This is a genomic window from Micromonospora ferruginea, assembly GCF_013694245.2.
Lineage (GTDB): Bacteria > Actinomycetota > Actinomycetes > Mycobacteriales > Micromonosporaceae > Micromonospora > Micromonospora robiginosa.
Genome location: NZ_CP059322.2, coordinates 4236685 through 4293506, shown reverse-complemented (window position 1 = coordinate 4293506; position 56822 = coordinate 4236685). Strand labels below are relative to the sequence as shown.

The 56822-nt window shown below is 74.7% G+C and carries 51 protein-coding genes and 1 pseudogene (2 of these 52 only partly in view); 22 read left to right on the top strand and 30 right to left on the bottom strand.

Annotated features, from left to right (window positions below; all coding sequences use genetic code 11):
• A protein-coding gene (locus H1D33_RS18595) for an iron-sulfur cluster biosynthesis family protein (protein WP_181571936.1) crosses the window boundary here: on the top strand, positions 1-110 show its 3' end. 172 nt of this gene lie to the left of the window's left edge; the window shows 110 of its 282 coding nt (coding positions 173-282); its start codon lies off the left edge, out of view; its stop codon occupies positions 108-110.
• Between the two features lies 1 nt (position 111).
• On the opposite strand, the gene H1D33_RS18590 is transcribed toward H1D33_RS18595, so the two are convergent.
• Entirely contained in the window at positions 112-1215 is a 1104-nt protein-coding gene (locus H1D33_RS18590) for a beta family protein (protein WP_181571937.1), read from the bottom strand.
• A 190-nt stretch (positions 1216-1405) separates the two neighbouring features.
• Between H1D33_RS18590 and H1D33_RS18585 the strand changes: the two genes are divergently transcribed.
• Positions 1406-2779: a cellulose binding domain-containing protein gene (locus H1D33_RS18585; RefSeq protein ID WP_181571938.1), complete on the top strand. Its 1374-nt coding sequence runs from the start codon at positions 1406-1408 to the stop codon at positions 2777-2779.
• Positions 2780-2969: 190 nt separating this feature from the next.
• Here the strand turns inward: H1D33_RS18585 and H1D33_RS18580 are convergent, their stop codons facing one another.
• From H1D33_RS18580 to H1D33_RS18570, 3 genes are all read right to left on the bottom strand, one after another.
• Positions 2970-3734 (bottom strand): PepSY domain-containing protein, encoded by a 765-nt coding sequence (locus H1D33_RS18580; protein ID WP_181571939.1) that lies wholly within the window; start codon positions 3732-3734, stop codon positions 2970-2972.
• Between the two features lie 275 nt (positions 3735-4009).
• Positions 4010-5281 carry a sensor histidine kinase gene (locus H1D33_RS18575; protein ID WP_181571940.1) on the bottom strand — a complete coding sequence of 424 codons (1272 nt, stop codon included), beginning with the start codon at positions 5279-5281 and terminating at the stop codon, positions 4010-4012.
• Positions 5278-5970, bottom strand: coding sequence for a response regulator transcription factor (locus H1D33_RS18570; RefSeq protein WP_181571941.1), 693 nt, complete (start codon positions 5968-5970; stop codon positions 5278-5280). The genes H1D33_RS18575 and H1D33_RS18570 overlap by 4 nt, the downstream gene beginning before the upstream one ends.
• A 105-nt stretch (positions 5971-6075) precedes the next feature.
• Here H1D33_RS18570 and H1D33_RS18565 point away from each other — a divergent pair, with 105 nt between their 5' ends.
• The 3 genes from H1D33_RS18565 (at position 6076) to H1D33_RS18555 (ending at position 7742) form a co-directional block, all read left to right on the top strand.
• Positions 6076-6534 (top strand): septum formation initiator, encoded by a 459-nt coding sequence (locus H1D33_RS18565; RefSeq protein WP_181571942.1) that lies wholly within the window; start codon positions 6076-6078, stop codon positions 6532-6534.
• A 166-nt stretch (positions 6535-6700) separates the two neighbouring features.
• The gene (locus tag H1D33_RS18560) at positions 6701-7105 is read left to right on the top strand and encodes a hypothetical protein (RefSeq protein ID WP_181571943.1); all 405 of its coding nucleotides are present in this window, start codon (positions 6701-6703) and stop codon (positions 7103-7105) included.
• Positions 7106-7349: 244 nt separating this feature from the next.
• On the top strand, positions 7350-7742 hold the full coding sequence (locus tag H1D33_RS18555) for a cupin domain-containing protein (protein WP_091063455.1): 393 nt from the start codon (positions 7350-7352) through the stop codon (positions 7740-7742).
• A gap of 59 nt (positions 7743-7801) precedes the next feature.
• Here H1D33_RS18555 and H1D33_RS18550 read toward each other — a convergent pair whose 3' ends face one another.
• Entirely contained in the window at positions 7802-8965 is a 1164-nt protein-coding gene (locus H1D33_RS18550; RefSeq protein ID WP_181571944.1) for a threonine synthase, read from the bottom strand.
• An 8-nt stretch (positions 8966-8973) separates the two neighbouring features.
• A complete protein-coding gene (locus tag H1D33_RS18545) occupies positions 8974-10008 on the bottom strand; it encodes a DNA polymerase ligase N-terminal domain-containing protein (protein ID WP_181571945.1) in 1035 nt (344 codons plus the stop codon).
• 70 nt (positions 10009-10078) lie between these two features.
• On the opposite strand from H1D33_RS18545, the gene H1D33_RS18540 reads away from it, so the two are divergent.
• Positions 10079-10861, top strand: coding sequence for an aldo/keto reductase (locus H1D33_RS18540; protein ID WP_181571946.1), 783 nt, complete (start codon positions 10079-10081; stop codon positions 10859-10861).
• Between the two features lie 61 nt (positions 10862-10922).
• Here H1D33_RS18540 and H1D33_RS18535 read toward each other — a convergent pair whose 3' ends face one another.
• The gene (locus H1D33_RS18535; protein WP_181571947.1) at positions 10923-12059 is read right to left on the bottom strand and encodes a glycoside hydrolase family 12 protein; all 1137 of its coding nucleotides are present in this window, start codon (positions 12057-12059) and stop codon (positions 10923-10925) included.
• A 221-nt stretch (positions 12060-12280) separates the two neighbouring features.
• Here H1D33_RS18535 and H1D33_RS18530 point away from each other — a divergent pair, with 221 nt between their 5' ends.
• Positions 12281-13387, top strand: a complete 1107-nt coding sequence (locus H1D33_RS18530; RefSeq protein WP_181571948.1) for an FAD-dependent monooxygenase — start codon at positions 12281-12283, stop codon at positions 13385-13387.
• Positions 13388-13514: 127 nt separating this feature from the next.
• The gene (gene ctaD, locus H1D33_RS18525) at positions 13515-15272 is read left to right on the top strand and encodes an aa3-type cytochrome oxidase subunit I (protein WP_181571949.1); all 1758 of its coding nucleotides are present in this window, start codon (positions 13515-13517) and stop codon (positions 15270-15272) included.
• Positions 15273-16263: 991 nt separating this feature from the next.
• Here ctaD and H1D33_RS18520 read toward each other — a convergent pair.
• From H1D33_RS18520 to H1D33_RS18505, 4 genes and pseudogenes are all read right to left on the bottom strand, one after another.
• A pseudogene (locus tag H1D33_RS18520) lies at positions 16264-17531 on the bottom strand (MFS transporter); the annotation flags it as partial.
• 39 nt (positions 17532-17570) lie between these two features.
• Positions 17571-18152, bottom strand: coding sequence for an isochorismatase family protein (locus H1D33_RS18515; protein ID WP_181571950.1), 582 nt, complete (start codon positions 18150-18152; stop codon positions 17571-17573).
• Positions 18153-18166: 14 nt separating this feature from the next.
• Positions 18167-19453 (bottom strand): nicotinate phosphoribosyltransferase, encoded by a 1287-nt coding sequence (locus tag H1D33_RS18510; RefSeq protein WP_181571951.1) that lies wholly within the window; start codon positions 19451-19453, stop codon positions 18167-18169.
• Positions 19454-19469: 16 nt separating this feature from the next.
• On the bottom strand, positions 19470-22142 hold the full coding sequence (locus H1D33_RS18505) for a LuxR C-terminal-related transcriptional regulator (RefSeq protein WP_181571952.1): 2673 nt from the start codon (positions 22140-22142) through the stop codon (positions 19470-19472).
• A gap of 198 nt (positions 22143-22340) precedes the next feature.
• On the opposite strand from H1D33_RS18505, the gene H1D33_RS18500 reads away from it, so the two are divergent.
• The 9 genes from H1D33_RS18500 (at position 22341) to rdgB (ending at position 29134) form a co-directional block, all read left to right on the top strand.
• Positions 22341-23903, top strand: coding sequence for a P-loop NTPase family protein (locus H1D33_RS18500; RefSeq protein ID WP_181571953.1), 1563 nt, complete (start codon positions 22341-22343; stop codon positions 23901-23903).
• Between the two features lie 115 nt (positions 23904-24018).
• Positions 24019-24309, top strand: coding sequence for an ATP-dependent Clp protease adapter ClpS (gene clpS, locus H1D33_RS18495; RefSeq protein ID WP_181571954.1), 291 nt, complete (start codon positions 24019-24021; stop codon positions 24307-24309).
• Complete coding sequence (locus tag H1D33_RS18490) at positions 24306-24809, top strand: DUF2017 domain-containing protein (protein WP_181571955.1); 504 nt, start codon at positions 24306-24308, stop codon at positions 24807-24809. The genes clpS and H1D33_RS18490 overlap by 4 nt, the downstream gene beginning before the upstream one ends.
• A gap of 55 nt (positions 24810-24864) precedes the next feature.
• Complete coding sequence (locus H1D33_RS18485) at positions 24865-25353, top strand: M67 family metallopeptidase (protein ID WP_181571956.1); 489 nt, start codon at positions 24865-24867, stop codon at positions 25351-25353.
• 72 nt (positions 25354-25425) lie between these two features.
• Positions 25426-25770, top strand: coding sequence for a MoaD/ThiS family protein (locus H1D33_RS18480; RefSeq protein WP_181571957.1), 345 nt, complete (start codon positions 25426-25428; stop codon positions 25768-25770).
• Between the two features lie 10 nt (positions 25771-25780).
• Positions 25781-26746: a PLP-dependent cysteine synthase family protein gene (locus H1D33_RS18475; RefSeq protein WP_181571958.1), complete on the top strand. Its 966-nt coding sequence runs from the start codon at positions 25781-25783 to the stop codon at positions 26744-26746.
• Positions 26747-26972: 226 nt separating this feature from the next.
• Complete coding sequence (locus tag H1D33_RS18470; protein WP_181571959.1) at positions 26973-27719, top strand: MBL fold metallo-hydrolase; 747 nt, start codon at positions 26973-26975, stop codon at positions 27717-27719.
• Between the two features lie 66 nt (positions 27720-27785).
• The gene (gene rph / locus H1D33_RS18465) at positions 27786-28514 is read left to right on the top strand and encodes a ribonuclease PH (protein WP_181571960.1); all 729 of its coding nucleotides are present in this window, start codon (positions 27786-27788) and stop codon (positions 28512-28514) included.
• Entirely contained in the window at positions 28511-29134 is a 624-nt protein-coding gene (gene rdgB, locus H1D33_RS18460) for an RdgB/HAM1 family non-canonical purine NTP pyrophosphatase (RefSeq protein ID WP_181571961.1), read from the top strand. The genes rph and rdgB overlap by 4 nt, the downstream gene beginning before the upstream one ends.
• A 2-nt stretch (positions 29135-29136) precedes the next feature.
• Here rdgB and hutH read toward each other — a convergent pair whose 3' ends face one another.
• The 6 genes from hutH to H1D33_RS18430 are packed head-to-tail and all read right to left on the bottom strand — an operon-like array spanning position 29137 to position 36917.
• On the bottom strand, positions 29137-30675 hold the full coding sequence (gene hutH, locus H1D33_RS18455; RefSeq protein ID WP_181571962.1) for a histidine ammonia-lyase: 1539 nt from the start codon (positions 30673-30675) through the stop codon (positions 29137-29139).
• Entirely contained in the window at positions 30672-31838 is a 1167-nt protein-coding gene (gene hutI, locus H1D33_RS18450) for an imidazolonepropionase (protein WP_181571963.1), read from the bottom strand. Before hutI ends, hutH begins: the two co-directional genes overlap by 4 nt.
• Positions 31835-33181, bottom strand: a complete 1347-nt coding sequence (locus H1D33_RS18445; protein ID WP_181572679.1) for a formimidoylglutamate deiminase — start codon at positions 33179-33181, stop codon at positions 31835-31837. The genes hutI and H1D33_RS18445 overlap by 4 nt, the downstream gene beginning before the upstream one ends.
• Positions 33178-34398, bottom strand: a complete 1221-nt coding sequence (locus H1D33_RS18440) for an allantoate amidohydrolase (RefSeq protein WP_181571964.1) — start codon at positions 34396-34398, stop codon at positions 33178-33180. The genes H1D33_RS18445 and H1D33_RS18440 overlap by 4 nt, the downstream gene beginning before the upstream one ends.
• A gap of 11 nt (positions 34399-34409) precedes the next feature.
• Positions 34410-36056, bottom strand: a complete 1647-nt coding sequence (gene hutU / locus H1D33_RS18435) for a urocanate hydratase (RefSeq protein WP_181571965.1) — start codon at positions 36054-36056, stop codon at positions 34410-34412.
• Positions 36057-36068: 12 nt separating this feature from the next.
• Positions 36069-36917, bottom strand: coding sequence for a MurR/RpiR family transcriptional regulator (locus H1D33_RS18430; protein WP_181571966.1), 849 nt, complete (start codon positions 36915-36917; stop codon positions 36069-36071).
• 81 nt (positions 36918-36998) lie between these two features.
• Here H1D33_RS18430 and H1D33_RS18425 point away from each other — a divergent pair, with 81 nt between their 5' ends.
• Entirely contained in the window at positions 36999-38819 is a 1821-nt protein-coding gene (locus H1D33_RS18425; protein ID WP_181571967.1) for a S1 family peptidase, read from the top strand.
• An 8-nt stretch (positions 38820-38827) separates the two neighbouring features.
• Here H1D33_RS18425 and H1D33_RS18420 read toward each other — a convergent pair whose 3' ends face one another.
• The 11 genes from H1D33_RS18420 to rfbA form a co-directional block, all read right to left on the bottom strand.
• Positions 38828-40078 (bottom strand): DUF1501 domain-containing protein, encoded by a 1251-nt coding sequence (locus H1D33_RS18420; RefSeq protein ID WP_181571968.1) that lies wholly within the window; start codon positions 40076-40078, stop codon positions 38828-38830.
• 1 nt (position 40079) lies between these two features.
• A complete protein-coding gene (locus H1D33_RS18415; protein WP_181571969.1) occupies positions 40080-41369 on the bottom strand; it encodes a DUF1800 domain-containing protein in 1290 nt (429 codons plus the stop codon).
• Positions 41370-41417: 48 nt separating this feature from the next.
• Entirely contained in the window at positions 41418-42833 is a 1416-nt protein-coding gene (locus H1D33_RS18410; RefSeq protein ID WP_181571970.1) for a tyrosine-protein kinase domain-containing protein, read from the bottom strand.
• A complete protein-coding gene (locus H1D33_RS18405; RefSeq protein WP_181571971.1) occupies positions 42830-44212 on the bottom strand; it encodes an O-antigen ligase family protein in 1383 nt (460 codons plus the stop codon). The genes H1D33_RS18410 and H1D33_RS18405 overlap by 4 nt, the downstream gene beginning before the upstream one ends.
• Positions 44209-45357 carry a glycosyltransferase family 4 protein gene (locus H1D33_RS18400; RefSeq protein WP_181571972.1) on the bottom strand — a complete coding sequence of 383 codons (1149 nt, stop codon included), beginning with the start codon at positions 45355-45357 and terminating at the stop codon, positions 44209-44211. The genes H1D33_RS18405 and H1D33_RS18400 overlap by 4 nt, the downstream gene beginning before the upstream one ends.
• A 3-nt stretch (positions 45358-45360) precedes the next feature.
• The gene (locus H1D33_RS18395) at positions 45361-46257 is read right to left on the bottom strand and encodes a glycosyltransferase family 2 protein (RefSeq protein ID WP_181571973.1); all 897 of its coding nucleotides are present in this window, start codon (positions 46255-46257) and stop codon (positions 45361-45363) included.
• Positions 46250-47479: a polysaccharide biosynthesis protein gene (locus H1D33_RS18390; RefSeq protein ID WP_181571974.1), complete on the bottom strand. Its 1230-nt coding sequence runs from the start codon at positions 47477-47479 to the stop codon at positions 46250-46252. Before H1D33_RS18390 ends, H1D33_RS18395 begins: the two co-directional genes overlap by 8 nt.
• Positions 47476-48339: a glycosyltransferase family protein gene (locus H1D33_RS18385; protein ID WP_181571975.1), complete on the bottom strand. Its 864-nt coding sequence runs from the start codon at positions 48337-48339 to the stop codon at positions 47476-47478. Before H1D33_RS18385 ends, H1D33_RS18390 begins: the two co-directional genes overlap by 4 nt.
• A gap of 21 nt (positions 48340-48360) precedes the next feature.
• Positions 48361-49497 carry a glycosyltransferase gene (locus H1D33_RS18380; RefSeq protein WP_181571976.1) on the bottom strand — a complete coding sequence of 379 codons (1137 nt, stop codon included), beginning with the start codon at positions 49495-49497 and terminating at the stop codon, positions 48361-48363.
• A gap of 107 nt (positions 49498-49604) precedes the next feature.
• Entirely contained in the window at positions 49605-50207 is a 603-nt protein-coding gene (locus H1D33_RS18375; protein WP_181571977.1) for a dTDP-4-dehydrorhamnose 3,5-epimerase family protein, read from the bottom strand.
• Positions 50204-51091 carry a glucose-1-phosphate thymidylyltransferase RfbA gene (gene rfbA / locus H1D33_RS18370; protein ID WP_181571978.1) on the bottom strand — a complete coding sequence of 296 codons (888 nt, stop codon included), beginning with the start codon at positions 51089-51091 and terminating at the stop codon, positions 50204-50206. The genes H1D33_RS18375 and rfbA overlap by 4 nt, the downstream gene beginning before the upstream one ends.
• A 35-nt stretch (positions 51092-51126) precedes the next feature.
• On the opposite strand from rfbA, the gene rfbB reads away from it, so the two are divergent.
• The gene (gene rfbB / locus H1D33_RS18365) at positions 51127-52125 is read left to right on the top strand and encodes a dTDP-glucose 4,6-dehydratase (RefSeq protein ID WP_181571979.1); all 999 of its coding nucleotides are present in this window, start codon (positions 51127-51129) and stop codon (positions 52123-52125) included.
• Positions 52122-53018, top strand: a complete 897-nt coding sequence (rfbD, locus tag H1D33_RS18360) for a dTDP-4-dehydrorhamnose reductase (protein WP_181571980.1) — start codon at positions 52122-52124, stop codon at positions 53016-53018. The genes rfbB and rfbD overlap by 4 nt, the downstream gene beginning before the upstream one ends.
• Here rfbD and H1D33_RS18355 read toward each other — a convergent pair.
• Positions 52966-54414 (bottom strand): sugar transferase, encoded by a 1449-nt coding sequence (locus H1D33_RS18355; protein ID WP_181571981.1) that lies wholly within the window; start codon positions 54412-54414, stop codon positions 52966-52968. The genes rfbD and H1D33_RS18355 overlap by 53 nt on opposite strands.
• Positions 54415-54439: 25 nt before the next feature.
• Positions 54440-55507, bottom strand: a complete 1068-nt coding sequence (locus tag H1D33_RS18350) for an LCP family protein (RefSeq protein ID WP_307755212.1) — start codon at positions 55505-55507, stop codon at positions 54440-54442.
• A 158-nt stretch (positions 55508-55665) separates the two neighbouring features.
• Between H1D33_RS18350 and H1D33_RS18345 the strand changes: the two genes are divergently transcribed.
• Together H1D33_RS18345 and H1D33_RS18340 are read left to right on the top strand one after the other, a co-directional pair.
• Positions 55666-55962: a hypothetical protein gene (locus tag H1D33_RS18345; protein WP_307755211.1), complete on the top strand. Its 297-nt coding sequence runs from the start codon at positions 55666-55668 to the stop codon at positions 55960-55962.
• Positions 55963-56016: 54 nt separating this feature from the next.
• A protein-coding gene (locus H1D33_RS18340) for an expansin EXLX1 family cellulose-binding protein (protein WP_307755210.1) crosses the window boundary here: on the top strand, positions 56017-56822 show its 5' portion. 211 nt of this gene lie beyond the right edge of the window; the window shows 806 of its 1017 coding nt (coding positions 1-806); the start codon lies at positions 56017-56019; the stop codon falls past the right edge of the window.

Genomic DNA, 56822 nt, shown 5'->3' with positions numbered 1-56822 from the left:
CGCGGATCTTCCTGGACTCCGACGCCGCCGAGCTGCTCAACGACACCGCGGTCGACGCGGTCGTCGACGACGAGGGCGTCGTCCAGTTCGGGTTCACCGAGAAGGAGTGACTCAGCCGGCGCGGCGGGACTCCCCGCCGCGCTGCGGCCGGCCGGCGCGTCCCCACGCCGGGGCGTCCTGGTCGGCCCACCACGAGCCGCCACGCTGCTCGCGGTCCGGTCGGGCCAGCGTGGCCAGCACGTGCGCCAGGTGGTGCGAGGTGCTCCAGGCGATCCAGGAGGCCTCCGATCCGGCGCCCGCGCCGCGCCGGGCCCGGCGCAGCACCTCGTGGTCGCCCCAGGAGAAACCCGCCCCGGCCGCCGGCCAGTGCGGGGCGGACACCAGCGTGCGGCACAGGTCGGCGAGGCGCTCGTCGCCCCGCCCGCCCCGCCGGGCCCAGCGGTAGACCCACCACGCGCCGTCCGCCGCCCAGCGCAGCGTCGGCAGCCGGTCGCCCGGCGCGTCCGCGCCGCGCACCGCGCAACCCACCCCGTAGTCCCCGTAGCCGAGCCGCAGGTCGGCCAGGCGCTGCCAGAGCGACCAGTCGTAGCGATCCAGGCGGACCGGCTCGTCGGTGGGAAGCCGGGACAGCGTCGGCGGCATCCCGCCCGCCGCCACGGTCACCGACCGCCAGGCGTGCCGGCGGGCCCACTGGGCCGCGCGCCGCACCCGCGGCTCGGCCAGCCGGACGTCCGCCGGGCAGCACACGTCCCCCGCGTCCAGCAGCAGGTCGCACTGCTCCGGCACCAGCCCGGTCGACCGCCACACCCGCTCCGCCGCGGCGGTGGTGGCGTCCGGCCCGGCGCGGTCCGGGCCGGTCCGCAGCCGGACCACCGCCCGGCCCGCCCAGGCCCGCGCGGCGGCGCCGTGGGCCGCCAGCCGCCGGTCACTCTCCGCGAGCCCGATCACCGGCACCAGCGGTACGCCCCAGCGGACCGGATCGTGTTCCGGCCCGTCCGGCAGCGCCGACGCGTCGACGGCGGGCAGGATGCCGGCGGGGAGCCGCCCCAGCGCCTCCGGCGTGCCCGGATCGTCCGAGGTGACGTCGAGGATCGGCGCGAGCAGGCCGACGGCGGTGTCGTCGAGGTGGGTCAGGGCTTCCAGTTCGCCCCGGCGCGCGGCCAGCACGGGACGGTAGACCGGTTCCGGCGGTCGGCCGCCGGGTGCGGACACCATACTTCAATGTAGCGACTCGATCGCTCTCCGTCACCATCGCGTCGGTCCGAATGACCGGAGACGCGATTGACAGGCCGCGCGCCGCGGTGGTGGCATGGTCTGCGCGGGCACCGCCGGGCATGGACGGGCAACCATGACCACCCCCTGAGCCGACCCGTGCCCCGGGCCGGCCCGCCCGGAAGGCCGAACCATGACCCCGCACTCCCGACTCCGGCTCGTCGCGGCCCTGGCCGCCGGGGCGGCCGCGCTGCTCGTCGCCGGCCAGTTGCCCGCGCTCGCGGTCGACGACCCGCCCGCGCCGGTCACCGGCAACGCCACCCACTTCGACGGCCTCGGCTCCCCGTACGGCGGGTGCGGCCTGCCACAGTCCGAACTGGACGCAGCGGACTTCGTCGCGCTCAACGTCTACGACCTGCCCGGCGACTACACGTCCTATCCGGTCCGGCCGCTGCCGCCGGCCCAGGCGGACAAGGTCGGCCTGTGGAACAACGGTCTCAACTGCGGCCGGTTCGTCCGGGTCACCATCGGCGACCGCTGCACCGGCACGAACGACGGCGCGCCGGGGCAGCCGTTCTGCCGCAACGGCTCCTGGGTCGCCGACGGCTACAACGGCGCCACGCTGACCATGGTGGTCGCCGACTCCTGCGGCGACGGCAACGCCTGGTGCCGGGACGACCGCAACCACCTGGACCTGTCCACCGCGTCGTTGAACCGGTTCGCGCGCGGTGGCGTCCCGGTCGGTGACCTCTACCCGAACCACTGGAACAACCGGCGGGTCTCCTGGTCGTTCGTGCCGGCGCCGGACTACTCCGGCGACATCCGGATCGCGTTCCTGCGGGGCGCGCAACGCTACTGGCCGGCCATCGCCGTCTCCCACCTGGCCAACGGCATCCACGGCGTGGAGTACCTGGCCGACGGGGTCTGGCGGACCGCCACCATGAACAGCGACATGGGCCAGTCGTACATCCTGGGCGCCACCGCCGCGGGCGGGACCGACTTCCAGATCCGGGTGCGGGACGTCACCGGCGCGCTCGTCAACGGCGGCCGGACGTACCGGTTCGCGCTGCCGGCCGCGTGCGGCGGCACCTGCTCGGCCGCGTACACGCCGGTCGCCTACACCACCTCGGACGGCCCGACCGGCTCGCCCAGCCCGACCGCCTCGGCGAGCCCGACCGCCTCGCCGAGCCCGACCGCCTCGCCGAGCCCGACCGCCTCGCCGAGCCCGACCGCCTCGCCGAGCCCCACCGGCACCCCGCCGTCCGGCGCGGGGTGCGCGGCGACCTGGACGGTCACCGGCGCGTGGGCCGGCGGCTTCCAGGCCGAGGTGACGGTCCGCAACACCGGTACGTCCGCCGCCGCCGGCTGGAGCAGCGAGGTCGGCTTCGCCGGCGGGCAGCGGCTGGTGAACGCGTGGAACGCCACCGCCGCCCAGTCCGGCACCCGGGTGACCGCCACGAACGCGGCCTGGAACGGGGCGCTGGCGGCCGGCGGCGTCACCAGTTGGGGCCTGGTCGTCTCGGGCGACAACCAGCCACCCGCCGAGGTGCGCTGCACCCTGCGGTGAACCGGGGGCCCGGGTGCGGAGACGTTCCGCACCCGGGCCCCGGCCTGGTCCTCCTGGGCGTGGCGCCGCTCGGCTCCCGCTCGGTCGTAGCGGCGCCGGGTGGCTTCCGCTCAGCCCTCGCGGCGCCGGTCGGCACCCGCTCGGTCCTCGCGGCGTCCGCCGGGTCGCCGCGTCGCCCGGGCGCTTCCCGTCAGTCGTCGTCGCCGTGCCGGTCGCCGCCGTGGTCGTCGCCACGGTCGTCCCGGCCGTGGTCGTCCCCACCCCGGTCGTCGCTGCCGGCGCGGTCGTCCCGGCCGCTGTCGTCGCGCCCGCCACGGTCCTCCGTGCCGGCCCGCTGCCGCTCGACCTCCAGCACCGCGCCGGTGCCCCGGTCGACCTTGACCTCGTGCCGCCAGCCGTCGCGGACCACCTTGACGCTCCACGCCGGACGGCCGTGCTCGGTCTCCGCCTCGATCTCGCTCACCCGGCCGCCTCCGATCCGCGCCAGCGCCACCTCGGCGGCCCGCTGCCGGCTCACCGCCCGATCCGCCGCCGGGGTGGTGTCGTCGTCGCGCCCCTGTCGAGCCGGGTTGTCCTCGCCGCCCATGCTCGCCGGAGCCGTGGCGTCGTCGGCCGCCCCGTGCCGGGCCGGGTTGTCCTCGCGCCCGTTCGCCGACCGGGCCGGGTTGTCGTCGCGCCCGTTCGCCGACCGGGCCGGGTTGTCGTCGCGCCCGTTCGCCGACCGGGCCGGGTTGTCGTCGCCCCCGTTCGCCGACCGGGCCGGGTTGTCCTCGCCGGACGTCGTGCCGGCCGGGTCGTCGCCTCCGGCCCGGGCCGGGTCGTCCTCCACCGTCACGGCGGCCGGGGCGGACCGCCCGCTCGACTGGTCCGCCGCGGCCACACCGAGCGCCGCGCCGGTCACCGCCAACACGGCCACGCCACCGGCCGCCGCCAGCATCAGGGAAGTACGTCGCATCATCGTCACCTCTCCTCGGTTCCTGTCCACGACGATGCGCGCCGGACGGTCAGCGCCGCGCTAGCCGAGGGACAACGCCGGGTTAAGGCGGGCTGAGCCACCCGTACCGTCAGTGGAACGCCACGGGTGTGTCAGGGCGCTGTTGACACCCGTGGCGTTCCCGTCGGTCGCCGGCCGGCTGGTGGGTGGAACGCGGTGGGTGCGTCAGGGAGGCAGTGGACACGGTCGCGCGTGCCCGGCCCCGTCCCACGTCGATGTTGCCCGATGAGCTGGGGTCAGGCAGGTGCGGCGGCGAGCCGGAGCACCACCCGGGCCCCGCCGCCGGGCCCGGACGACAACTCCAGCCGGCCGCCGCCCGCGCCGGCGGCCCGCTCGGCGATGTCCAGGCCCAGCCCGGTCGACCCGGCCCGGCTGACGCCCCGGCGCGGTGGTTCGGGTGGCAGGCCCGGGCCCTCGTCGGCCACGGTCAGCGTCACCTCGTCCGCCTCCGCCGCCAGCCGTACCGTGAACGGGGTGCCGTCCGGCGTGTGGGCGAACACGTTGCCCAGCAACGCGTCCACCGCGGCGGCCAGCTCGTCGCCGTTCAACCGGACCGGGAGCGGGCCGGGCGCGAGGTCGAGCGTCACGGTCCGGCCGGTGTCCTCCGCGAGCACCGACCAGAACGTCACCCGCTCGCCGACCACCTCGGCCGCGTCGCAGTTGCCCCCGGCGGCCGTACTGCGCCACCGGGCCTGCCGGATCACGCCGGTGACCGCCCGTTCCAGGCCGTCCACGGCGGCGGTCAGGCGGGTGGCGTCGTCCGGGTCGCGGAGCGACTCGGCCTCCAGCCGGAGCACGGTCAACGGGGTACGCAGCCGGTGCGACAGGTCGGCCACCTGCTCGCGTTCCTCACGCAACAGGACCTGGATCCGCGCGGCGAGATGGTTCAACGCGCCCGCCACCTCCCGCAGCTCGGCCGGGCCGGCCGGCTCGACGCGGGCGTCCAGCTCGGCGTTCGCCAACCGGTGGGAGACGGCCGAGAGCGCCGAGATCGGCCGCACCAGCGTGCCGGCCAGCCGGTCGGCGACCACGAGGCCCACCACCACGAGCAGCGCGCCGAGCAGCGCCAGCACCGACCAGGCGCGTGTCACGCCGGCGCTCAACTCGGCCGGCCGGACCACGGTACGGATCACGCCGGTGCCCTCCGGCCGGCCCTGCACCGCGACCACCACCTCCCGACCGGCGGTGGACTCGACGGTCAGGCTCTGCCCCCGGGCGGCCAGCGTGACCGCCGGGGTACGCGGGGCCGGCGCGCCGAGCACCGTCCCGTCGGCCAGGTAGACGCTCACCTCGCGGCCGGTGTCGGTGGCGAACTGGTCCACGGTCAGCCGGACCGTCTCCGGGCCGGCGGTGCCGACCACCGCCACCAGGCGCTGCACGTCGGCGGTGGCCCGGGCGGTCGCGCGGTCGGCGGCCACGGTACGCACCAGCACGGCCAGCGGCACCAGGAACGCGACCATGACCAGCACGCCGACGGCCGCGACCAGGAGTGTCAGCCGGCCCCTCACCGCTGGAGCCCCGGCGCGTCGAGCCGCACCCCGACCCCGCGCACGGTGTGCAGGTAGCGCGGCGCCTGGGCGTTCTCGCCGAGCTTGCGGCGCAGCCAGGACAGGTGCACGTCGACCGTCTTGTCGGCCCCGCCGTACGGGATCCGCCACACCTCGGTCAGCAGCTCCCGCTTGGTGACCACCTGGCCGGGCCGGCCGGCGAGGTGGTGCAGCAGGTCGAACTCGCGGGGGGTCAGCTCCACCGGCACCCCGTCGAGCGTGACCTGACGCGCCCGCGGGTCGATCCGCAGCCCGCCGACCACGAGCGCCGTCTCCGTCGCGCCGCCGGTGGCCGAGCGGCGCAGCACGGCCCGGACCCGCGCGTCCAGTTGCGCGGCGGTGAACGGCTTCACCAGGTAGTCGTCGGCGCCCGCGTCGAGCAGCCGGACGATCTCGACCTCGTCGTCGCGGGCGGTCGCCACCACCACCGGCACCGTGCTCACCGCGCGCAGCATCCGCAGCAGCTCGCCACCGTCCAGATCGGGCAGTCCCAGGTCGAGCACGACCAGGTCGGGTCGGTCGTCCAGGGCGTCGCGCAGCCCGTCCAGGGCGGTGGACGCGGCCGCCACCGCGTGCCCGTACTCCCGGAGGGCCCGCAGCAGCGGGGTGCGGATGGCCAGGTCGTCCTCGATGAGCAGCAGGCGCGCCACGCAAGGCACGATAGCCGCTGCCCGGGCGGTCGGCCGGGCCCCTTAACCGGACCTTAGCGTCGCCCTACGCCCCGCCCAACCCGGTCGCGGGGCAGACTCGGGGGCATGGACCGCCGTACCCTCCTCGCCGTGACCGGCTGGCTGGCCACGACCGCCGCGGCGACGCTCGTCGGGCTGGCCGCCATCGACCTGGTGGGCGCGGACATCACCGGCACGGCCGGCGGGGTACGCACCGAGCAGGACGTGGCCCGGGCGCTCGCCGTACCCGAGGCGGGGCCGAGCGGCACGGCCGCGAGCCCGACCGGGACGCCGGCCGGCACCGGGGCGGCGTCGCCGACCGGCGCCCAACGTGGTTTCACGACGCCCGGCGGCAGCGTGCTCGCGGAGTGCGGGCCCGGCGGCGTCCGCGTGGTGACGTCGTCGCCGACGCCCGGATATCGGACGAAGCACGCGGACCTCGGGCCCGACGACCACGTCGAGGTGCGGTTCGTCGGCGACGACCAGGAGTACGAGCTTCGGCTGCGCTGCCGCGACGCGGTGCCGGTCAACGATGTCAAGGATTGACGTTTTCCCAGCTCAGAGCCGTCTACTGTCCTTGATCGGACAGTGCTGTCGCTGGTTGGCGGGCGGCGTGTCGACATAGCGTCGAAGCAGCAGAGTGATCGCCGCTGATCGCCGGGACGCACCACGAACGCCTCCTGCCGGCGTACCGGTGGGAGAGAGGATCACCATGCCCAGCCCCAGACCGAGGAGGGGAGCGACCGGTCAGCCCGCCCCGAGCGCGCACGAGGCGGCGCGCGTCGACACCGAGATCAACTCGTACTCGCCGGCCGGGCTGCCGACGACCGCCCGCGTGCTGTTCGCCGTGGTCGACGCGAACGGCACCCTGGTCCGCGGCCTCGGCGCCACCTCGTCCACCCGGCTCGCCGCCGGGATGTACCAGGTCGCCTTCGACCAGGACGTGGCTCGGGCCGCGTACGTCGGGACGGTGGGCCCGGCCGGCGGCGGCGGGCTGGCGCAGCAGGGGACCGTCACGGTGGCGCCCCGCGCCGGGATCGCCAACGCGGTCTTCGTCGAGACGCACGCCGCGGGCGGGCACGTGGACCGCCCGTTCCACCTGGCCGTGCTCGCCTGACCGCCAACGAGCGCACGGCGCCGCACGACCCGGGGGTCGTCACGTCGCCGCGCTCTGGCCGTCTCCCACCGGCGCAGCCGTACGGCGGTACGTCAGCGGGGACCTGGCTCGACCGGCCTGTCCCGCACCGGTCTTGTCGGCTGCAGATGCCCGTTCCCGGCGCGGTCAAACCCCCTCGCGGTGGGGAATTCCACCATCTGCCACTCCCGGCGTGGCGGACGCGCGATCGGGGTATGAGCGGGCCATGGAGCATTTCACGATCGCGACCGTCGCCGAGAAGAGTCCCGACTTCCGCCGCGTGCTCTGGACCGGGGAGCACACCCAGCTGGTCATCATGACCATCCCGCCGGGCGGCGAGATCGGCGAGGAGGTGCACGAGGGCATCGACCAGATCCTCACGTTCGTCAGCGGCACCGGCGAGGCGCGGGTGGCGGGCGAGAAGAAGGACGTCGTCGCCGGCGACCTGGTGGTCGTGCCGTCGGGCACGAAGCACAACTTCGTCAACACCGGGCCGAACCCGCTGGTGCTCTACACCGTCTACGGCCCGCCGGAGCACGCCGACGGCGCGGTGCACAAGACGAAGGAGGAGGCGGACGCCGCCGAGGAGGCCGGCGAGGACGAGCCGCCCACGTCCTGAGCGCGCGTTGTTAAGAAGGGGCCCCTGCCATGCCGGAGGCGTTAAGCGGGGGCCCTTCCTTACACCAGGCCGGGGTACTTGATGCCGGCGCCGGTGTTGAGCACGACGACCCGCTCCCCGGGCCGGATCCAGCCACCCGCGCGCAGGTGCCGGGCCGCGGTCAGGCAGGCCGCGCCCTCCGGGCAGAGCAGCAGCCCCTCCCGGGCGGCGAAGTCGCGCAGGTCGGCGACGATCTCCGCGTCGTCCACCGCGATCGCGGTGCCGGAACTCTCCCGCAGCGCGGTCAGGATCAGCTCGTCGCCGAGCGGGGCGGGCACGGTGATGCCGAACGCGACGGTGTGCGCGTCCACCCACGGGGTGGCCCGCGCCTCGCCGGCCGCGAACGCGCGCACGATCGGCGCGCAGCCGGTCGACTGCACCGCCACCAGCCGGGGCAGCCGGTCCTCCACCCAGCCCAGCTCGCGCAGCTCGTGCAGTGCCTTGTGGATGCCGATCAGCCCGACGCCGCCGCCCGTCGGATAGATGATCACGTCGGGCACCTGCCAGCCGAGCTGCTCGACGATCTCGTAGCCCATCGTCTTCTTGCCCTCCAGCCGGTAGGGCTCGCGCAGCGTGCCGGCGTCGAAGACCCGCCCGCCCGAGTCGGCCACCAGCGCGGCGATCTCCCGGCCGGCGTCCCCGATCAGGCCGTCGACCAGCCGCAGGTCGGCCCCGGCGGCGACGCACTCCTGCCGGCAGATGGTCGGCGCGGCCAACGGCATGGCGATCGTCGCGCCCATCTGAGCCCGGGCCGCGTACGTCGCCCAGGCCGCGCCGGCGTTGCCGTTGGTCGGCATGGCGATCCGCTCCACGCCCAGCTCCCGGGCCCGGCTCACGCCGACCGCCGCGCCCCGCGCCTTGAACGACCCGGTCGGCGTCAGCCCCTCGTCCTTGACGATCAGCTCGTCCACCCCGATCTCGTGGCCGTACGCCCGGGCGTGCCACAGCGGCGTCCAGCCCTCGCCCAGCGTGGTCACGAACCGGGGATCGGCCACCGGCAGCAGCTCCCGGTAGCGCCACAGGTCGGCCGGGCGCAGCCCGAACTGCTCCGGGGTGACCGTGGCGGCCACCATGGCCAGGTCGTAGCGGGCCAGCAGCGGGGAACCGCACCCGCACAGGTTCTGCAGCTTGTCGGCCGGGTGGTCCAGGCCGCAGCGCGGGCACTCCAGGTGCGTCAGGTGCACGGTGGTCCTCAGCTCGCGTCGATGCTCAGCCAGTGCCGGCTGCGCCGGCCCGGTTCGTAGCGGGAGTCGAGGCGCTTCGCCACCACCCCCGGGAGCCCCTGCTCACGGGCGGCCCGCAGGGCGTCCGCGCCGACTCCCGGGAACCACGGCGGAGTCTGCCAGTGCGGACCGGCCAACGCCAGACCGTCGAGCAGGTCGCGGCGTTGCGCGTACGGCACGTCGAGGCTCGACACGCCCTCCAGCCAGAGCAGGTCGACGGCGAGGAACTGGCCGTCGCGCCGGGTCGGCGGATGCAGCCGCCCGGCCGGGTCGATCCGCACCAGCACCCCGTCCAGCACCGCCTCGGTGGGGGCCAGCTCCTCGGCCATCGCCCGCAACCAGGGGTACGCGCCGGTGACGTCCGCGTCGTCGCCGTCGCGCAGCCGCAGCCGGCCGCCGGAGACGTACGCCATCGCCCGCACGCCAGACCAGCGCGGCTCGTACCCCCAGGCGTCGGCGTCGCGCGGCAGCCGGCCGCCCTCGGCGGCGCGCATCGGGCGGACCAGTTCGGGCATCGGCGTCCAGCCGGGCGGCGCCGGGTCGGTGCGGCGGACCATCCAGTCCCGGCCCCGGCCGCCGGTGGCGAACAGGACGTACCGCCCCTTCGTGCGCTCCCCGTCCAGCACCACGACCACCTCGTCGTCGCGCCACTTCTCCGCGCGGTAGGTGCCGGTGTCGTGGAGGGTCATCCGCCCGCCGCCGTACTCCCCGGCCGGGATCTCCCCGGCGAACGTCAGGTATTCCATCGGGTGGTCCTCGGTGTGCACGGCGAGGTGGTTGCGGCCCGGGTCGCGGGGCAGGCCACGCGGAACCGCCCAGGAGGCCAGCACGCCGTCGTGCTCCAGCCGCAGGTCCCAGTGCAGGCTCCGGGCGTGGTGCTGCTGGATGACGAAGCGGGGCGCGGGCCCCGTCGGCCGCCGGCGGCGCGGCGACCGCTCGGGCACCGGTTCCGGGGTACGCGCCGGGTCCCGCTTGCGCCGGTAGTCCTCCAGCCGGTCCGCCACAGCCGTATTCTCCGCCATGCCCTTCCCGGGGGCCGGCATGGCGGCGACGATCAGGGGTAGAACCGTCGGCATGGACCTCGACCAGCCCACCCTGCCACTCACCGGCGACGTCCGGATCCCGCTGCTCGGCTTCGGCACGTGGCAGGCCACCGGCGAGGACGGCTACCAGGCCGTGCTCGCCGCGCTGGACGCCGGCTACCGCCACCTCGACACCGCCACCATGTACGGCAACGAGAAGGAGGTCGGTCGGGCGGTCGCCGAGAGCGGGCTGCGCCGGGAGGACGTCTTCATCACCACCAAGCTGCCGGCGGACCGGGTGGGCCGGGAGCGGGAGACCATCGAGGCCAGCCTCGACGCGCTGGGCGTCGAGTACGTCGACCTGTGGCTGGTGCACTGGCCGCCGCCCGCCCCGGGGGACAGCATCCCGGTGTGGCGGGAGATGCTCGCCGCCCGGGACGAGAACCTGGCCCGCGCGGTCGGCGTGAGCAACTACTCGACCGCGCAGCTCGACGAGCTGATCCAGGCCACCGAGGAGACGCCCGCGGTCAACCAGATCCGGTGGAGCCCGTCGCTGTACGACCGGCAGACGCATGTCGCGCACCGGGACCGGGGGGTGGCGCTGGAGGGGTACAGCCCGTTCAAGACCAGCGACCTGTCCGACCCGGTGCTGGTCCGCATCGCCCAGGCGCACGACGTCTCGCCCGCGCAGGTGGTGCTGCGCTGGCACATCGACCACGAGATCGTGGTGATCCCGAAGTCGGTGACGCCGGAGCGGATCCGGGCCAACGCCGACGTGTTCGGGTTCTCGCTGACCGCCGAGGAGATGCGGGACATCGACGCGCTCGGCGGCTGACCCGCGTACCACGGGAGGGGGCGCGGTCCGGTGCGGACCGCGCCCCCTCGTGTCGTGGTGGTCAGCCTCGGGCGCAGGCGGTGCCGTTGAGGGTGAAGCTGCTCGGCGCGGAGAAGCTGCCGTTCAACGTGGCCTGGTAGCCGAAGTTGGTCGAGGCGCCCGGGGAGAGGGTGCCGTTGTAGTCGACGTTGCGGGCGGTCACCGCCGAGCCGCTCTGCGACACGGTGGCGTTCCACGCGCTGGTCACGTTCTGCCCGGAGGGCAGGTTGTAGTTGAGCGTCCAGCCGTTGATCGTGCTGTTGCCGGTGTTCTTCACCGTCACCTCGGCGGTGAAGCCGTTGTTCCACACGTTCGTCGCGCGGTAGGTCACGGTGCAGGCGGCGCTGCCCGAGGGCGGCGGCGTGGTGGTCGGCGGCGTGCTGGTGGGCGGCGGGTTGCTGCCGGTGTTGACGCTCTGCGAGAACGAGTTGACCGCCAGCCCGACCCCGCCCTGCCACGGCTCGAAGCCGGCCTGGATGCTGGTCAGGTACCAGTCGTTGGTGATCGCGCCCCGGTTGCGGGTGTCGTTGATGAACGCCATCGCGTCGAAGCTGAAGCTGGGGATCGCGGACGGCGCCACGTACGAGATGACGTTGTTGGAGCCGTTGCTGCCCCGCCAGACCTCCCAGGTCCGGCCGGCGATGCTGGCGTTGCCGACCGGGGAGCCGATGGGCTGGATCGAGCCCTGCCGGTTGAGCCAGATCATGATCTCCATCTGATTCACGCCGTCGCGCTTGGGCGACGGGTCGAGCCAGATGTCGTACGCGGCGTCGTAGATCGCGCCGCTGACGTAGTTGTAGCTGATGCTGGCCGGCGCGCTGCTGATGTTCTTCACCTGGACCGGCAGGTTCGTGCCGGGCGAGCAGTTGGTGTAGTGGCAGCCCACGAAGATCGACGGGTAGGAGACCGGCGCCCCGTTGGTCGGCGCGGAGCCGTCCGCCCGGGTGATCGAGAAGCCGGTCGAGGTGACGTTGATGCACTGCTGGGCGCTCGTGCCCCAGCGGTTGTTCTGCACCACGTACTTGCCGCCGATGGTGGTGGAGCCGTACTGGTCGCAGATCTGGGTGTCGGCCGAAGCGGTGCCGCCGAGCGCGACGGCGACGATGCTGCCGGCGGCCAGCAGGCCGGCCGCGGCGATGGCTCTGAGTGAACGCTTCATGATGCTCCTTGGTTCGACGCGGGGGCGCCGGATCTGACGGGGGATACGTGCGGGAGCGCTCCCAGGCTCATCGAACACATTTACATGTTTGAAACCGATGCGCAACTGAACCGGTTAAGAATGTTGCGCCGGGGCGGATCGGCACTTCCGCCGCCTGGTTGCGGCGAGTAGTGTCTTGCCTCCAACGCGTTCCGACCCCCCCTCCGGAGGCGTACCCCACGATGGGTGGTTCTCCCCTGCGCATCCTCGTCGTCGGCGCGGGCATCGCCGGCCTGGCCGTGGCCCGGGCGCTGCGGCTGGCGGGATTCCGGCCCGACGTCACCGACCGGCTGCCACCCACCGAACGCACCGACACCGGTCTCTACCTGCCCGGCAACGCGGCCCGGGCGATGCGCCGACTCGACCTCGACGGCCCGCTGCGACCGCTCGGCCAGGTGATCCACCGGCAACGCTTCCTCGACGCCGCCGGGGCGCCACTGTGCGAGGTCGACCTCGACGCGCTCTGGGCCGGCGTGGGGGAGTGCCGGGCGCTGCCCCGCGCCGAACTGCACCGGGTGCTGCTCACCGGCGCCGGCGGCGCGGTCCGCCACGGCGCCGAGGTGAGCACCGTCGAGCCGCTGCCCGGCGGCGTCGCGGTCGGCTTCACCGACGGCACCGGCGGCGAGTACGACCTGGTCGTCGGCGCGGACGGGCCCCGCTCGGCGGTGCGTGCCCTGGCCGCGCTCGGCGGGCCGCCCCGCCCGGCCGGGCAGGTCGTCTACCGCGCCGTCGTGCGCGGTGGCCCCCGGATCACCGACTGGACCGCCCTGCTCGGCCAGCGGGCCGGCTTCCTGGTCGTGCCGCTCGGCGCCGGGCGGCTCTACTGTTACGCCGACGAGGCCGGGAGCGTCCTGCCGGCCGACCCGCTCGCCCGGCTCCGCGAGCTGTTCGGCGACTACGGCGGGCCGGTGCCCGAGGTGCTGGCCGCGCTGGAGACGGTGCACGTGGAACGCACCGAGGAGGTCGAGCTGGGCCGCTGGTTCCACGGCCGGGTGCTGCTCGTCGGTGACGCCGCTCACGCCGTCGCACCGACCCTCTCCCAGGGTGCCGCCATGGCGCTGGAGGACGCCGTCGTGCTCGCCGAGTCGCTGCACGCCGCCGGCAGCGTCGACGCCGCGCTGATCGCGTACGAGAGTCGCCGCCGGCCGCGTACCCGCTGGGTGCGGGACCGGACCCGGGACCGCAACCGCACCCGCGACGTGCCGCCGGCGCTGCGCGACCCGGTGCTGCGCGGACGCGGCGGACGGATCTTCGGGGAGCACTACCGGCTCCTCACCGGTCCGCCCTGACGGCGGAAGATCGTAGCCGCCCACCCCACGCGGCGGGGCCACCTACCGGGGACTATCCTCCTTGCGGATGACGGCTGCGCCGATGACCAGCGCGCCGAGCGGGACAACCCAGAACCGGAGGCCACTCGTGACCACCGTCGCACCCAAGCCGGTCGTGACCCGGCCCTGGCCGGTCCGCGAGCCGGTCAAGGGGTCGGCCATCGCGCGGCTGCTGCGCACCACGGACGCGAAGCAGATCGGGATCATGTACATGGTCACCGCGTTCGCGTTCTTCATGATCGGTGGCCTGATGGCCCTGATCATGCGCGCCGAGCTGGCGCGACCGGGGCTGCAGTTCCTGTCGCCCGAGCAGTACAACCAGCTCTTCACCATGCACGGCACGATCATGCTGCTGTTCTTCGCGACGCCGATCGTGTTCGCCTTCGCGAACTACGTGGTGCCGCTGCAGATCGGCGCGCCGGACGTGTCGTTCCCCCGACTCAACGCGTTCGCCTACTGGCTCTACCTCTTCGGCGGCACGCTCGCCGTCGCCGGCTTCATCACCCCCGGTGGCGCGGCCGACTTCGGCTGGACGGCCTACACGCCGCTGAGCACCGTCGAGCACTCGCCGGGCGTCGGCGCCAACATGTGGGTGGTCGGCCTGGCCATCTCCGGTCTGGGCACCATCCTCGGCGCGGTCAACCTGATCACCACGATCCTGACCCTGCGCGCCCCCGGCATGACCATGTTCCGGATGCCGATCTTCACCTGGAACATGCTGGTCACCAGCCTGCTGGCGATCCTGGTCTTCCCGCTGCTGGCCGCCGCGCTGTTCGCGCTCGCCGCGGACCGCATCATCGGCGCCCACGTGTACGACCCGGCCACCGGCGGCCCGATGCTGTGGCAGCACCTGTTCTGGTTCTTCGGGCACCCCGAGGTCTACATCGTGGCGCTGCCGTTCTTCGGCATCATCACCGAGATCATCCCGGTCTTCTCCCGCAAGCCGATCTTCGGCTACAAGGGCCTGGTCGCCGCCACCGTCGCCATCGCCGCGCTGTCGATGAGCGTCTGGGCGCACCACATGTTCGCCACCGGCCAGGTGCTGCTGCCGTTCTTCAGCTTCCTGAGCTACCTGATCGCCGTGCCCACCGGTATGAAGTTCTTCAACTGGATCGGCACCATGTGGCGGGGGCAGGTCACCTTCGAGACGCCGATGCTGTGGGCGATCGGCTTCCTGGTGACGTTCCTCTTCGGTGGCCTGACCGGGGTGCTGCTCGCCAGCCCGCCGATCGACTTCCACCTGCACGACTCGTACTTCGTGGTGGCGCACTTCCACTACGTGCTCTTCGGCACCATCGTGTTCGCCGTCTTCGCCGGCATCTACTTCTGGTTCCCGAAGATGACCGGCCGGATGCTCGACGAGCGGCTCGGCAAGGTCCACTTCTGGCTGACCATGGTCGGCTTCCACACCACGTTCCTGGTGCAGCACTGGCTCGGCGCCGAGGGCATGCCCCGCCGGTACGCCGACTACCAGGCCGACGACGGCTTCACCTGGCTGAACACGGTCTCCACCATCGGCGCGTTCATCACCGGCATCTCGACCCTGCCGTTCATCTGGAACTGCTGGAAGTCGTACAAGACCGGCCCGGTGGTCGAGGTCGACGACCCGTGGGGTCACGGCAACTCGCTGGAGTGGGCCACCTCCTGCCCGCCGCCGCTGCGCAACTTCGACCGGATGCCCCGGATCCGCTCCGAGCGGCCCGCCTTCGACGTGAAGTTCCCCGAGCTGGCCGCCGGGCAGAGCGTCGCCGGCCCGCCCGAGGGCGGCGCCAAGCCGCTGACCAGCGAGGTCAACGGTGGCGCCAGCTACCAGGAGGACACCGCCGGCAACCTCGACGAGCGCTGACGGCCCAGCCCCACAGGACGGGCGCCGCACCCCACCCGGGGCGCGGCGCCCGTCCTGCTTCCCGGTTCCGCCGCCCGCCCCCGCCGCCCAGCGGCGTCGATCATGAAGTTGGCGGCGTTTCGTGCCTGATTTGTCGCCGCCAACTTCATGATCGACGCGGTCCGGGGTGTGTTCGTCGGGGTTCGGTGGGCGCTTCGGTGATCGAGGGTTCGCCGTCAGGGTGGGGGTGCTGATCATGCGCGCCGGCCCCGAACCTGGCCGACGGCACTGACGCGACCGCCGTCACCCCGCACCCTGCCGTCGCCGCCCCGCCCCGCTCGCCCCGCCCCGCCCCGCCCGTCGATCTTGGACTTGTGGCTGTTGACATAAGGGGTGTTGGTGACATTGGAGGCGCCACAACTCCAAGATCGGCGAGGCTGGCGGTGCCTCGCTCGGCTTCGCCTCGCCTCGCCTCGTCTCGCCTCGCCCCGGCTCGCCCTGCCCTGCCTCGCCTCGCCTCGCCCCGTCCCGCTTTGCTCGTCGATCTTGGACTTGTGGTCGTGGACAGAAGGGGCATTCGTGTCATTGGAGGCGCCACAACTCCAAGATCGGCGAGGCTGGAGCGGAAACGCCTTGATCGACGCGGCGGATCCGGGAGGGCGGGGTGGGGCGAGGCTGGGTCGGCGGGGCTGGGCGGGGTAGCGAGGTCGCGCTGGACTGGCTGGGCTGGGCGAGCGCTGCGCTCGGCAGGCAGGACGCTCTGAGCCGGGGACGCCCCGTGCCGGGGAGCGCTGAGCGAGGGCGCGCTGGGCCGGGCGCGCGCTGGGCCGGGCGCAGTGCTGGGCAGGGCGCAGTGCTGGGTGAGGGCCGTGCTGGGCGGGGACGCGCTGGGCGGGCACTGTGCTGGGCCGGGGGTGCGGTGAGCAGGTCTGGGCCGGTTGGCGTCGGGCGAGAGACGCGCTGGGCCGGGTGCGCCGCGCCGGGTCGCGGTCGGTGAAGGCGGGGTGTCAGGGGCGGCGGGGGTCAGATCGGGTTCGGCAGCGGCAGCGGCAGCGGCGGAGGCGGAGGCGGGAGCGGGGATGGCGGGTGGGGTGCGGCGGCGGCGCAGCTCGACCGGGAGCACGGCCAGCGCGACCAGGAAACCGATCGCGCCGGTGACCGCGAACCCCCAGGCCGGTGCGGACGCGTCGATCACCGCGCCGGCGAGTGGCGCGCCCAGGGCGATGCCGACGGTGACGGCGGAGCCGTGCAGGCCCATCGCCATGCCGCGTACGCCGGGCGGGGCGAGTCGGCTGACCGCGTCCGAGGTGGCCGCGAGGGTGGGCGCGCAGAGTGCCCCGGCGGGGATCAACGCGAGGCAGAGCAGCCACCAGTGCGCGCCGCCCAGGCCGACCGGGATGGTGGTGAGGCTGAGCGCCGCCACCAGCGCCAGCGGTGGGAGCGAGCGGCGTACCGCGCCGTAGGCGAAGCCGCCCACCAGCGAGGCGACCGCCCAGGCGGCCAGCACCGCGCCGGTCCAGCCGACCTCGCCACCGGCTCGCAGCACCGCCACCACGGCCACGTCGGTGCCGCCCAGCACCAGGGTGGCGGCCAGGCTGACCGCCAGCACGGCGAGCAGGCGGGGGGTGAGCCACTCCCGGCGGGGCACCGGGCGCTGCGGCCCGGTGGGCTCGTCGGCGGCCCGGGTGGGCGGGTTCAGCAGCCAGAAGCAGATGCCGGAGGCGACGATGCCGGCGCCGACCGCCCAGAGCGTCAGGCGCGGCGTGACGGCGGTGGCCAGCGCCACCGCGAGGGCGGGGCCGACCATGAACGACAGCTCCACCGACATCGAGTCCAGCGCGTATGCCGGGCGGCGTCGCTCGGCCGGCACCAGCGCGGCGATCGACTGGCGCACCACGGAGAACACCGGCAGCGCGAGCAGCCCGGCCAGGAACGCGGTGGGCAGCAGCACCGGGTAGGGCAGGGTGGGCGCGGCGGCCCAGAACAAGCCCTCGGCGACGGTGCAGAGCAGCAGCACCGGCCGCAGCCCTCGGCGGTCGACCAGCCGGCCGAGCAGTGGCGCGCCGATTGCGGCGCCGATGGTGGACGCGGCGCCGACCAGGCCGGCGGCGCCGTAGCCGCGCCCGAGGTCGAGCACCACGTAGAAGGTGAGCGTCACCCCGGTCGCGGTCAGCGGCACGCGGGCCAGCACCGACACCAGCAGCAAGGACCGCAGGCCGGGCAGGGCGAGCGCCTCCCGGTAGGGCTTCAGGTTCACGACGGCCGCACCTCCCGCGCCATCCTGGGCGCCGGGTACGACAACAGCAAGCGATTACCTGGTCAAGCGGTCCTGATCACAGGTTCGCCGACCATCGCGACCCCGGCGCCGTCGAGCGCCCGCAGCGCCACGTCGAGCGTCTCCGGCGCGACGGCGGCGGTCAGCTCCAGCAGCACCGTGGTCCGGAAACCCTCTCGCGCGGCGTCCAGCGCGGTGGCGCGCACGCAGTGGTCGGTGGCGATGCCGACCACGTCGACCCGGTCGACGTCGTGCCGGCGCAGCCAGTCGGCCAGGCACTCGCCGTCGGGCGCGTGCCCTTCGAAACCGGAGTACGCGGCCGCGTGCTCGCCCTTGTGGAAGATCGCCTCGACCCGGCCGGTCTCCAGCTCGGGGTGGAACTCGGAGCCGGTCGTGCCGACCACGCAGTGCCGGGGCCAGGAGTCGACGTAGTCCGGCGGGTCGCCGAAGTGCGCGCCCGGGTCGACGTGGTAGTCCTTGGTCGCGACGACGTGGTCCCAGCGGTCCGGCTCGTCGGTGAGCAGCCGGGAGATGCCGCCGGCCACCCCTGCCCCGCCGCCGACCGCGAGGGAGCCGCCCTCGCAGAAGTCGTTCTGCACGTCCACGATGATCAAGGCGTTCGCCATCTGGTCGGTCCTCCTCAGGTCGCGGGTACGACGGTCACCGGAACGGCCGGGTCGCCGGCGGAGAGCTTGAGTCCCTCCCACGGGATGGAGATCAGGCACTGGCGCAGGTGCTCCCGTGACTGGTCGAGCGTGGGCAGCGCCACCGGCTCGCCCGACACCACGTACGACTGCTGGAGCAGCCGGTCGTTGGCCTGCCGGTCCGGCACGCCCTGCGGCACGATGACCTCCTCGGTGGCGGTGCCGGTCGGCTTGTGCCGCCGGACGGCCACCTTCCGGCCGCCGATGGTGGCCTTGTGCTCGGAGCGCTTGACCACCGGCCGCCCCTCCACCTCGACCAGCTTGTAGACCAGGCCGGCGGTGGGCGCGCCGGAGCCGGTGACCACGGCGGTGCCGGCGCCGTACATGTCGACCGGTTCGGCGGCGAGCGACGCGATCGCGTACTCGTCGAGGTCGCCGGAGACGATGATCTTCGTCTCGGTGGCGCCGAGCGAGTCGAGCAGCTCGCGCGACTGTTGGGCGATCACCGCGAGGTCGCCGGAGTCGATCCGGACCGCCCGCAGCTCCGGCCCGGCCACCGCGATGGCGTTGCGGATGCCCTGGGCGATGTCGTACGTGTCGACCAGCAGCGTGGTGTCCTTGCCCAGCGTGGCGACCTGGGACGCGAACGCCGCCCGCTCGTCGTCGTGCAGGAGCGTGAACGCGTGCGCGGCGGTGCCCGCGGTCGGGATGCCGTAGCGCTGCCCGGCGGCCAGGTTGGAGGTGAACCGGAACCCGGCCAGGTAGGCCGACCGTGCCGCGGCGACCGCGGCCTCCTCGTGCGCCCGGCGGGAACCCATCTCGATCAGCGCACGGCCCCGGGCGGCGGTGACCATCCGGGCGGCGGCCGCGGCGATCGCGCAGTCGTGGTTGAGCACCGACAGCACCAGCGTCTCCAGCACCACGCACTCGGCGAACGTGCCCGAGACGGTGAGGATCGGCGAGCCGGGGAAGAACAGCTCCCCCTCGGCGTAACCGTCGACGTCGCCGGTGAAGCGGTAGTCGGCGAGCCACTGGGCGGCCCGCTCGTCGGCCACGCCGGTGCGGCGGAGGAAGTCGATCTCGGCCGGGTCGAAGCGGAAGTCCCGGATCATCTCGACCAGCCGCCCGGTGCCGGCGACCACCCCGTAGCGGCGGCCGGCCGGCAGTCGCCGGCTGAACACCTCGAAGACGCAGCGTCGGTCCGCGGTGCCGTCCTGCAGCGCGGCGCTGACCATGGTCAGCTCGTATTGGTCGGTCAGCAGCGCGAGGCGAAGGGTGCTCACCGCCCCAGCCTAGAGTTCAGGCCGGATCCGTGCCGTCGTGGCCCGGCATCGAGCGCAGCGCGGTCGGCAACTCGCTACGCCGGGTGACGCCCAGTTTGCTGTAGACGCGTTGCAGGTGGTTCTCCACGGTGCGGGTGGACAGGTAGAGCCGTTCGGCGATGGCACGGCTGGTCAACCCGTCGGCGGCCAGGCGGGCGATCTCCCACTCGCGTTCGCTGAGCGCCGGGCGGAGCAGCCGCAGCGCCGGGGTGGAGATGTCGTCGCAGCGGCGCAGCAGGTCGGCGAGGCGTTCCCGGGCCGGCCCGGTCGCGCCGGCCCGGGCGTCGCGCATCCGGCACAGCGCCGTCGCGGTCGCCTCGGCGGCGTAGACGATCAGCTCCCGGTCGGCGAAGCCGTCGGCCACCGCGAGCAGGTCGTCCGGGGAGCCGTCCAGCGCGGCCCGGCCGTAGCGGGCGAGCAGCGGCGGCAGCACGCCGTCGACCTGCTCGGAGAGTTCCGCCAGGCGTTGCGCCACGTTGCGCCGGCCGCCGTCGGTGCAGGTCGGTCCGACCGGCGCGGCGGCCTGGTCGAGCCGGACCAGGTCGAGCAGGACGAGCAGCTCGTGGCCGGCGAGCCCGTCCTCCCGCAGCCGGTCGGCGAGCGCGCAGAGATGCTTGGCGGCGCCCGCCAGGTCGCCGGCCGCCGCCTGCGCCGCGCCCCGGGCCTGCTCCAGCCACGGGTAGAGCACGGCCATCCCGGGCGCGTGCGTCCGGTCCGCCTCGGCCATCGCCTCGGCCGCGTGGACCGCGTCGCCGCGCAGCGCGGCGGCCTGGGCGCGCTCGGCGTGGGCCAGGCCGGCGTAGACCCGGCTGGTGGCGAGCACCGCGCAGGCGCCCAGGCTGGTCTTGAGCGCCTCGTCGCCGCGCCCGCGCAGCCGTGCCGTGTACGCCTGGAGGATGGCCAGGTAGCCGGTGCCGAGCCGGAAGTCGCCGGCGCCGGCCAGGTCGGCGAACTCGTCGGCGACGATCTCGTCGATGCCGGTGAGGTCGCCGGAGAGCGCCAGCCGGGTGCCCCGGGCCAGTTCCATGGCGAGCTGGAGGTAGGGCATGTCGGCGCGCCAGCAGGCGGCCTCGGCCTGCACCCGGGCGATCGCGGTGGCGCTGCGCCGGTATTGCCCCTGGGCGGCCTGGAGGTGGGCCAGGGTGCACCGGGCCAGCTCCCGGGCGGCCATCGGCGCGGCCGGACGGTCCAGCACCTCCTGGGCCAGCCGCACCGCGACGTCGACGTCGAGCCGGTGCAGCCGCATGATGGCCTCGAAGGCGCGTACCCGGGCGCGGTCGGCGGGGTCGGTCAGCTCCTCGCCGCGGGCGGCGATCTCCTCCACCGTGGACTCGCGGTTGAGCCCCCAGTAGCTGACCATGCCCCGCACGGTCAGCCAGCGGCTGCGCCGCCGGTCGTCGCGGATCTCCCCGGCGACCTGGTCGAGCACCCGGATCGCCTCCTCCGGCCGGTCGCCGAACATGAGGATGGTGGCGAGCAGCTCCGCGGCGTCCGTGCCGCCGCCGGCCTCCAGCGCGGCCCGGGCCAGCCGGGTGGCCAGCGGGACGTCGTACCGGCCGAAGGCCTGCACGGCGGCGTCGAGCAGCAGCGCCACGTTCTGCGCCGTACCCGAGTCGAGCCGCCACACCGCGACCCGCAGCAGGTCGTCGCGGCGGCGCTTGCCGACCTGCTCGAGCAGCCCGGCGAGGGTGGCCTGGAGCCGCCGGGTGCGGCTGACCGGGCACTGCCGGCGCATCACCTCGCCGTAGAGCGGGTGGGCCAGGCGGACGTTGAGCCGCCGGTCGTCGCGGACCATCGCGATGAGCCCGCGTTCCTCGGCGACCTCCACGTCGGTCCGTTCGACCGCCTGTTGCAGCAGGTGCAGGCCCAGCGGCTCGCCGAAGGCGACCAGCTCCACCACCGCCCGGACCCCGGGGGTGAGCTGGCCGATCCGGGTGTCGATCAGGTCGGTCAGGGTGGGCGCCAGCTCCAGCCGGCCGGTCCACTTCCAGATGCCGTACGTGCGCCGCAGCTCGCCGTCGGCGGCCAGCACCAGCTCGCGCAGCAGCAGCGGGTTGCCGGCGGAGAGCCGGAACAGCCGCTCGGAGGAGCCGGCGTCGACCGGCCCGCCGAGGATCGCGGCGAGCAGCCCGGTGGTCTCGCTGCGGCCCAGCGGCCCCAGCTCGACCAGGTCGACCAGGTCGTCGGTCCAGAGGGCGCGGATCGGCAGCGGGATCTGCTCGCCGTTGCGCAGCGTCCCGATCACGGTGGCGTTCTCCGAGCGGGCGATCAGGTGCACCAGCGCGGCCGACGGCGGGTCGAGCAGGTGCGCGTCGTCGACGGCCAGCACGATGGGCCGGCCGGCGGCCTGCTCCTGGAGCAGGTCGACCGCCCAGCGGAGGATCCCGGCGGGGGAGAGGCCCTGCGGCTGGGTGGCGGGGAGCACCTGGACCAGCCCGCCGAACGGCAGGGCGGCGGTGGTGGCGCTGGCCGCGACCGACCAGATCGCGTGTCGTTCCGGGGAGAGCGCGGCCACCCCCTCCCGCAGCAGCCGGCTCTTGCCGACGCCCGCGTCGCCGCTGAAGAACAACCCGCGCCCGTCCGGGTCGCCGATCGCCGACAACAGACGGTTGAGTTCATCCGTTCGGCCGACGAACTCCCACCTGGTCATCGGTGCAGCATATCGATGGGATGCCGTCCGCGTGCGAGTCGTCACGCAGTGAAGTTGAGTAATCTGTCCATTACTCGTGAGTACCAGATGTGTTCGATGTCGGATGCCCGACAGCCGTAGGCTTCCGGCATCCCCTTGACCAGGGGATACAGCCGCGACCGGGCAGTTGCGCCGGTCGCCTGACCGGGAGGCCGCCTGATGAAGCCAGGTCCACTCCCCTCGGTCGACGTGCCCGATCCGGCCGGGCGCGCCGAGCCGCCGCGGTGCGCGCCGCTGCCGACCCGGCTCGGCCTGACCGAACCGGGTCCGGGCGAGCCGCTCGCCGTCGTCGTGGCCGGCCCGGCGGGCGCGGGCCGGCGCGAGCTGATCGCCGGCCTGATCGGGTCGGACCCCGGCACGCTCGTCGTGCCCGCCGGCAGCTACCTGCTGGTCGAGCACGCCAGGGTCGCCACCCGCGCGGCGTACGTCCCCGGCTACCGCCAGCCGCACTCCTACGGCGCCGACCCGCTCGCCGCCGGCCCCGCGCTGGCCCGACCGCCGCGCCGGGTCGAGCTGAGCCTGCCCGACCCGCTGCTGCGGCACTTCGCGGTGCTCGACACGCCGGACACCGCCACCCTCGGGGTGGCCGGCGGGCTGGCGCTGCGCGACGCCGTGGGCCGGGCCGGCGCGCTGCTCTTCGTGATCTCCGCCGACCAGGCCTTCAGCGCGGCCGAGCTGCACCTGTTGACCGAGGTGTCCCGGGCCCGGGTCACCGTCTTCTTCGCCGTCACCCCCGGCGTGACCGGCTGGGCGGCGCCGGCCGACGGCGCGACGGCGGAGGGCACGGGGGCGTCCGTGCCGTCGCCCGCCCGGTCCGGCCCGCCCGGCCCCGCCGGCCGGCTCGACCCGGTGGCGGTCTCCATCGCGGCCCACCGCGCGGCGCTGCTCGCCGCGGTGCCCGGGCTCGCCTCGGCCCGGTGGTTCCCGGCCCGGCGGTCCGAGCTGCCCCACCTGCGCCGCGCGCTGGTCGGTTGGGCCGCCGACGAGGGGCTGGTCCGGGCCAGCGCCCGGCCGCCCGAGCCGCCCGGCGCGCACGGTCGGGTGCCGGTGCTGTCCGGGGTCGACCCGACCGACCTGGCCGAGCGGATCGACCGCCAGGCCCGCACATGCGCCCAGCGGATCCGCCAGCACCTCGCGCTGGAACTGGCCAACATCCACCTGCGGGTGGTGCAGGAGATCGTCTTCGGGGTCGGCTGCGCCGGCCTGCCGCAACTGCTCGACCGCGAGCTGGAGGCGTTGTCGCTGCTCGCCACCGCGCAGTGCGACGAGGCGGTCCGTAGCATCGTCGACGACGCCGCCGCGCGGGTCTTCGGCGCGCCGCTCGCCGAGGGCGTGCGCCGGCGGATCACCCACGCCGTGCGCTGGGGCCTGGCCGACCACCCGGACGGGCGCGAGCTGGACCGGGTGCTCCTGGTCACCAGCACGGCCGGGGTCGCCGGGTTGACCGGCGCCGGCGCCCTGGGCGCACTCGCCGGGCTGCCCGGCGCGGAGCGGGACGAGGTGCTCCCGCCGGTCGGCGTGGCGCTCAACGGCGGGTGCTGGCAGCACTGGCGGGCGCCCGGCAACAACGACCCGAACGTGGCCCGGTCCTGGGCCCAGCGCGCGTTGCGCGAGGTCGAACTCGAACTGTCCCGCGAGGTGTCCCGCCGCTTCGAGGTGATCCGTCTCTCGCTGGGCGTGGTGCTCGCCGATGCTGTCGACCACGGCATCCTGCTGGCCTGAGACCGGGGCCGCCGCGCGGGGTCCCGAGCCCGCGTACGCGGCCCGGGCGGGCGAACCCGACCGGCACGCCGTTCCGGTTCATCGGTTCGGCGGATCCGGTGGCACGATGGGGGGCATGGCGGCTCCACAGGTTGCGCCGGTCGAGACGCCGGACACTGAAGAGGTGCCGGTCTCCGACCGGCCGTGGGTGACCATCGTCTGGGACGATCCGGTCAACCTGATGACGTACGTGACCTGGGTTTTCCAGAAGCTGTTCGGATACAGCCGGGAGAAGGCGGAGCGGCTCATGCTGGACGTGCACCACAAGGGCAAGGCGGTGGTCTCCAGCGGCGCCCGGGAGCGGATGGAGCACGACGCGGCGCAGTTGCACGCGTACGGGCTGTGGGCGACCGTGGAACGCTCATGAGCATGTTCCGTCGCCGCGGCGACCGCTACGTGGCCACGTTCGCCGTCGACGAGGTGCGGGTGCTGCGCAAGGTCGCCTCCGAGGTGGTCGGCCTGCTGACCGACGGCTTCGACCACGGCGACCCGGTGGTCGGCCGGCTCTTCCCCGAGGTCTACCCGGACGACGACGCCGGCACCGCCGAGTTCCGCCGCTACACCGAGGGCGACCTGAAGACCGCCAAGATCGACCAGGCCGGGGCGATCCTCGCCGCGCTGCCCGACGGCGACGCCGGCGGCGAGGTGCGGCTGGACGCGGAGGCGGCCGAGGCGTGGCTGCGGGCGCTCAACGACGCCCGGCTGGCGATGGGCGTCCGGCTGGAGATCAAGGACGGCACCGACCTGGGCGAGGAGCTGGACGACGCGGTCGCCACCGACCCGGCCTCGTCCCGGGTGTTCCAACTGTCGGTCTACGCCTATCTCGGTTATCTGCAGGAGTCCCTGCTCAACGCGCTGATCGACTGAGTGGTGACGGTCGCCACCTCGCCGCCCGCCGACGCCAGGCGCTAGGCTGGTCGGCGTGCTGAGCATCGACCGGTCGATCGTCGACGCGATCGTCGCCCACGCGCGTCGGGACCACCCCGACGAGGCGTGCGGCGTGGTCGCCGGTCCCGCCGGCAGCGACACCCCGACCCGGCACATCCCGATGGACAACGCCGCCCGCTCGATGACGTTCTACGAGTTCGACTCGATGGAGCAGTTGCGGGTGTGGCGTGAGATGGACGACCGCGACGAGGAACCGGTCGTCATCTACCACTCGCACACCGCGACGGAGGCCTACCCGTCCCGCACGGATGTCTCCTTCGCCGGTGAGCCGGGCGCGCACTACCTGCTCGTCTCGACCCGCGAGCCCGACACCGAGGAGATCCGGTCCTTCCGGATCGTCGACGGCGTGGTGGCCGAGGAGCCGGTCGAGATCGTGGACGCCGCCGTGGATCCGAACGCCGTCCAGTCCTACATGTTCGGGCAGAGCCCGGCGACGGTCGACTACGAGTGTTCCGGCCGCTGACCCCCAGCGCACCGGCACACCCTTTTCCTTCCCGTCACCCGGCACGACCCTGAACGAGGAGCACGAGACACCATGGCCATCGAGGTTCGCATCCCCACCATCCTGCGCAGCTACACCGGCGGCGCGAAGGTCGTCGAGGGCGGCGGCGACACGCTCGCCGACCTGCTCACCGACCTGGACTCCCGGCACGCCGGGCTGCGGGGCCGGCTGGTCACCGACGCCGGCGCGCTGCACCGGTTCGTCAACGTCTACGTCAACGACGAGGACGTCCGCTTCCTGGGCGCGCTCGACGCGAAGCTCAACGACGGCGACAGCGTGACGATCCTGCCGGCGGTGGCCGGCGGCGCGTTCGGCTTCGCCGCCGCCGCGGCGATCGCCTCGCACGCGGTCTCCGTGCGCACCGCCGCCGTCCGCTAGGGGGCGGGGCATGGCGCGGTACGACAGCCTGCTCGACGCCAGCGGCGGCACGCCGCTGGTCGGCCTGCCCCGGCTCTCCCCGACGGTGCCCGAGGGCGCGCCGCCGGTGCGGCTCTGGGCGAAGCTGGAGGACCGGAACCCGACCGGCAGCATCAAGGACCGCGCGGCGCTGTTCATGGTCCGGGCGGCCGAGGAGGCCGGCCGGCTGCGTCCGGGCGACACCATCCTGGAGCCGACCAGCGGCAACACCGGCATCTCGCTGGCCATGGTGGCGAAGCTGCGGGGCTACCGGCTGGTCTGCGTGATGCCGGAGAACGTCTCCACCGAGCGGGTGCAACTGCTCCGGATGTACGGTGCCGAGATCATCTTCTCGCCGGCCGCCGGCGGCTCGAACCAGGCCGTGGCCACCGCGAAGCAGATCGCCGCCGAGCACCCGGACTGGGTGATGCTCTACCAGTACGGCAACGAGGCGAACGCCCGGGCGCACTACGAGACGACCGGGCCGGAGCTGCTGCACGACCTGCCCGGCATCACGCACTTCGTGGCCGGGCTGGGCACCACCGGCACGCTGATGGGCACCGGGCGCTACCTGCGCGAGAAGGTCGACGGCATCCAGATCGTGGCGGCCGAGCCGAGGTACGGCGAGCTGGTCTACGGCCTGCGCAACATCGACGAGGGCTACGTGCCCGAGCTGTACGACGCCGGGGTGCTGTCCCGGCGCTTCTCGGTGGGCACCCGGGACGCGGTGCTGCGCACGAGGCAGCTCGTCGAGGTGGAGGGCATCTTCGCCGGCTTCTCCACGGGCGCGATCCTGCACGCCGCGCTGGCGGTGGCGCACGAGGCGGTCCGCGACGGTCGCCGCGCCGACGTGGCGTTCGTGGTCTGCGACGGTGGCTGGAAATACCTGTCCACCGGCGCGTACGGGGGCACGCTCGCGGACGCCGAGGACGCGCTCGACGGTCAACTCTGGGCCTGACGGTCCGCGGTGGTCCGGCCGGTGGGGACGCCCCGCCGGCCGGATCGCCGCGATCTCCCGCATCCGGACGTGTATGGGTGTCACGTTGATGACAACTTCCGGTAGATGATTCTTGCCCGACCGGGCTGCCGCGTAGGCTGCGCAGCGTGGCGAGCGCGTCGGTGAAGATCAACGGCGGGGCGGCTGCCGACGCGCCGACTACCCAGTGTGAGATCGAGGCAACCGGATGCGATTGACCGTCCTCGGCTGCGCGGGCAGCTTCCCGGGCCCTGAGTCCCCCTGCTCCGCCTACCTGCTCGAGGCGGACGGCTTCCGCCTTCTGATCGACTTCGGTCCGGGGTCGCTGTCCACGCTCCAGCGCTACGTCGGGCTGCACTCGCCCGACGCCGTGCTCCTCACCCACCTGCACTGCGACCACATGCTCGACGCGGTCTCCTACGTCGTGGTGCGCCGGTACGCCCCGGACGGCCCCTACCCGCCGCTGCCGATGTACGCGCCCTCCGGCGCGCCGGACCGGCTGGCCGCCGCGTACGGGCAGGAGGACAGCACGGTCGAGGACGTCTACCAGTTCTACGGCCTGCAGCCGGGCACGTTCCCGATCGGCCCGTTCACCGCGACCGTCGACCGGATGAACCACCCGATCGAGACGTACGGGGTGCGGCTGGAGCACGGCGGCCGGGTGTTCTGCTACTCGTCGGACACCGCGCCCTGCGAGGCGTTGCTGCGCCTGGCCCAGGGCGCCGACGCGTTCCTCTGCGAGGCCAGCTACCTGGACGGCGTGGACAATCCGCCCGACCTGCACCTGACCGGGCGGGAGGCCGGCGAGGCGGCCACCAAGGCGGGCGTGGGCCGGCTGCTGCTGACCCACCTCGTCGCGGCCTGGGGCAGCGAGTCGCACACCGTGGAGTCGGCCGCCGGCGCGTACGCCGGGCCGATCGAGGTGGTTCGCGCGGGCGCCGGCTACGACGTCTGACGGCACGGCCGCCGGCCGGCGGGCACCGGCACGCGAGGCGATCGACGCACCGCATAGGGTGCAGGCATGGCGCGACCTGACGGGCGGCGGCCCGACCAACTCCGACCGGTGACCCTGACCCGGGGCTGGAGCACCCACCCGGAGGGTTCGGTGCTCGTCGAGTTCGGCGCGACCCGGGTGCTCTGCACGGCCAGCGTGACCGAGGGCGTGCCCCGCTGGCGCAAGGGCTCCGGGCTGGGCTGGGTGACCGCGGAGTACGCGATGCTGCCGCGGGCCACCAACACCCGCTCGGACCGGGAGAGCGTGCGGGGGAAGGTCGGCGGCCGGACGCACGAGATCTCCCGGCTGATCGGTCGCAGCCTGCGCGCCTGCGTCGACCTCAAGGCGCTCGGCGAGAACTCGATCGTGCTCGACTGCGACGTGCTGCAGGCCGACGGCGGCACCCGCACGGCGGCCATCACCGGCGCGTACGTCGCCCTGTACGACGCGGTCACCTGGTTGGCCGAGCGCAAGTCGCTCACCGGCAAGGTGGAGAAGGTGATGCACCGGTCGGTGGCCGCGGTCAGCGTCGGCGTGATCGGTGGCGAGCCGATGCTCGACCTCTGCTACGCCGAGGACGTGACCGCCGAGGTGGACATGAACGTGGTCTGCACCGGCGCCGGCGACTTCGTCGAGGTGCAGGGGACGGGCGAGGCGGGCGTCTTCGCCCGCGACCAGCTCGACGCGCTGCTCGACCTGGGCGTGGCGGGCTGCCTGGAACTGGCCGACGCGCAGCGGAAGGCGCTCAACCTGTGACCGACAACAAGGTGCTCCTGGCCACCCGCAACCGCAAGAAGCTCGTCGAGTTGCAGCGGATCCTGGACGGCGCGCTCGGCGCCCACCGGGTCGCCCTGCTCGGCCTCGACGACGTCGAGGAATATCCGGAGCTGCCGGAGACCGGCCTGACGTTCGGCGAGAACGCGTTGATCAAGGCGCGGGAGGGCTGCCGGCGCACCGGCCTGCCGACCATCGCCGACGACTCCGGCATCGCGGTGGACGCGCTCAACGGCATGCCCGGCGTGTTCAGCGCCCGCTGGTCCGGCCGGCACGGCGACGACCGGGCCAACCTGCAACTCGTGCTGGACCAGGTGGCCGACGTGCCGGACGAGCACCGGGGCGCCGCCTTCGTCTGCACGGTGGCACTGGTGCTGCCCGGCGGCAAGGAGCACCTGGTCGACGGCCGGCAGTCCGGCCGGCTGCTGCGCGCGCCGCGCGGCGAGGGCGGCTTCGGCTACGACCCGATCTTCCTGGGCGACGGGCAGGAGCGGACCAACGCCGAGTTGACGCCCGAGGAGAAGGACGCGATCAGCCACCGCGGCAAGGCGCTGCGGGAGCTGGCCAAGCTGGTCGCCAAGGTGCTCCCGCCCGCCGCCTGAGGTCAGCCCAGCGGGCCGATCTTCCGCTCGACGGCGGCCCGCAGCTCGGGGCCGCCGACGACGGCGCGCGCCGCCTCCATCAGCGGGGCGAGGAACACGTCCGGCCCCGGCTCGCCGATCGTCGGGCCGAGCGCGTCCAGCGCCGCCCGGCCCGCCGGCGACGGCTCCAGCGGCGCGCGGAGCTGGAGCCCGCGTACGGCGGCCAGCAGCTCCACCGCGAGCAGGCTGGTCAGGTTGTCCAGCACGGTGCGCAGCTTCTTGGCCGCCGCCCAGCCCATCGAGACGTGGTCCTCCTGCATGCCGCTGGTGGGCAGCGAGTCGACCGAGGCGGGCGCGGCCAGCCGGCGGTTCTCCGCGACGATGCCGGCGGCGGTGTACTGGGCGATCATCAGCCCGGAGTTGACCCCGGCGTCGGGGGAGAGGAACGCGGGCAGGTCCCGGTTGCGGGTGACGTCGAGCAGCCGGTCCACCCGGCGTTCGGCGATCGCGCCCACCTCGGCGGCGGCGATGGCCAGGTAGTCGGCGGCGAAGCCGAGCGGTGCCCCGTGGAAGTTGCCGGTCGACTCGACCCGGCCGTCCGGCAGCACCACCGGGTTGTCCACCACGGACAGCAGCTCCCGGCCGGCCACCACCTCGACGAAGTCGAGCGTGTCCCGGGCCGCGCCGGCCACCTGCGGGGCGCAGCGCATCGAGTACGCGTCCTGCACGGCGTGCGCCAGGTCGTCGCGGTGCGAGTCCATCACCGCCGAGCCCTGGAGCAGCCGGTGGATGTTCGCGGCGGAGGCGGCCTGGCCGGGGTGCGGGCGGATGGCGTGCAGCTCGGGCAGGAACGGCCGCTCCGAGCCGAGCATCGCCTCGATGGCCAGCGCGGCGGTCACGTCGGCCATGGCGAACAGGTGCCGGGCGTCCGCCACGGCGAGCAGCAGCATGCCGAGCATGCCGTCGGTGCCGTTGATCAGCGCCAGCCCCTCCTTGGCGGCCAGCTCGATCGGGCTCAGCCCGACCCGGCGCAGCGCGTCGGCGGCGGGGATCCGGTCGCCGGCCGGGCCGAGCACCCAGCCCTCGCCGAGCAGCACCAGCGCGCAGTGCGCCAGCGGCGCCAGGTCGCCGGAGGCACCCAGCGAGCCGTGCTCCGGTACCCACGGGGTGATCTCGTGGTTGAGCAGGTCGACCAGCGCCTCGGCGACCAGCGGGCGGACGCCGGAGCGGCCGAGCGCGAGCGAGCGGACGCGCAGCAGCATCATGGCGCGTACCACCTCGCGGGGCATCGGCGCGCCCACCCCGGCCGCGTGCGAGCGGATCAGCGCGTGCTGCAACTCGGCCCGACGCTCCGGGGCGACGAACGTGTTGGCCAGCGCCCCGAAGCCGGTCGAGACGCCGTACACCGGGCGGCCGGCGGCCTCGATGCCGTCCACGATGGACCGGCTGGTCGCCATGGCCTCGGTGGCGGCCGGGTCGAGCACGACCTTGGCGGTGCCGCGGGCGACCGCGAGCACGTCGGCGGGGGTGACCCCGGTGGACAGGATGGTGACGGTGGTCATCGCGGCACTCCGTTGTGCAGAACCTGGCGGATCAGTGGGACACCCGGCCGGTAGGCCAGGTGCAGGTGGGTGGGCGCGTCGAGGACGACCAGGTCGGCCCGGGACCCGGGGATCAGCCGGCCGACGTCGGTGCGGCGCAGCGCCGCCGCCCCGCCGGCGGTCGCGGCCCACACCGCCTCGGCCGGGGTCATCCGCATCTCGCGTACGGCGAGCGCGACGCAGAACGGCATCGACGTGGTGTACGACGAGCCGGGGTTGCAGTCGGTGGCCAGCGCCACGGTGGCGCCGGCGTCGAGCAGCCGGCGGGCGTCCGGGTAGGGCGAGCGGGTGGAGAACTCGGCCCCGGGCAGCAGCGTGGCCACCGTCTCGGAGCCGGTGAGCGCGTCCACGTCGGCGTCGGACAGGTGGGTGCAGTGGTCGACGCTTGCCGCGCCGAGTTCCACCGCGAGTTGGACGCCCGGCCCGGGACCGAGCTGGTTGGCGTGCACCCGCACGCCCAGCCCGACCGCCTGCCCGCAGGCGAGGATGGCCCGCGCGTGGTCCACGTCGAACGCGCCACGCTCGCAGAACACGTCGATCCAGCGGGCGTACGGCGCGGCGGCGGCCAGCATCGGTCCGCACACCAGGCCCACGTAGTCGTCGGGACGGTCGGCGTACTCGGCGGGGACCACGTGCGCGCCGAGGAACGTGGTGTCCTCGGTGAACTCGGCGGCGATCCGCAGCGAGCGGGCCTCGTCGGCGACGCTGAGGCCGTACCCGCTCTTGATCTCGACGGTGGTGGTGCCCTGCCGCAGCATCTCCGCGCGCAGCCGGCCCACGGTGGCGCGCAGGTCGTCGTCGGAGGCGGCGCGGGTGGCGCCGACGGTGGTGCGGATGCCGCCACCGGTGTAGGGCTCGCCGGCCATCCGGGCGGCGAACTCGGCGGCCCGGTCCCCGGCGAAGACCAGGTGGGCGTGGCTGTCCACGAAGCCGGGCAGCACCGCCGCGCCGCCGGCGTCGATCCGCCGGTCGGCGGCCGGCGCGTAGCGGGCCGGACCGACCCAGGCCACCTGCCCGTCCTCGACCAGCACGGCGGCGTCGCGGCGCACGCCCAGCGGGTCGCCGCCACGGCCGTCGTTGGTGACCAGCTCGCCGATGTTGTCGACGAGCAGGCTGCCCCTCATGAGGTGACCGCCGCGATCGAGTCCCGCAACTCGGTGGGGACGTCCACCGTGAGGTGCCGGCCGTCGGCGACCACGGTCCGGCCGTCCACCACCACCCGCGTCACGTCGGCGGCGGTGGCCGCGAAGAACGCGCCGACCGGCGGCACCCCGGCGGTCCGGGCGCTGTCCAGCCGTACCGTCACCAGGTCGGCCCGGTCGCCGACGGCGAGCCGGCCGGCGTCGCCCCAGCCCAGCGCGGCGTGCCCGGTGACGGTCGCGGCGGCGAACAGCTCGGCGGCGTCGAAGTGCCCGCGCCGGCGGGTCCGCAGCCGCTCGTCCAGCTCCACCGCGCGGGCCTCCTCGAACAGGTCCACCACGGCGTGGCTGTCGCTGCCCAGGCTCAGCGGGCTGCCCGCCTCGGCGAGCCGCCGGGCCGGGCCGATCCCGTCGGCCAGGTCCCGTTCCGTGGTGGGGCAGAGGCAGACGCCGGTACGGCTGTCGCCGAGCAACGCCACGTCGGCGGCGGTCGGGTGGGTGGCGTGCACGGCGGTGGTGTGCCGGCCGAGCACGCCGTGGTCGGCCAGCAGCCGGGTCGGGGTGCAGCCGTGCACGGCCCGGCAGGCGTCGTTCTCGGCCGGCTGTTCGGAGAGGTGCACGTGCAGCGGCAACCCGTGCCGGTCCGCCCAGCCGGCCACGGTGGCGAGCTGCCCGGCCGGCACCGCGCGCACCGAGTGGATCGCCGCGCCGCGCCGGACGTGCGGGTCGGTCGGGCGGAACGCGTCCACCCGCTGCGCCCAGCGCAACGCGTCGCCGTCGCCGAAGCGGCGCTGCGGCCCGGTCAGCTCCGCGCCGTCCACGCCGGCGGTCAGGTAGGCGGCGTCCAGCAGGGTGAGCCGGATCCCGGCGTGCGCGGCGGCCTCCACCAGCGCGGCGGACATCGCGTTCGGGTCGTCGTAGCCGGTGCCGCCGGGACCGTGGTGCAGGTAGTGGAACTCGCCCACGACGGTGATCCCGGCGAGCGCCATCTCCGCGTACGCGGCCCGGGCCAGCGCCAGGTAGGAGTCGGGGTCGAGGCGGGCGGCGACCGCGTACATCGGGTCCCGCCAGGACCAGAAGTCGCCCCGCCCGGCGTGGGTACGCCCGCGCAGCGCCCGGTGGAACGCGTGCGAGTGGGCGTTGGCCAGGCCGGGCAGGGTCAGCCCGGGCAGCCGGACCGCGTCCACGGTCACCCCGGCGGCCGGCGGACCGCCGCCGGTCAGCGGCGTGACCGCGGTGAACCGCCCGTCCGTCGCCTCGATCAGCACGTCCGGGGTGGGCTCGGCGTGGTCGGGCAGCCAGGCGTACTCGGCCAGCCAGCGGGTCATCGGCATGCCAGCTCCTCCAGCACCCGGGCCAGGGCGGTCACCCCGGCCGCGCAGTCGGCGTCGGTGGCGGACTCGGCGGGGGAGTGCGACACCCCGGTCGGGTTGCGCACGAACAGCATCGCGGTGGGCAGGTGCGCCGCCAGCACCCCGGCGTCGTGCCCGGCCCCGGTCGGCAGCACCGGCGCGTCGAGCAGCGCGGCCAGCCGTTCGGCCAGCCCGCCGTCGAACGCGACGAGCGGCGTCGCGGACTCCTGCGTGCAGGTCAGCCCGGTGCCGTCCCGGCCGGCGCGTTCGGTGGCCTTGGTGCGTACCGCCTCGACCAGGCCGTGCAGCGTGTCCGCCTCGGCCGCCCGCGCGTCCAGCCAGCCGGTGACCCGGGACGGGATCGCGTTGGTGGCGTTCGGCTCGACCGACACCCGGCCCACGGTGGCGTGCGCGCCGCGCAGCCGGGCCTCCTTGTTCGCCGCGAGGACGGTGAACGCGTAGGTGAGCATCGGGTCGCGGCGGTCGGCCATCCGGGTCGTACCGGCGTGGTTGCCCTCGCCGGTGAAGTCGAACCGCCACCGGCCGTGCGGCCAGATGGCGGACGCCACCGCGACCGGCGCGTCGGAGTCGACCAGCGCGCGGCCCTGCTCGACGTGCAGCTCCACGAAGGCCGCGAAGCGGCCGAGCAGCGCCGGGTCGGCGCCCGCCGGCCGCTCGCCCAGCGCCTCGGCGAAGGTCGTCCCGGCCTGGTCGCGCAGCCCGGCCGCGCGGTCGACGTCGATCTCGCCGGTGAGCAGCCGCGACCCCAGGCAGGGTACGCCGAACCGCGCGCCCTCCTCCTCGACGAACGCGGCCACCACCACCGGCCGGACCGGGGTGACGCCGGCGGCCCGCAGCTCGTCCACGGCGAGCAACGCGCTGACGATGCCGAGCGGCCCGTCGTACGCGCCGCCGTGCGGCACCGAGTCGAAGTGGCTGCCGGTGAGCACCGCGTCGCCGGCCGCCGGGTCGCCCCACCAGGCGAACAGGTTGCCGTTGCCGTCCTCGGACACCGGCATGCCCCGCCGGTCGGCCTGCTCCCGGAACCACTCGCGCAGCCTGCGCTCCGGCTCGGTGAGCGCATAGCGTAGGTAGCCGCCGCTGCCGGCGTCCCGCCCCACGTCGGCGATCTCATCCCACAGCTTGCGGAACCGGTTAGGAAGGGGCCCTTCCTCTACCGAATGCGTTAACAAGGGGCCCCTCCTTACTCTGCCATCGGGACGCGGACGCCGGTGCGCTCCGCGACGTCGCGGGCGTCGTCGTAGCCGGCGTCCACGTGCCGGATCACGCCCATCGCCGGGTCGTTGGTGAGCACCCGCTCAATCTTCTGCCCGGCCAGCGCGGTGCCGTCGGCGACGCATACCTGACCGGCGTGGATGGACCGGCCGATGCCCACCCCGCCGCCGTGGTGGATGGACACCCAGGACGCCCCGCTGGCGGTGTTGACCAGCGCGTTGAGCAGCGGCCAGTCGGCGATCGCGTCGGAGCCGTCGGCCATCGCCTCGGTCTCCCGGTAAGGGCTGGCCACGCTGCCGCAGTCCAGGTGGTCCCGGCCGATCACCACCGGCGCGCTCAGCTCGCCGGACGCCACCATCTCGTTGAACCGGACGCCCGCCTTGTCGCGCTCGCCGTAGCCGAGCCAGCAGATCCGCGCCGGCAGGCCCTGGAAGGCGACCCGCTCGCCGGCCATCCGGATCCACCGGGCCAGGGAGTCGTTCTCCGGGAACAGGTCGAGGATCGCCCGGTCGGTGGCGGCGATGTCCTTCGGGTCGCCGGAGAGCGCCGCCCACCGGAACGGCCCCTTGCCCTCGCAGAACAGCGGCCGGATGTACGCCGGCACGAAGCCGGGGAAGTCGAACGCCCGCTCGTACCCGCCGAGCTTCGCCTCGCCCCGGATCGAGTTGCCGTAGTCGAAGACCTCCGCGCCCGCGTCGAGGAAGCCGACCATCGCCTCGACGTGCTTCGCCATCGACGCCCGCGCCCGGTCGGTGAACTCGGCCGGCTTGGCCGCCGCGTAGTCCCGGGCGTCGGCCGGCTCCACCCCCTCCGGCAGGTACGACAGCGGATCGTGCGCGCTGGTCTGGTCGGTCACGACGTCGATCGCGACCCCGCGCGCCAGCAGCTCGGGGAAGACGGTGGCGGCGTTGCCGACCACGCCGACGCTGAGCGCCCGGCGGTCCCGCTTCGCGGCCAGCGCCCGCTCGATCGCGTCGTCCAGCGAGTCGGCGATCTCGTCCAGGTAGCGGTCGTGCGCCCGCCGCTCCAGCCGGGTCCGGTCCACGTCCACGATCAGGCAGGCGCCGCCGTTCATGGTGACCGCGAGCGGCTGCGCCCCGCCCATCCCGCCGCAGCCGGCGGTGAGGGTGAGGGTGCCGGCCAGGGTGCCGCCGAACCGCTTCTCGGCCACCGCGGCGAACGTCTCGTAGGTGCCCTGGAGGATGCCCTGGGTGCCGATGTAGATCCACGAGCCGGCGGTCATCTGCCCGTACATGGTCAGGCCCAGCGACTCCAGCCGGCGGAACTCCGGCCAGGTGGCCCAGTCGCCGACCAGGTTGGAGTTGGCCAGCAGCACCCGGGGCGCCCACTCGTGGGTGCGCATCACGCCGACCGGCCGGCCGGACTGCACCAGCATGGTCTCGTCCTCGCGCAGCTCGGTGAGCGTGCGCACCAGCGCGTGGTAGGACGGCCAGTCCCGGGCCGCCTTCCCGGTGCCGCCGTAGACCACCAGGTCCTCGGGGCGCTCGGCCACCTCCGGGTCGAGATTGTTCATCAGCATCCGCAGCGCGGCCTCCTGCGGCCACCCCTTCGCGGTGCGTACGGTGCCGCGGGCGGCGCGGACGGGCTGGTGCATCTCGTACTCCTCTCAGCCGAGGAACAACTGGCGGCGGGCGGCGGACGACTCGAACGCCTCGAGCCGGGTCTGGGTCTCGGCCGGGGCGGCGTCGCAGATCGCCTGCAGCACCACCATGGCCAGGGTCATCGGGGCGGTGTGCAGGTCGAACACCAGGTCGGTGCCGACGGCGGCGGGGAGCACCACCTCGGCGTGCTCGGTGGCCGGGCTCACCGGCGAGTCGGTGATCGCCACGACGGTCAGCCCGGCGTCGCGGGCCTCGCGCAGCGCGTCGAGCGTCTCGCGCGGGTAGCGCGGCAGCACGAACGCCAGCAGCGCGCTGGCGCCGGCCGCGACCGCCTGGTCGACGCGGTCGGCGAGCATGCTGCCGCCGTGGTCGAGGACGCGCACGTCGGGATGGATCTTCGCGGCGAAGTACGCGAAGTAGGCGGCCAGCGGCGCGGCGGCGCGCAACCCGAGCACCGGCAGCGGTCGGCTGGCGGCGAGCAGCCGGCCCACCCCGGCGATCCGGTCGGCGTCGGCGAGCTGCCCGGCGAGCCGGTCCAGGTTGTCCATCTCGGTGCGTACGGCCCGTTGCAGGGCGTTCCCGGTGTCGGCCCGGTCGGCGGCCGGGGTGGTGGTGAGTTCCCGCAGCCGGCGGCGCAGCGCCGGGTAGCCGTCGTGCCCGAGCGCCATGGCGAAGCGGGTCACCGACGGCTGGCTGACGCCGGCCAGCTCGGCCACCTCCGCGGCGGACAGATAGGCGACTGCGCCGCTGTGCCGGACCAGGCAGTGCGCGATCCGGCGTTGGGTGGGGGTGAGCCGGACGCCGTGCAGCAGGTCGAGCAGGCGATCGGCGCCGGCCGCGCTGCCTTCATTCATGGCGAGACTCTATGCATAGAAAATTTCATCGCGCAAGCGCTCTGTACTATCCGCACGGCGGGTGAGCAGAGGAGTGGGACGATGCAACCGGTTGGTCCGTACAGGTTCACCGAGGCGATCGGCGTCTGCCAGGTGGGCAAGGTGTGGTGGGCCATCGACGGGCAGGACCGGTTGGTCACGGTGGCCGTGCTGGCGGGCGCCGCGGCGGCCGACCCACCGTGGCGGGAAGCCTTCGCCAACGCCGCCAACGCCATGGCGCTGACCCCGGGCGGCCAGCGCTACGTCACCGCCGACTTCGCCGCCGCGACGCCGTGGGCGGCGTACCCCGCCGAGGAGGGGATGGGCGGGCAGCGCCTGTTCCAGAACCTCGGCATGGACCTGCACCCGGCCGAGGCGGAGGCGGAGATCCTGATCCCCGAGGCCGGCCCGGTCGCCGACCTGCCCGAATCGGTCTCGGCGGTGCCGGTCTCCGGCACCACCCCGACCTCCGGCGCGCCGCTGCCGTGGGCGATGCACGCCCCGGTCGGGCCGCAGCCGGTCTCCGCGCCGCCGCAGCCGGTCTCGCCCGCGCCGGAGCAGACGTCGGGGATACCGCACCAGGTGTCGTCCCCGCCGGTCAGCGGGCCCCCGGTCGACCCGTTCACCGCGCCGCAGCGCCGCATCGTGCCCAGTGCGCCCCGCCCGCGCCGAAGCGGTCCGCTCCGGGCGCTGGTGGCGCTGGCCGTGCTGCTCCTGGTCGCCGCGGGCGGCGTGGTCGCCCTCGCCGGCACGAGCGACAACGACCCGCCGCCGCCCCCGTACACGCTCGAGGAACGCGCCACCGCCATCGCCTCCCCGGCGGTGGTCTACGTGGAGGTGGTGTTCACCGGATACCTGCGCGACAAGGTGACCAAGGCGCCGCTGCGGGCCGGGCCGATCACCTTCAACCGCCGGTGCAGCGGCTTCGTGGTCAGCTCCGCCGGCCACGTGCTGACCAACAACCTCTGCGTCCGGCCGGCCGCCGACACCGCCCGGCAGAACGCCCTCTACGCGCTGGGCCAGACGCTGATCGCGGAGAAGAAGCTCGAACCCGGCAAGCTCGACGCGTACGTGGCGACGAACCTGCGCACGACGGTGCTCACCGGCGTCGACTCCCGGCCGGAACCGCAGGTGCGGCTCTTCGGGCAGCTCAACGTCAGCCGCGGCGGCCGCACCGAGGCCCCGGCGATCCCCGGCGAGATCGTCAAGACGTGGGACGCCGCCGCCGGCAACGTCGCGCTGGTCAAGCTCGCCGACGAGCACCTGCCCGTCGCGGAGCTGAACACCACGGCCGAGATCCAGCCGGGAGCGTCGCTGCTGTCGATCGGCTACGCCACCAGCGAGAAGGACCCCCGCACCGCCACCTACACCGTCGCCGCCAAGCAGGTGACCGTGACCGCCTGGGGCAGCCAGGGACCGGTGTCGGTGTTCCGGGTCGGCGACGACGTCGGCAGCCACTCCCGGGGCGGTCCGGTCGTCGACACGAGCGGCCGGGTCGTCGGCATGCTCGACAACGACGAGTCGTCGGCCACCAAGGCGAACCGGGTGGTCGTGCCGGTGACCACGCTCGGCGCCCTGCTCGCCGAGGCCGGCGTCAACCCCGGGCTGGGCCCCGTCGACAAGCGCTACCGCAGCGGGCTGGACGCCTACTTCGCCGGCCAGTACCCGGCCGCGATCAAGCAGTTGGGCGCCACCGTGACCGACTCGCCCACCAACCACGTGGCCGAGACGTACCGCGGCAACGCCGACGACCGGCAGGCCATCGCGGACCGCGCGCAGACGTTCCCCCACTGGGCCCTGTTCGTGCTCGTCGGGCTCGGCGTGGCGCTGCTGGTGACCCTCGTCGCCCTGGCGGTGGCGGCCCGCTCCCGCGCCCGGGGCTGAGCCCGGCCTCAGCCGTCGGCGCGCAGGAGCGACAGCGGCTTCGGCAGGTGGCCGCCCAGGTAGCGGGACGGCTCGGCGTGCAGCACGGACGCCAGCAGCGCGCCGAAGACGTCGCGGAAGTCCGTGGTCGCCTTGAGGTCGCCGGCGTCGAGGTCGGTCAGGCTCGGCTGCTCGCCGTGGAACCCGCCCGCGACCCGGGGACCCAGCACGAACACCGGACCGGCCGTGCCGTGGTCGGTGCCGTCGGACGCGTTGGCCCGGACCCGGCGGCCGAACTCGCTGTAGACCACCACGGTCACCCGCCGGCCGGCGGCGGTGCGGCCCAGCCGGTCGACGAACGACGACAACGCCTCGTCGAGCCGGCCGAGCAGCGTCTCCTGCCCGACCCGCTCCTGGGCGTGGGTGTCGAACCCGCCGAGGCTCACCGAGAAGACCCGGGTGGGCACCCCCGCCTCCACGCACCGGGCCACCAGCGCGAGCTGCGCGGCGAGGGAGACCGCGCCGCCGGTCGCGGTGGCGACCGGACGGTCGGCCGGGTCCGTGGTCGCCTCGCGGTGGTCCGCCTGCCGGACCAGCGAATCCACGTCCAGCAGATCCCGGTACGCCTGCGCGGCGCGCACCTGCAACTCGGACTCGCCGTCCTGCACCTCGCCCAACGCCGCCACCATGCCGCTGTCGACGCCGGGCGGCAGGCGCAGGCCGCCGATGGCCACGCAGGCGCCGGACCGCCGTTCGCCGACCAGCAGCGGCGGCAGCACCGGCTCGAAGCTGACGGCCGCCTCGGCGGAGGCGTCGGTGCCGTCCAGCCAGCGACCCACCCAGCCGGTCGCGACCGGCTGCGCGGGCGAGGCGGTCTGCCAGATGTCCATCGACCGGAAGTGGCTGCGGTCCGGCCGGGGATAGCCGACACCCAGCACGATGCCGACCTGCTTGCGGTCCCAGAGGCGCTTCAACCCGCCGAGGACCGGGTTGAGGCCGAGCGCGTCGTCGAGCCGCAGCACCCGCTCCGGCTCGTACGCCAGCTCCGGACGGGCCGAGTGGTACGCCGGGTCGGCGTACGGCACGACCGTGTTGAGCCCGTCGTTGCCGCCGTAGAGGGTGACCACCACCAGGCGGTCGGTCCGGTCGTCCGGTGTGGACCTGTCGTCCCGCGCCGTGGACAGGAGTTCGGCCAACCCGATCCCGCCGGCCGCGACCGCGGCGGCCCCGCCGGCCGCGGTGGAGGCGAGCAGGAACCTGCGCCGGGTCAGTGGATCCATCTCAGTTCACCAGGTATTCCGGGCTCACCAGGCCGAGGGTGAGGAGCTGTCGGGCACTGCCGGCCCGCTTCAGGGCCAGGTAGGTGCGATTGGTCCAGGTGTCCACGGCGAGCACCTCGGCCAGCCGCTCCGGGTTCATCCGGTCCACGTCGTCGCCGCGCTCGGCGTACGCGAGCCCGGCGAGCAGGTCGGCCAGGCCCAGCCGGATCTGCGCCGCCGCCGAGCTGAGCCAGGCCGCGCCGGCCGGCCAGCCGCCCACGCTCTGCGGCGCGAACGGCACCTGCCCGAGCCCGCCCAGGCCGGTGGTGAGCTGGTGCAGCGTCTCCCCGGAGAGCTGGGCCGGTCGCAGGCCCAACTGCCGCAGCGCGCCGACCAGCCACTCGACCGGCTGCTTCACCAGCCGGTGCCGACCCGAGCGGAACTCGTCGTCGGCGAGCAGGGCCCGCAGCATCCGGGCGCCCACCGGAAACGCGGCCACCATCCGCTGCTCGGTGGAGCGGGCGATCGGCTCGGTCGACGAGCCGTAGCGGAACCACAGGCGGGCGGCGATGAACCGGGCGCACGCCGGCCGGTTGACCAGGTGACCGACCAGGGTGAACGCGTCGAAGGCGGCGGTGGCGCCGAGGATCGTCTTGGGCCGGGCGTCGTGGTCCTCCGGGAAGAAGATCGCCGTGGCCGGTACGCCGAGGTCGGTCCGCCAGCCGGTCAGCGCCCGCCCCGCCTCCTTGACGTCGCGCTCGGTGTAGTTGCCGATGCCCAACAGGAACAGTTCCATCAGCTCGCGCGCCAGGTTCTCGTTCGGCGCGTCCTTGGTGTTGAGCTGCCCGTCCAGCCAGTAGACGAGCGCCGGGTCGCAGACGAGCGCGCGGGCCATCGCCCGGACGTCCGGCGCGGCGCGCATCTTCTGGTGCTGCGCCAGCATGAACTGCGGGCTGCCCACCTTGCGGATCGAGGTAGCCCAGTGCCCGTGCCAGAAGAACAGCAGCTTCTCGGTGGCCTGGTGGTCGGCGACGGTGAGCCGGTCGAGCCACCACCGGATGATGGTGTCGGTGTGCTGCCGGCGGGTCGCCTCGGCGGCGGCGCGCTGCTCGACGGTCGGGTCGGGCAGGTCGTCGAACGGGTCCCGGCCGAGGTCCGGGACCGGCGCGGTGGCGGCGCCCCGGTCCGGCCCGGCCGGCGAGGTCAACCGCGCGACGGTGGCCGCGTATCCGGCGCGGCGGGCCGCCGCCACTTCGGACGCCGTCGGGCCGAAGGTCGCCCGCCGCAACAGCATCGCGACGTCATCCCTCATTCGGACCAGCCTAGGTGGCGGCCGGCGAGGGCGGGAACCCGCTCCCGGCTACCCGGACCGGCCCACCGTGACCAGGCCGAGCAGGCGCGCCGGCACCTGGCGCAGCACCCGTACCGCGGTCGCCAGCGAGTCCGCGTCGGTCGAGCCGACGCGGGCGGTGACCACTGTGGCGTCGGCGGCCTCGACCAGGTGCAGCGTGTCCGCGTCCGACAGCAGCGGCGGGCCGACGACGACCACCAGGGTCCGGTCGTGGCGCAGCTCCGCCACCAGGTCGGCGAGCTGGTCCGGCCGGATCGGCCCGGGCCCGCCCGGCCCGGCGGGCAGGACGTGCAGCGGCAGGTCCGGCGTCCACCGCACCAGCGCGTCGCGCACCGCCGACCCGCCGTCCAGGACCGTGGTCAGGCCGGTGTCGTTGCCGATGCCGAACAGCGCGTGCGCCGACGGGCGGCCGGGGTCGGCGTCGACGAGCACCACCGGGTCGCCGGCCTGGGCGAACGCGAGCGCCAGGTGCGCCGCGGTGACGGTCGCCCCGCCACCGGCGGTGGGCTCGACCACCGCGATCGTGGTCAGCGGGCCACCCGCGGCCTGGAGCCGGACGTCGGTCCGCATCCGCCGCAGCTCGTCCGCCCGCTCGGCCGTTCCGTCGACGGTGAGCGGGCTGGGACCCACCGGCCCGGCGTCGGCCAGCGGGACGAGATCGGCCACCTCGGCGGCGTGCCCGGCATCCCGGACGGCCGGGTCGCGCGCGTACCGCCCGAGCGCGGTCACCGCCGCCACGACCAGCCCACCCACCAGCCCCAGGCCGACGTCGGTGAGCGGGCGGGGGGAGTCCGGCGACTCGGGGGCCACCGCCGGGCGGACCACGGTGACCTTGACCGGCGACCGGTCGACGCCGGCCGGCCGTTCGATCCGGGCGATGTACGCGGGGATCTCCTCGGCGACGGCGTTGGCGACGTCCCGGGCCCGCTCCGGGTCGGTGTCGTCGACCTCGACGGTCAGCACGGCGGTGCTGGCCCGGCTGGTCACGCTGATCCGGGACAGCAGCTCCTCCGGCGGGTCGGGCAGGCCGAGCCGCGCCGTCACCGCCGCGGCCACCTCGGTGCTGTCGGCCACCTCGGTGTACGAGCGGACCCGCTGCAGGATGTAGTTTCCGCCCACGTCGAGCTGCCGGACGTCGTTGGTCGGGAAGTTCGGCGAGCACACCAGCCGCGCCTGGGCCCGGTAGACCGGGGTCTGCGCCGCGGCGGCCAGTCCACCGCCGACGCCGCCGAGCAGCACCAGGGCCAGCACCGTCCACCGGTACCGGCGTACCGCCCGCACCACCTGCGCCGGCGTCAGCTCGGTCCACCGGCGGGCGACGAGCCGGGACCGGTCGACGGCGGCCCGCACGCCGCCACCGGCACGCGCCGCCGTGCCCGGCGAACCGGCGACCGCGACCGGCCGGGATGCACCGATGAGCCTCACGTGTGGTCCTTCCCTGCTCCGGCGGGCGACCCGGCACCCACCCCGGCCACCGGGGCCGGGGAGTGGTCCGCGTCGGCGCCCTGGTCGACGACGGCCAGGCCGGCGGCCAGGATCAACACGGCCGCGGCACACGGCCACAGATAGAAGTCGAAGAAGAAGATCTGCGCCGTCATCCCCACCACCAGCAGCCGGGCGGCCAGCGACCGGGCCCGCGCGACCAGTGCCACCAGGAGGGCGACGAACGGCAGCAGCGTCACCAGACCCAGGTCGTACCAGAGGGTGAGGAAGCTGTTGTCGAACGTCTGCGCCAGGTGGTCACCGATCCCCACCTGCTCGAAGAAGCGGACGTGCGCCTCCGGCCCGAGACCGAACAGCACCCGGTCGACACCGCCGGTGAGCGCGTCCCACGCCACCTCGTACCGGCTGTAGCGGGCCGTCGCGGAGCTGGACCCGCCGACGTCGGTCAGCCGGGCGCGGAGCATGTCGACGGTGCCGCGCACCGGGGCGGGACCGGCCAGCGCCAGCGCGGTCGCGCCGGCGGCGGTGGCCGCGACGACGGTGAGCCCCCGGCGGGTCAGCCTCGGGCGGCGGGCGAGATACCAGACCACGGCCGCGCAACCCACGCCGATCCACGCGCTGCGCGAGCCGGAGAGCAGCAGCCCGACCACGCCGGCGGCGAACGGCACCGGCCAGGCCCGGCCGCGCAGGGTGAGCGCGACGCACACCGACATCAGGCAGTAGGCGCCGTAGACGATCGGGTGGCCGGTCGTGGCGACGGACCGGCCGGCGCCCGCCGACGAGGTGAAGGCGTTGCTGACCGCCAGCTCGTCGAGGACCGGCCACCCGCCGGTGGCCCGCTGGTGGATCGCGAGGAGCGCCAGCGGCACGCCCAGCCAGGCGAGGAAGCGGGCCAGCCGGACGAACGCCGCCGGGTCCCGCCGGGCCTCCGCCACCACGTGCCAGGTGATCACGGCGTAGCAGGCGAACGGGGTGATCGCGAACAGCAGGTCCTTCGGCCCGCTCCAGTGCGCCAGCGCGGCGAGCACCCCCGCGGCGGGCAGCACGAACGCGGCCGTACCGGCGGACGCCAGCGGCTCGTCCGGCCGCAGGCGCTGGAGCCGGCCGACCAGGGCGACGGCCGTCGCGGTGAACAGCACGATCCACACCGGCTTGCCCGATCCGCCGAGCCGGACGGTGACCGGCACCAGGAACAGCACCACGAAGAGCACGTGGTTCAGCCGGGCCGGCGTCCGCAGCGCCCAGCCGGCCAGCGCCACCAGGCCCACGACGCCGGCCAGCAGGGGCCGCCAACCGGCGAGCACGCCGACCGCCAGCGCCGCCGCCGCCGGCAACCAGATCGACTCCCGCGACCGGATCACTCGCCGTCCACCCGCGGATCCTCCAGGTAGGACACGAAGCGCGACGCCGACGAGGGGGCGGTGGCCAGCGCGTCGGCCCGCCGGGCGGCGGCGGCCCGGAGGCGACCCACGGCGTCCGGGTCCGCGGCCAGGCCCAGCAGGGTCCGCGCCAGATCCCCGGCGTCCGGCGCCACCAGCACGCCGCCGCCGTCGGCGAGGAGTTCGGTGGTGGCGCCGGCCCGGTAGCCGATCACCGGCGTGCCCGCCGCCAGCGACTCCACCGTCACCCGGCCGAAGGCCTCGTTGCGGGAGAGCATCAGGGTCGCGTCCGCCGCCGCGTAGAGCGGGTACGGGTCGTCCACCCACGACCGCACGTCGACGAGGTCACCGACGCCGTGCCGCTCGGCGAGTTCCCGGACGGCCCGCTCGGCGGCCGGGTCACCGACACCGGCGAGCGTCAGCCGCAGCGGTCGCCCGGCCCGCCGGCAGTGCCCGAGCGCCTCGACGGCGTCCGCCTGCCCCTTCTCCGGCGTGAACCGCCCGAGCAGCACCAGCCGCGCCAACCCCGCCGCGTCCGGTTCGTGCCCGTCGGACGGGGGACGCGCCGCGCGCGCCTCCACCGGTGGTGCGACGATCCGCAGCTTCGGCCCGGCGGCGGGCGCGGCCGTCAGCACCTGGTCGGCGACGTAGCGCGAGATGGCGACGACGCCGTCCGAGCGGCCGGCGATGATCCGGGCGATCGTCCGGCGGGGCAGCGCGGAGCGCAGGTTCGGGTTGGTCAGCAGGCTCTCCCGCACCGTCCACACGTGCCGGACGCCGGCCAGCCGGGCGGCGAACGCGCCGGCCGGCACCACGGCCGAGTTGGTGACCACCACGTCGGGCCGCTCCCGCCGCAGGAACCGCCGGTAGCGGGGCACCGAGGCCAGCGCCTGGACCGACCGCACCACGCCGACCGGACCGCGGTGCCGCCGGCCCATCCAGAGCCGGGTCGGCAGGACCGTCACGGTGGCGCCCGCCTCGGTCAGCTCGCCGCGCAGCGGACCGGCCGCCGGCAGCGTGACGGTGACCCGGTGACCGCGCACCCGGGCCGCCTCGCGCACCAGCGCGACAAGCGACCGTTCCGCGCCCATCAGCTCCGCCGAGTGGCTCACGAACAGCAGGTGCACCGTTCAGAACCTCTCGGTGGGGCCGTGGACGCCCCGCAGGCCGTCCCGGTAGCCGGCGAGGACCGCGCGCGAGCCGAGCCGGCGCTCCCGCCCGCCCGCCGTCAGCCGCAGCAGCGCGGTCGCCACCCGCCGGTAGTGGATCGGCTCGCCGAGCAGCAGCCGCCGCAGCGGACGGCGGTAGTGCTTGCGCACGTAGAGGATCTCGTTGCGGTGGTAGTAGTAGAGCGCCCGCGGGCTGGAGCCGCTGAGGCTGCCGCCGCGCTTGTGCCAGACCTCCGAGTCGCACACCAGGGCGATCCGCCCGCCCGCGTCGGCGATCCGGCGGACCAGGTCGAACTCCTCCTTGTAGTGGAAGAAGCGCTCGTCGAAGAACCCGACCCGCACCACGTCGGCCACCCGCAGCAGCAGCGCCGCGCCGGTGACCACGTCCACCTCGTGCACCCCCTCGGCGCACCCCGGGCAGCCGAACGGGCGGACCCTGCCGCCCGGGAGCATGGCGGCGACCACGTACGGCTCGGGGGCCGGGTCGTCCGGGTGCGCCGAGGTCGTCTGCACCGACGTCGCCACGGTGAACCGCTCCCGGTGCGCCAGCAGCGCGGCCAGCGCCCCCGGCCGGGGCACCGCGTCGGCGTTCAGCAGCCAGACCCAGTCGGCGCCGCGTTCCCGGGCGGCCCGGATGCCGGCGTTCATCCCGCCCGCGTAGCCGAGGTTGCCGTCCAGCCGCAGCAGGGTGGCCGACCCGTCGAGGTGGGCCAGCCTCGCGACCGAGTCGTCGGTCGACCCGTTGTCCACGACCACGACCTCGGGCACGTGGCTACCGGCGAGCACGGCCCGCAGGCAGCGCAGCGTGTCGTCCGCGCAGTTCCAGTTGAGGATCACCGCGACGACCTTGTCAGGCACTGCTGCCAACCTCACTGTTCCGGGCCGGGGACGCGGGTGCCGGCGCGTCCTGCCGCGCGGGCCAGCTCCCCAGCGTGACGGCGGTGACGGTGCTGTGCGCCGCGAAGAGCGCCACCGACACGGCGGCGACGCCCACCGCGCCGTACGCGGGAGCGGTGAGAGAGTAGCCGACGATCGCGGCCAGGGCGGTACCCACCGCGATCACCGCGGTCGCCCGCTCGCCGCCCAGGTTGACCAGCCGGGCGCCGAGCACCTTGCCGATGGTCACCGCGATGCTGCGCGGCACCAGGATCAGGCCGATGAGCAGGGCGGCGGCGTAGCCGTCGGTCAGCACGCCGATCGCGGCGAGCCCGGCCAGGACCAGCACACCCATCCCGGCGGACAGCCACACCGCCCGGCGCAGCAGGCCGGCGAGCCGCCGGTCGGAGCCGGTCTCGTGGTCGCCGAGCGTCCGCTGCGCGGCGACCACCGCGCCGGCCTGGGTGAACTCGATCGCCGCGACCGCCAGCGAGTAGACCGCCAGCACGTCCGGCCCCTGGTGGCGGGCCAGCGCCAACTGGTCGAAGCGGTAGGTGAAGACCTGGGCCACCGCGCCGGTGTGGGTGAGCCCCAACCGGGCGAGCCGCTCCCGGGGCGGGGCGGCCCGGCGCAGCAGCCGGACCAGCGGCCGGCCGTGCCGCGCCCAGAACGCCACCGCCATCAGCGCCTGGCAGCCCAGCCAGGCCGCCAGCCAGCGGTCCGCGTCGTCCACCCCGGCCAGGATGAGCGCGGCGTACAGCGCCGGCGCGACGGCGGCGAACGCGGCCCGGTAGCGGTAGACGCTCAGGAACCCGCCGAGGGTGAGCCCGGCGGCGGCCGGCACGTTGCTCGCCGCGATGCACGCCGCCCCGGCGACCGCCAGGCCGGGTCTCGCCTCCTCGGAGTAGTGCGCGAACACCCGGGCCAGCGCCGCGGTCAGCGGCACGGTGGCGAGGTAGACGAGCAGGCTGCGACGCCCGGCCAGCTCGTCGAGCCACCGACGCCCCTGCGCCAGCAGGAACGTCTCCAGCGACAGCCCGCCGACCGCCACGCCGATCGTGGCGCTCGCCGTGGTGGCCACCAGCAGGCCCCGCTCGGCCGGCGGGAGCGCGATGCTGAGCAGGATGGCCACGCCCGACATGGCCAGCGCGCCGACGTACATCAGGGTGGCGCTGGCGACCGCCCGCCGGAGTGCCGCGATCACGACCGCAACCCCGCCGCCGTGCCCCGCAGCACCGCGCCCGCCGCGGCCGGGCCGGCCGCCAGCAGGGCCCGGCCGGCGTAGAGCAGCCGGGCCGCCGCCGCCACCGGGAGGCGGCGGCGGTAGTGCCGCCGGAAGAAGACCATGCAGCTCCGGCTGGCGTGGAACCAGGTCAGGAGCGACTTGGCCCGCAGGTCGGCGGTCGCGCCCGTCGCGCCGCCGCCGGCGTGCGTCACCAGCAGGTCCGCGACGACCCGCACCGGTACGCCGAGCCGGGCGCACCGGACGGCCAGGTCGGCCTCCTCGTAGAACAGGAAGAACTCCTCGCAGAACCCGCCCAGGCGGTCGAACGCCGCCCGGGTGAGCAGGACGGAGTGCCCGGCCACGTAGGTCAGCGCGCGCGGCCCCGGCGACCGTCCGCTGCGGCCGGTCCACAGGTCGACCGCGCCCAGGTCGGGCCGGACCGCCCCGCCGGCGTCCCGGTACGCGGTCGCGCCGACCGCGCACCCGTCGTCGCCCGCGCCGAGACGTGCCGCCGCGGCGAGCGACCCGCCGCTGATCCGGGCGTCCGGGTTGAGCACCCAGATCAGGTCGGCCCCGGCGTCGCGCAGCCACCGCGCGGCGAGGTTGTTGCCGGCGGCGTACCCGACGTTGCCGTGCCCGTGCAGCACCCGCGTCACCAGGCCGTGCCGGCGGGCCAGCTCGGCGACCTCCTCCAGCGGGGCGCGTTGGTCGCCGTTGTCGACGAGCGCGACGGCCACCCGCAGGTCCGGGTCGTGGTGGTGGGCCACGATCGAGCGGACCAGGCCGGCGGTGTCGGCCGCGCTGCGGTAGTCGACGACGGCGATGCCGAGGGTGGTCATCGGCCCGCCGCCCGGTGCGGGCTAGGCAACGGCTTCCGTCACCCAGGCGGCGAAGGCGGCGGCGAACGACGCCTCGGAGAAGGTGGCCGCGTGGGCCCGGACGCGTTCCGGGCGCAGCTCGTCGAGGCGCCGGGTGAGCGCCGCGTGGTCACGCGGGTCGGTGGAGTCGACGAGCAGCCCGGTCTCGCCGTCGACCACGGTCTCCCGCAGCCCGCCGCGCCGCAGCCCGATCACCGGGGTGCCGCACGCCTGCGCCTCCACCGGCACGATGCCGAAGTCCTCGTGCACCGGGAAGAGCAGCGCCCGCGCGCCCCAGTAGAGCCGCCGCAGCCGCTCCTGGCTCGGCGCGACCTCGAACGTGACCGGCACGCCGGCCCGCTCGGCGAGCCGGCGGAGGTGGGCCTCCTCGGGGCCGGAGCCGGCGACGACCAGCGGCAGCCCGGCGGCCTCGGCGGTGGCTACGATCAGGTCGAACCGCTTGTACGGGATCCAGCGCCCGACCCCGAGCAGGTAGTCGCGCGGCTGGGCCCGGTCGGTGGCCGGCGCGTCGGCGAACCAGTCCACCCGCACCGGCGGGTTGATCACCACGGCGTCGCGTCCCCAGTGGCGCCGGATCCGGTCGCGCACCTCACGGGAGTTCGCCGCGTACGCGTGCACGTGCCGGCTCAGCCGCACGTCGACCCCCCGCAGCGCGCGCCGGGGCAGGGCGAGCAGCGGGCTCGCGCCGCGCCCGTCGGTCGCCGGGTTCCACAGGTAGCGCGCCGGGGCGTGCACGTAGCTCAGGTGCCGGGTGGTCTCCGGGGGGCCCAGCCGGACCGTGTGCGCGAAGGCGTGGCTGGACGAGATGACCACGTCGAAGCGTTCCCGGGTCAGCGTCCGCCAGACCACCGGCATCAGCGGCAGCGCCATCGCCTTGCGGTGCCGCATCGGGGTGCGCGCCAGCCACGACTCGCGCAGGCGCGGCTCGTCCACCCCGTCGTCCTTCCACAGGGCGAACCGCTCCGCCCGGGGAAACAGCTCGGCGATGCTGCGGAACACCTGCTCGGAGCCGCCGGTGACGCCGAACCACTCGTGCACCAGCGCCACGGACGCGTCGCCGAGGGCGGGCACGGGCGCCGCCGTCGCCGGGGTGGACGCGGCGGGCGGCGGACCGGACATCGTGCTTCCTCCCCGTGGCAGCTCCGGGCCGGGCGGGCCGAGAGCGAAGGCAGGATATGGGGTCGGTCGCGGTGGCCGCCAACCCGCCGGACAAATGCCGCCGGCGGTCAGGGGGCGAGCCGCAGGCCGTCCACGTGGGACCGGCAGGTGTCGTGGTCGGGCAGCAGGCCCGCGGCCCGCGCCTCGGCCAGGCTCGGCGCCGCCGCGTCCCGGGCGGAGAGCAGCGGCACGTCGGTCGGCCAGTCGATGGCGAGGTCCGCGTCGAGCGGGTGCACGGTGTGCTCGGCCGCCGGCCGGTACGTGGTGGAGCAGAGATAGCTCAACGTCGCGTCGTCGGTCAGCGCGCAGAAGCCGTGCCCCAGCCCCTCGGCCAGGTAGACGGCACGCCGGTCGACGTCGTCCAGGCGTACCGCCTCCCACCGGCCGAAGGTCGGTGAACCGGTCCGCACGTCCACCACCACGTCCAGCACCGCCCCCCGCACGCAGGTCAGGTACTTCGCCTGGCCGGGCGGGACGTCGGCGAAGTGGATGCCGCGGACCACGCCGCGCGCGGAGACCGAGAGGTTGCCCTGGGCCAGCCGCAGCGGGTGCCCGACCGCCTCGGCGAGCCGGTCGAACCGGTACCACTCCAGGAACAGCCCGCGCGGGTCGCCGTGCGGCACCGGGGTGACCTCCCACGCGCCCTCGATGCCCAGCGGCCGGACCTTCACGACCCGCCCCCGGCGGCCGGCCGGTCCGCCAGCAGGCCGAGCAGGTAGCTGCCGTAGCCGCTGCGCACCAGCGGTTCGGCCAGGGCGCGCAGCCGGTCGTCGTCGATCAGCCCGGACTGCCAGACCACCTCCTCGACGCAGCCGATCTTCATGCCCTGACGCTCCTCGATCACCCGGACGAACTCGGCGGCCTGCATCATCGAGGCGAATGTGCCGGTGTCCAGCCACGCGGTGCCCCGGTCGAGCACGGTCACCGACAGCTCGCCCCACTCGCGGTACGTCTCGTTGACCGCGGTGATCTCCAGCTCGCCGCGCGCGCTGGGGGTGAGCTTGCGGGCGATGTCGACCACCCGGTTGTCGTAGAAGTAGAGGCCGGGGACCGCGTACCGGGACTTGGGCCGGGCCGGCTTCTCCTCGATCGACAGCACCTGGCCGGCCGGGTCGAACTCGACCACGCCGTAGTCCGCCGGGTTGGCCACCGGGTACGCGAACACCCGGCCGCCGGTCGGGTCGCCGTGCTGCGCCAACTGCCGGCCGAGGCCGACGCCGTGGAAGATGTTGTCGCCGAGAACCAGCGCCACCGAGTCGTCGCCGATGAAGTCCGCGCCGAGCAGGAACGCCTGCGCGATGCCCTCCGGGCGGGCCTGCTCGGCGTACGCCAACCGCAGCCCCCACTGGCCGCCGTCGCCGAGCAGCCGTTCGAACTGCGGGCGGTCGTCCGGCGTGGTGATCACCAGGATCTCGTGCACGCCGGCCATCACCAGCGTGGAGAGCGGGTAGTAGACCATCGGCTTGTCGAACACCGGCATGAGCTGCTTGGAGACCGCCCGGGTGATCGGCCAGAGCCGGGTCCCGGTCCCGCCGGCGAGAAGGATTCCACGCACCCGCGGAGACTACCGTCGCGTAAACTCCACCACCCGTGAGGATCCTCGTCACCGGCGGCGCCGGCTTCATCGGGTCGGAGTACGTGCGGATGCTGCTCGGCCGGCCCGGCGGCGACCCGGCCCGGGCGCCGCGGATCGCGCCCACCTCGGTCACCGTGCTGGACAAGCTCACCTACTCCGGCAACCCGGCCAACCTCGACCCGGTGCGCCACGACCCCCGGCTGCGGTTCGTGCACGGCGACATCGTCGACCCGGCGCTGGTCGACCAGGTGGTGCCCGGCCACGACGTGATCGTCCACTTCGCCGCCGAGTCGCACGTCGACCGCTCCATCACCGGGGCGGCGCCGTTCGTCACCACGAACGTGCTGGGCACCCAGACGCTGCTCGACGCCGCGCTGCGTCACCGCACCGGCCGGTTCGTGCACGTCTCCACCGACGAGGTGTACGGCTCGATCGACGCGGGCGCCTGGACGGAGGACTGGCCGCTGGCGCCGAACTCGCCGTACTCGGCCTCGAAGGCCGCCTCCGACCTGCTGGCGCTGGCCTACCACCGCACCCACGGCCTGGACGTGGTGGTGACCCGCTGCTCCAACAACTACGGGCCGTACCAGTTCCCGGAGAAGGTGGTCCCGCTCTTCGTCACCAACCTGCTCGACGGCGGCACCGTTCCGCTCTACGGCGACGGCGGCAACGTCCGGGACTGGCTGCACGTGCACGACCACTGCCGGGGCATCGCGCTGGTGCAGGAGAAGGGACGCGCCGGCGAGGTCTACCACATCGGCGGCGGCACCGAGCTGACCAACCGGGAGTTGACCGGCAAGCTGCTGGCGGCCTGCGGCGCCGGCTGGGACCGGGTCGTGCCGGTCACCGACCGCAAGGGCCACGACCGCCGCTACGCGCTGGACATCACCAAGATCGAAACCGAGCTGGGGTACGCCCCGAGCATCGACCTCGACCACGGCCTGACCGAGACCGTGCGCTGGTACCGGGAGAACCGGGCCTGGTGGGAGCCGCTGAAGGCGGCGCACGGATGAGCCGGGTGCTGGTCACCGGCGCCGGCGGCATGCTCGGGCGGGACCTGCTGGCGGTGCTGCGCGACCGGCCGGACACCGCCGTCACCGCCGCCGCCCGCGCCGACCTCGACGTCACCGACCCGCAGGCGGTACGCGACGCGGTCGCCGGGCACGACGTGGTGCTCAACGCCGCGGCGTGGACCGACGTGGACACGGCGGAGAGCCGGGAACCGGAGGCCACCGCGGTCAACGGCGACGCGGTCGCGCACCTGGCCCGCGCCTGCGCGGCCACCGGCGCCCGGCTGGTGCACGTCTCCACCGACTACGTGTTCCCCGGCGACGCCACCGAGCCGTACCCGGAGGACGCGCCGACCGGGCCGGTCAACGCGTACGGGCGCGGCAAGCTCGCGGGGGAGCGGGCCGTGGCGCGGCTGCTGCCGGAGAGCGGCTACGTGGTGCGCACCGCCTGGCTCTACGGCGCCCACGGGCGCAACTTCGTCACCACCGTGCTGCGGCTGGCCGCCGAGCGCGACCGGCTCGACGTGGTGGACGACCAGCACGGCCAGCCGACCTGGTCGCACCGGCTCGCCGGGCGGCTCGTCGCGCTGGCCGACGCGGCGCTGGCCGGCGACGCCGCCCCGGGCGTCTACCACGGCACCGCGTCCGGCGAGGCGACCTGGTACGGCCTCGCCCGCGCGGTGTTCGCGCTGCGCGGCCTCGACCCGGACCGGGTCCGGCCGACGACCAGCGACCGCTTCCCTCGCCCGGCGCCCCGCCCCCGCTACGGCGTGCTGGCGCACGGCCGGTGGGCCGCCGCGAAGCTGCCGCCGCCGGCGCACTGGCACGCCGACCTGAGCACCTTCATCGACCGGCTCCCCGGAACACCTCCGTCACCGTCCGCAGCACGATCTTGATGTCGAGCCAGAGCGACCAGTTCTCCACGTAGTAGTTGTCGAACCGGGCCCGGTCCGAGATCGGCGTGTCCCCGCGCAGGCCGCTGACCTGCGCCAGCCCGGTCAACCCGACCGGCACCCGGTGGCGCATCGCGTAGGTGGGGTACTCCACGGAGAACTTCTCCACGAAGTACGGCCGCTCCGGTCGCGGCCCCACCACGCTCATCTCGCCGCGCAGGATGTTCCACAACTGCGGCAGCTCGTCCAGCGAGGTGCGCCGCATGAACCGCCCGATCGGCCCGATCCGCCGGTCGTGCGCGATCGACCACGTGGTCTGCGCCTCGTGCTCGTCGGCCGGGCGCATCGAGCGGAACTTGACCACCTGGAACGGCCGGCCGTAGCGGCCGATCCGCTCCTGCCGGAAGAAGACCCCGCGACCGCCGTCGAGGAACGTGGCCGCCGCGCACAGCAGCAGCACCGGGCTCAGCACCACCAGCGCGACCACCGCGAAGAGCACATCCGAGGCGCGCTTGACCCGCCACCGCCCACCGGTCAGCGTGGTGTCGCCGATCTTCACGATCGGGAACGCCCCGATGTGGTCCTGGTGGCCGCCCAGCGACCGGGAGCCCCACAGGCGCGGCACCGCCCACAGGTCGCACCGCGAGCTGGCCGGCCGCAGCAGCGCCTCCATCAGCTCGGCCTCGGCGCAGTCCGGGTCCGCGATCACCAGGACCTCGCACTCCAGCATGGTGACGAGCTGCTCGACGTCGTCGAGCGTGCCGATCAGCGGCAGCGAGCCGAGCCGCTGCCGCGACGGCACGTCCACCGCGCCCACGAACCGCAGCCCGTACTGCGGGTAGCGGCGCAGCAGCCGGGCCAGCTCGCCGCCGACCGGCCCGCCGCCCACCACGATCGCGTTGTGCTCCACCCAGCGCCGCCGGCGGGCCAGCAGCACGATCCGGGCGTTGACCGCCCGGCCCACCACCACCAGGCCGGCGGAGAACGCGACCCCGCGCATGAAGCCGCTGACGTAGAGCACCGAGTCGTGCCGCAGCGCCGCGATGATCGCCACCACCGCGCCGGAGGCCAGCAGCCGGCCGCCGAGGCCGGGCAACTCGTCCAGGATGCTGATGTGCCGGCGGGGCCGGTAGAGCCCGCCGGCCGCGAAGAAGCTCACCGCGAGCGCCGCGTTGAACAGCGTCCCGCGCCAGTAGGTCTGGGTCAGCAGCAGCGGGGCCAGCAGCGCCGCCACGTCGATCGGCGCGGTCATCATCCAGGCCCGCAACCGCCGGGTACGCGTCGACGCCCGCGAGCCGGCGTACGGCAGCACCGTGGTCGTGTCCATGCTGCTGCCGGTCATCGACGCGCCGCCGCCCGGCTGCGCGGCCGGATGCTCGAACGCCGGTAGGCGTGCCATGGCGCTCCCTCCCCCGTGACGCCCCCTACTTCGCGCTCGCCGCGAGGATGTCGGGGACCGAGTCGCGGCGGACCGCCTGGAACAGCGTCCGGGCGCGCGCCGGGTCCGCGAACACCACGCTCTCGCTGCCGACCCGGCCGGTGCCCCTGGTCGGGCAGGTGAAGAACGTCAGGTTGCCGCCGCGCAGGCCCCGCAACTCCATCGCGAGGTCCACCAGGGACAGTGACTTGTCGACCGCGACCGAGTTGGACGTGGCCCGCACGAACGAGTTCAGCTTGGCCGGGTTGGTCAGCACGCCGCCGGAGGCCGCCTTGTCCAGGATCGCCTTGATCACCTGCTGCTGGTGCCGGATCCGGGCGAAGTCGCCGTCCGGGAAGGCGTGCCGCTCCCGCGCGTAGTCGAGCGCGGCGGCCCCGTCCATGGTCTGCCGGCCCTGGGCGAACGTCCGGGTGCCGATCAGCGAGTAGCGGGTGGTGAAGCCCTTCTCCACGTCGATGTCGACGCCGCCCAACGCGTCGATGATCTCCTTGAAGCCGGCGAAGTCGACCATCGCCACGTTGTCCACCCGGACGCCGCTGAACTTCTCCACGGTCCGCACCATCAGCGGCACGCCGCCCCAGGCGTACGCGGCGTTGATCTTCGCGTCGCGCCCGCCCCGACCCTCCCTCGACCGGGGCACGGCCGTCCAGGTGTCCCGTGGGATCGAGATGAGCTGGGCGCTGGACCGGTCCTTCGGCAGGTGGGCCAGGATGATCGTGTCGCTGCGCGAGCCACCGGTGTTCTCCGGGTCGCGGGAGTCGCTGCCCAGGATCATGATGTTCATCGCGCCCTTGGCCTCGACCGCCGGCCGGTCCGCCTCGGGCACGTCGGTGAACGCGTCCACCCGGTCGATCGACCTGTCCACCGACCGGTAGTAGAGGCCGCCGGCCAGCGCGCCGCCACCGGCGAGCAGCACCACCGCGAGCAGCGCCACCAGGGCGATCCGCCGACCACGGCGCCGCCGCGGCGCCGGCTGCTCCGCCGGCCCGTCCGGCTCCACATCGGAGACCGGCGGGTGGGTGTCGGAGTCGGTGGGCGCGGGACGATCGGACATGCCGAGGATGCTACTGATTCACGTTCCGGAGCGTGGACCCTCGTCCGGACGGCCGGATCGGCCCGGCCGGTCGGCCCGTCCCGCCCGCCCCGGGCCTTGCCGTACCGCGGTCACGGATCGATGATGGACGAGACGACCAGATCGACCGAGGAGTCGAGATGCAGGTGATCCACCAGCCGCGGGTGGCGTGGGACATGGCCCGCACGATCGGCGGCGCGTTCCACGACGAGACGTTGTTCGGCTGGCTCCGCGGCGAGCTCGACAGCCTGTTCGGCCCCGCCGCCGGGACGGCCCTCGCCGAGAGCCGCGACCGCGTCCACCGGGCCGGCGACGCCCGGCTGCCGGTCGAGACCGGCCTCTGGCGGGTCCGCATCGAGGACGCGCTGCGGCAGCGCCCGGAACTCGGCGGTGAACTCGCCGGGCTCGCCTCGATCGCGCGCGCCCGCCGTCCTTAGCATTCGCTTAGCCGGCTTGTCCGGCGACGGGCCGGTCCGGCAGCATCGACCGGCGTGACCGACGGCAACGCGCCCCACCCACCGACCACCCCCGGCGACGGACGTCCGCCCGCCCCGGCCGGCCGGCGCCGGACGCGCCGCCGGCTCGCCGCCGCCGGCCTCGCCGGCATCGCCGTCGTGGTCGCGGTGACCCTCGCGGTACGCGGTGGCGCGGCCCCCGCCTGCGCCGCGCCGCCGGTCGGCGCCGCCGTCCACACCGGCAAGGCCACCTTCTACGACTCGAAGGGCGCCGGCGGCAACTGCTCCCGGCCCGCCGCCCCCGCCAACCGGCTCTACGTCGCGCTCGGCCCGAGCGAGTACGCCGCCGGCGCGGCCTGCGGCGGCTTCCTCGACGTCACCGGCCCGCGCGGCACCGTCCGGGTGCTCGTGATGGACCAGTGCCCGGAGTGCGCGCCCGGCCACCTCGACCTCTCCGCCGAGGCGTTCGCGCGGATCGCCGACCCGGTGCAGGGCGTGGTGCGGGTCAGCTACCGGGCCGTGGTGAACCCGTCGCTGCCCGGCCCGCTCACGTTCCGCCTGAAGGAGGGCGCGTCCCAGTGGTGGTTCGCCGTCCTGGTCGGCGACCACGGCAACCCGCTGCGGGCGGTGGAGGTCCGGCAGAACGGCGCGTGGCGGTCGGCGGACCGTGAGGACTACAACTACTGGCTGATCCCGTCCGGCGCCGGCCCCGGCCCGTACGCGATCCGGGTCACCGACGTGTACGGCCACCGCGCGACCGCCACCGGCATCCGGATGCTCCCCGGCCAGGTCCAGCGCAGCACCACCCGCCTGTACGGCGCCGGCGCGGCGGCCACCGCCAC

Bases quoted from the DNA above. Each gene is read 5' to 3' on its own strand.
- H1D33_RS18590 (WP_181571937.1), bottom strand. From the start codon at position 1,215: ATGGTGTCCGCACCCGGCGGCCGACCGCCGGAACCGGTCTACCGTCCC.
- H1D33_RS18585 (WP_181571938.1), top strand. From the start codon at position 1,406: ATGACCCCGCACTCCCGACTCCGGCTCGTCGCGGCCCTGGCCGCCGGG.
- H1D33_RS18580 (WP_181571939.1), bottom strand. From the start codon at position 3,734: ATGCGACGTACTTCCCTGATGCTGGCGGCGGCCGGTGGCGTGGCCGTG.
- H1D33_RS18565 (WP_181571942.1), top strand. From the start codon at position 6,076: ATGGACCGCCGTACCCTCCTCGCCGTGACCGGCTGGCTGGCCACGACC.
- H1D33_RS18560 (WP_181571943.1), top strand. From the start codon at position 6,701: ATGCCCAGCCCCAGACCGAGGAGGGGAGCGACCGGTCAGCCCGCCCCG.
- H1D33_RS18555 (WP_091063455.1), top strand. From the start codon at position 7,350: ATGGAGCATTTCACGATCGCGACCGTCGCCGAGAAGAGTCCCGACTTC.
- H1D33_RS18540 (WP_181571946.1), top strand. From the start codon at position 10,079: ATGGACCTCGACCAGCCCACCCTGCCACTCACCGGCGACGTCCGGATC.
- H1D33_RS18535 (WP_181571947.1), bottom strand. From the start codon at position 12,059: ATGAAGCGTTCACTCAGAGCCATCGCCGCGGCCGGCCTGCTGGCCGCC.
- H1D33_RS18530 (WP_181571948.1), top strand. From the start codon at position 12,281: ATGGGTGGTTCTCCCCTGCGCATCCTCGTCGTCGGCGCGGGCATCGCC.
- H1D33_RS18515 (WP_181571950.1), bottom strand. From the start codon at position 18,152: ATGGCGAACGCCTTGATCATCGTGGACGTGCAGAACGACTTCTGCGAG.
- H1D33_RS18505 (WP_181571952.1), bottom strand. From the start codon at position 22,142: ATGACCAGGTGGGAGTTCGTCGGCCGAACGGATGAACTCAACCGTCTG.
- H1D33_RS18500 (WP_181571953.1), top strand. From the start codon at position 22,341: ATGAAGCCAGGTCCACTCCCCTCGGTCGACGTGCCCGATCCGGCCGGG.
- clpS (WP_181571954.1), top strand. From the start codon at position 24,019: ATGGCGGCTCCACAGGTTGCGCCGGTCGAGACGCCGGACACTGAAGAG.
- H1D33_RS18490 (WP_181571955.1), top strand. From the start codon at position 24,306: ATGAGCATGTTCCGTCGCCGCGGCGACCGCTACGTGGCCACGTTCGCC.
- H1D33_RS18480 (WP_181571957.1), top strand. From the start codon at position 25,426: ATGGCCATCGAGGTTCGCATCCCCACCATCCTGCGCAGCTACACCGGC.
- H1D33_RS18475 (WP_181571958.1), top strand. From the start codon at position 25,781: ATGGCGCGGTACGACAGCCTGCTCGACGCCAGCGGCGGCACGCCGCTG.
- H1D33_RS18470 (WP_181571959.1), top strand. From the start codon at position 26,973: ATGCGATTGACCGTCCTCGGCTGCGCGGGCAGCTTCCCGGGCCCTGAG.
- rph (WP_181571960.1), top strand. From the start codon at position 27,786: ATGGCGCGACCTGACGGGCGGCGGCCCGACCAACTCCGACCGGTGACC.
- hutH (WP_181571962.1), bottom strand. From the start codon at position 30,675: ATGACCACCGTCACCATCCTGTCCACCGGGGTCACCCCCGCCGACGTG.
- hutI (WP_181571963.1), bottom strand. From the start codon at position 31,838: ATGAGGGGCAGCCTGCTCGTCGACAACATCGGCGAGCTGGTCACCAAC.
- H1D33_RS18445 (WP_181572679.1), bottom strand. From the start codon at position 33,181: ATGACCCGCTGGCTGGCCGAGTACGCCTGGCTGCCCGACCACGCCGAG.
- hutU (WP_181571965.1), bottom strand. From the start codon at position 36,056: ATGCACCAGCCCGTCCGCGCCGCCCGCGGCACCGTACGCACCGCGAAG.
- H1D33_RS18430 (WP_181571966.1), bottom strand. From the start codon at position 36,917: ATGAATGAAGGCAGCGCGGCCGGCGCCGATCGCCTGCTCGACCTGCTG.
- H1D33_RS18425 (WP_181571967.1), top strand. From the start codon at position 36,999: ATGCAACCGGTTGGTCCGTACAGGTTCACCGAGGCGATCGGCGTCTGC.
- H1D33_RS18420 (WP_181571968.1), bottom strand. From the start codon at position 40,078: ATGGATCCACTGACCCGGCGCAGGTTCCTGCTCGCCTCCACCGCGGCC.
- H1D33_RS18415 (WP_181571969.1), bottom strand. From the start codon at position 41,369: ATGAGGGATGACGTCGCGATGCTGTTGCGGCGGGCGACCTTCGGCCCG.
- H1D33_RS18385 (WP_181571975.1), bottom strand. From the start codon at position 48,339: ATGACCACCCTCGGCATCGCCGTCGTCGACTACCGCAGCGCGGCCGAC.
- H1D33_RS18380 (WP_181571976.1), bottom strand. From the start codon at position 49,497: ATGTCCGGTCCGCCGCCCGCCGCGTCCACCCCGGCGACGGCGGCGCCC.
- rfbD (WP_181571980.1), top strand. From the start codon at position 52,122: ATGAGCCGGGTGCTGGTCACCGGCGCCGGCGGCATGCTCGGGCGGGAC.
- H1D33_RS18355 (WP_181571981.1), bottom strand. From the start codon at position 54,414: ATGGCACGCCTACCGGCGTTCGAGCATCCGGCCGCGCAGCCGGGCGGC.
- H1D33_RS18350 (WP_307755212.1), bottom strand. From the start codon at position 55,507: ATGTCCGATCGTCCCGCGCCCACCGACTCCGACACCCACCCGCCGGTC.
- H1D33_RS18345 (WP_307755211.1), top strand. From the start codon at position 55,666: ATGCAGGTGATCCACCAGCCGCGGGTGGCGTGGGACATGGCCCGCACG.